At 70.0% G+C, this 57,478-nt stretch carries 52 protein-coding genes and 1 pseudogene (2 of these 53 running past the window's edge); 32 read left to right on the top strand and 21 right to left on the bottom strand.

What is annotated here, in order from left to right; translation table 11 throughout:
* The 12 genes from AS25_RS10765 to AS25_RS10710 form a co-directional block, all read left to right on the top strand.
* A protein-coding gene (locus tag AS25_RS10765; protein ID WP_035964990.1) for a fructosamine kinase family protein crosses the window boundary here: on the top strand, positions 1-567 show its 3' portion. The gene continues 303 nt to the left of window position 1, outside the view; 567 of the gene's 870 nt are visible here — the last part of the coding sequence; its start codon lies off the left edge, out of view; the stop codon is at positions 565-567.
* Between the two features lie 172 nt (positions 568-739).
* Positions 740-1,246, top strand: coding sequence for a MarR family winged helix-turn-helix transcriptional regulator (locus AS25_RS10760; protein ID WP_052160916.1), 507 nt, complete (start codon positions 740-742; stop codon positions 1,244-1,246).
* The gene (locus AS25_RS10755) at positions 1,243-2,529 is read left to right on the top strand and encodes a polyprenyl synthetase family protein (protein WP_052160915.1); all 1,287 of its coding nucleotides are present in this window, start codon (positions 1,243-1,245) and stop codon (positions 2,527-2,529) included. Before AS25_RS10760 ends, AS25_RS10755 begins: the two co-directional genes overlap by 4 nt.
* An 11-nt stretch (positions 2,530-2,540) precedes the next feature.
* Positions 2,541-3,440: a phytoene/squalene synthase family protein gene (locus AS25_RS10750; protein ID WP_052160914.1), complete on the top strand. Its 900-nt coding sequence runs from the start codon at positions 2,541-2,543 to the stop codon at positions 3,438-3,440.
* The gene (gene crtI / locus AS25_RS10745; RefSeq protein ID WP_035964988.1) at positions 3,437-5,065 is read left to right on the top strand and encodes a phytoene desaturase family protein; all 1,629 of its coding nucleotides are present in this window, start codon (positions 3,437-3,439) and stop codon (positions 5,063-5,065) included. The genes AS25_RS10750 and crtI overlap by 4 nt, the downstream gene beginning before the upstream one ends.
* Positions 5,065-5,430, top strand: a complete 366-nt coding sequence (locus AS25_RS10740) for a lycopene cyclase domain-containing protein (RefSeq protein WP_035964987.1) — start codon at positions 5,065-5,067, stop codon at positions 5,428-5,430. Before crtI ends, AS25_RS10740 begins: the two co-directional genes overlap by 1 nt.
* A complete protein-coding gene (locus AS25_RS10735; RefSeq protein ID WP_084118153.1) occupies positions 5,427-5,828 on the top strand; it encodes a lycopene cyclase domain-containing protein in 402 nt (133 codons plus the stop codon). Before AS25_RS10740 ends, AS25_RS10735 begins: the two co-directional genes overlap by 4 nt.
* A complete protein-coding gene (locus AS25_RS10730; protein WP_035964986.1) occupies positions 5,818-6,693 on the top strand; it encodes a prenyltransferase in 876 nt (291 codons plus the stop codon). The genes AS25_RS10735 and AS25_RS10730 overlap by 11 nt, the downstream gene beginning before the upstream one ends.
* Positions 6,694-6,842: 149 nt before the next feature.
* The gene (locus AS25_RS10725) at positions 6,843-7,205 is read left to right on the top strand and encodes a GntR family transcriptional regulator (RefSeq protein WP_035964985.1); all 363 of its coding nucleotides are present in this window, start codon (positions 6,843-6,845) and stop codon (positions 7,203-7,205) included.
* A complete protein-coding gene (locus AS25_RS10720) occupies positions 7,202-8,137 on the top strand; it encodes an ATP-binding cassette domain-containing protein (RefSeq protein WP_035964984.1) in 936 nt (311 codons plus the stop codon). Before AS25_RS10725 ends, AS25_RS10720 begins: the two co-directional genes overlap by 4 nt.
* Complete coding sequence (locus AS25_RS10715) at positions 8,137-8,850, top strand: hypothetical protein (RefSeq protein WP_035964983.1); 714 nt, start codon at positions 8,137-8,139, stop codon at positions 8,848-8,850. Before AS25_RS10720 ends, AS25_RS10715 begins: the two co-directional genes overlap by 1 nt.
* 140 nt (positions 8,851-8,990) lie before the next feature.
* Positions 8,991-9,806, top strand: a complete 816-nt coding sequence (locus AS25_RS10710) for an alpha/beta fold hydrolase (RefSeq protein WP_052160913.1) — start codon at positions 8,991-8,993, stop codon at positions 9,804-9,806.
* Positions 9,807-9,971: 165 nt separating this feature from the next.
* Here AS25_RS10710 and AS25_RS10705 read toward each other — a convergent pair whose 3' ends face one another.
* Entirely contained in the window at positions 9,972-10,949 is a 978-nt protein-coding gene (locus AS25_RS10705; protein ID WP_035964981.1) for an LLM class flavin-dependent oxidoreductase, read from the bottom strand.
* Between the two features lie 281 nt (positions 10,950-11,230).
* On the opposite strand from AS25_RS10705, the gene AS25_RS10700 reads away from it, so the two are divergent.
* The 4 genes from AS25_RS10700 (at position 11,231) to AS25_RS10685 (ending at position 14,248) form a co-directional block, all read left to right on the top strand.
* Positions 11,231-11,947, top strand: a complete 717-nt coding sequence (locus AS25_RS10700; RefSeq protein WP_035964980.1) for an alpha-ketoglutarate-dependent dioxygenase AlkB family protein — start codon at positions 11,231-11,233, stop codon at positions 11,945-11,947.
* A gap of 185 nt (positions 11,948-12,132) precedes the next feature.
* Positions 12,133-12,660, top strand: a complete 528-nt coding sequence (locus tag AS25_RS10695; protein WP_035964979.1) for a flavin reductase family protein — start codon at positions 12,133-12,135, stop codon at positions 12,658-12,660.
* A 221-nt stretch (positions 12,661-12,881) separates the two neighbouring features.
* Complete coding sequence (locus tag AS25_RS10690; RefSeq protein ID WP_172644443.1) at positions 12,882-13,541, top strand: flavin reductase family protein; 660 nt, start codon at positions 12,882-12,884, stop codon at positions 13,539-13,541.
* A gap of 152 nt (positions 13,542-13,693) precedes the next feature.
* Positions 13,694-14,248, top strand: coding sequence for a YceI family protein (locus AS25_RS10685; protein WP_035964978.1), 555 nt, complete (start codon positions 13,694-13,696; stop codon positions 14,246-14,248).
* Between the two features lie 111 nt (positions 14,249-14,359).
* Here AS25_RS10685 and AS25_RS10680 read toward each other — a convergent pair whose 3' ends face one another.
* Positions 14,360-14,611, bottom strand: coding sequence for a hypothetical protein (locus AS25_RS10680; RefSeq protein ID WP_035964976.1), 252 nt, complete (start codon positions 14,609-14,611; stop codon positions 14,360-14,362).
* Positions 14,612-14,651: 40 nt separating this feature from the next.
* Entirely contained in the window at positions 14,652-15,407 is a 756-nt protein-coding gene (locus tag AS25_RS14940) for a cell division protein CrgA (protein ID WP_172644442.1), read from the bottom strand.
* 189 nt (positions 15,408-15,596) lie between these two features.
* Here AS25_RS14940 and AS25_RS10670 point away from each other — a divergent pair, with 189 nt between their 5' ends.
* On the top strand, positions 15,597-16,238 hold the full coding sequence (locus tag AS25_RS10670) for an anthranilate synthase component II (RefSeq protein ID WP_035964973.1): 642 nt from the start codon (positions 15,597-15,599) through the stop codon (positions 16,236-16,238).
* A 91-nt stretch (positions 16,239-16,329) separates the two neighbouring features.
* On the opposite strand, the gene pknB is transcribed toward AS25_RS10670, so the two are convergent.
* The 7 genes from pknB to AS25_RS10635 are packed head-to-tail and all read right to left on the bottom strand — an operon-like array spanning position 16,330 to position 26,271.
* Positions 16,330-18,285 carry a Stk1 family PASTA domain-containing Ser/Thr kinase gene (gene pknB, locus AS25_RS10665; protein ID WP_052160912.1) on the bottom strand — a complete coding sequence of 652 codons (1,956 nt, stop codon included), beginning with the start codon at positions 18,283-18,285 and terminating at the stop codon, positions 16,330-16,332.
* A gap of 5 nt (positions 18,286-18,290) precedes the next feature.
* On the bottom strand, positions 18,291-20,114 hold the full coding sequence (locus AS25_RS10660; RefSeq protein WP_035964971.1) for a protein kinase domain-containing protein: 1,824 nt from the start codon (positions 20,112-20,114) through the stop codon (positions 18,291-18,293).
* Positions 20,111-21,553 (bottom strand): peptidoglycan D,D-transpeptidase FtsI family protein, encoded by a 1,443-nt coding sequence (locus AS25_RS10655; RefSeq protein ID WP_035964970.1) that lies wholly within the window; start codon positions 21,551-21,553, stop codon positions 20,111-20,113. Before AS25_RS10655 ends, AS25_RS10660 begins: the two co-directional genes overlap by 4 nt.
* Positions 21,550-23,280: an FtsW/RodA/SpoVE family cell cycle protein gene (locus tag AS25_RS10650; protein ID WP_035964968.1), complete on the bottom strand. Its 1,731-nt coding sequence runs from the start codon at positions 23,278-23,280 to the stop codon at positions 21,550-21,552. Before AS25_RS10650 ends, AS25_RS10655 begins: the two co-directional genes overlap by 4 nt.
* Positions 23,277-24,869 carry a PP2C family protein-serine/threonine phosphatase gene (locus AS25_RS10645; protein ID WP_035964967.1) on the bottom strand — a complete coding sequence of 531 codons (1,593 nt, stop codon included), beginning with the start codon at positions 24,867-24,869 and terminating at the stop codon, positions 23,277-23,279. The genes AS25_RS10650 and AS25_RS10645 overlap by 4 nt, the downstream gene beginning before the upstream one ends.
* Before the next feature lie 3 nt (positions 24,870-24,872).
* Positions 24,873-25,394: an FHA domain-containing protein FhaB/FipA gene (locus tag AS25_RS10640; RefSeq protein WP_035964966.1), complete on the bottom strand. Its 522-nt coding sequence runs from the start codon at positions 25,392-25,394 to the stop codon at positions 24,873-24,875.
* A 1-nt stretch (position 25,395) separates the two neighbouring features.
* A complete protein-coding gene (locus AS25_RS10635; protein WP_035964964.1) occupies positions 25,396-26,271 on the bottom strand; it encodes an FHA domain-containing protein in 876 nt (291 codons plus the stop codon).
* A 321-nt stretch (positions 26,272-26,592) separates the two neighbouring features.
* Between AS25_RS10635 and AS25_RS14690 the strand changes: the two genes are divergently transcribed.
* Positions 26,593-27,333, top strand: a complete 741-nt coding sequence (locus AS25_RS14690) for a hypothetical protein (protein ID WP_035964963.1) — start codon at positions 26,593-26,595, stop codon at positions 27,331-27,333.
* Positions 27,334-27,360: 27 nt separating this feature from the next.
* Here AS25_RS14690 and AS25_RS10625 read toward each other — a convergent pair whose 3' ends face one another.
* Positions 27,361-29,409 (bottom strand): NADPH-dependent 2,4-dienoyl-CoA reductase, encoded by a 2,049-nt coding sequence (locus AS25_RS10625; RefSeq protein ID WP_035964962.1) that lies wholly within the window; start codon positions 29,407-29,409, stop codon positions 27,361-27,363.
* Between the two features lie 33 nt (positions 29,410-29,442).
* Positions 29,443-30,528: pseudogene (locus AS25_RS10620) on the bottom strand (AI-2E family transporter).
* Positions 30,529-30,923: 395 nt separating this feature from the next.
* Between AS25_RS10620 and AS25_RS10615 the strand changes: the two are divergent.
* Complete coding sequence (locus tag AS25_RS10615; RefSeq protein ID WP_035964961.1) at positions 30,924-31,508, top strand: Dps family protein; 585 nt, start codon at positions 30,924-30,926, stop codon at positions 31,506-31,508.
* Between the two features lie 200 nt (positions 31,509-31,708).
* Here AS25_RS10615 and AS25_RS10610 read toward each other — a convergent pair whose 3' ends face one another.
* From AS25_RS10610 to AS25_RS10595, 4 genes are all read right to left on the bottom strand, one after another.
* On the bottom strand, positions 31,709-33,337 hold the full coding sequence (locus tag AS25_RS10610) for an SLC13 family permease (protein WP_035964960.1): 1,629 nt from the start codon (positions 33,335-33,337) through the stop codon (positions 31,709-31,711).
* Positions 33,338-33,395: 58 nt separating this feature from the next.
* A complete protein-coding gene (gene serA / locus AS25_RS10605; RefSeq protein WP_035964958.1) occupies positions 33,396-34,592 on the bottom strand; it encodes a phosphoglycerate dehydrogenase in 1,197 nt (398 codons plus the stop codon).
* 128 nt (positions 34,593-34,720) lie between these two features.
* On the bottom strand, positions 34,721-35,836 hold the full coding sequence (locus AS25_RS10600) for a glycosyltransferase (protein WP_035965040.1): 1,116 nt from the start codon (positions 35,834-35,836) through the stop codon (positions 34,721-34,723).
* A 5-nt stretch (positions 35,837-35,841) separates the two neighbouring features.
* Positions 35,842-36,378 (bottom strand): DapH/DapD/GlmU-related protein, encoded by a 537-nt coding sequence (locus AS25_RS10595; protein ID WP_035964957.1) that lies wholly within the window; start codon positions 36,376-36,378, stop codon positions 35,842-35,844.
* Between the two features lie 564 nt (positions 36,379-36,942).
* On the opposite strand from AS25_RS10595, the gene AS25_RS10590 reads away from it, so the two are divergent.
* The 5 genes from AS25_RS10590 (at position 36,943) to AS25_RS14315 (ending at position 42,264) form a co-directional block, all read left to right on the top strand.
* The gene (locus tag AS25_RS10590) at positions 36,943-38,289 is read left to right on the top strand and encodes a tyrosine-protein kinase domain-containing protein (protein ID WP_084118150.1); all 1,347 of its coding nucleotides are present in this window, start codon (positions 36,943-36,945) and stop codon (positions 38,287-38,289) included.
* A gap of 17 nt (positions 38,290-38,306) precedes the next feature.
* Positions 38,307-39,719 (top strand): hypothetical protein, encoded by a 1,413-nt coding sequence (locus AS25_RS10585; protein WP_035964955.1) that lies wholly within the window; start codon positions 38,307-38,309, stop codon positions 39,717-39,719.
* Positions 39,720-39,734: 15 nt separating this feature from the next.
* Positions 39,735-40,643 carry a glycosyltransferase family 2 protein gene (locus AS25_RS10580; protein WP_301280193.1) on the top strand — a complete coding sequence of 303 codons (909 nt, stop codon included), beginning with the start codon at positions 39,735-39,737 and terminating at the stop codon, positions 40,641-40,643.
* The gene (locus tag AS25_RS10575) at positions 40,637-41,896 is read left to right on the top strand and encodes a lipopolysaccharide biosynthesis protein (RefSeq protein WP_035964953.1); all 1,260 of its coding nucleotides are present in this window, start codon (positions 40,637-40,639) and stop codon (positions 41,894-41,896) included. The genes AS25_RS10580 and AS25_RS10575 overlap by 7 nt, the downstream gene beginning before the upstream one ends.
* Before the next feature lie 101 nt (positions 41,897-41,997).
* On the top strand, positions 41,998-42,264 hold the full coding sequence (locus tag AS25_RS14315; protein ID WP_084118149.1) for a phosphatase PAP2 family protein: 267 nt from the start codon (positions 41,998-42,000) through the stop codon (positions 42,262-42,264).
* On the opposite strand, the gene AS25_RS10570 is transcribed toward AS25_RS14315, so the two are convergent.
* The 4 genes from AS25_RS10570 to AS25_RS10555 form a co-directional block, all read right to left on the bottom strand.
* Positions 42,251-43,018 carry a zinc-binding dehydrogenase gene (locus AS25_RS10570; RefSeq protein WP_253270557.1) on the bottom strand — a complete coding sequence of 256 codons (768 nt, stop codon included), beginning with the start codon at positions 43,016-43,018 and terminating at the stop codon, positions 42,251-42,253. The genes AS25_RS14315 and AS25_RS10570 overlap by 14 nt on opposite strands.
* Before the next feature lie 140 nt (positions 43,019-43,158).
* The gene (locus tag AS25_RS10565; protein WP_035965037.1) at positions 43,159-44,160 is read right to left on the bottom strand and encodes a GDP-L-fucose synthase family protein; all 1,002 of its coding nucleotides are present in this window, start codon (positions 44,158-44,160) and stop codon (positions 43,159-43,161) included.
* A gap of 59 nt (positions 44,161-44,219) precedes the next feature.
* Positions 44,220-45,260, bottom strand: a complete 1,041-nt coding sequence (gmd, locus tag AS25_RS10560) for a GDP-mannose 4,6-dehydratase (protein ID WP_035964951.1) — start codon at positions 45,258-45,260, stop codon at positions 44,220-44,222.
* A gap of 51 nt (positions 45,261-45,311) precedes the next feature.
* Entirely contained in the window at positions 45,312-46,571 is a 1,260-nt protein-coding gene (locus AS25_RS10555) for a glycosyltransferase family 4 protein (protein ID WP_052160909.1), read from the bottom strand.
* A 551-nt stretch (positions 46,572-47,122) separates the two neighbouring features.
* Here AS25_RS10555 and AS25_RS10550 point away from each other — a divergent pair.
* The 8 genes from AS25_RS10550 to AS25_RS10515 all read left to right on the top strand — a co-directional run bounded on the left by AS25_RS10550 (position 47,123) and on the right by AS25_RS10515 (position 56,740).
* Positions 47,123-48,769, top strand: a complete 1,647-nt coding sequence (locus AS25_RS10550) for an alpha/beta hydrolase family protein (protein WP_035964949.1) — start codon at positions 47,123-47,125, stop codon at positions 48,767-48,769.
* Positions 48,757-49,902 (top strand): alpha/beta hydrolase, encoded by a 1,146-nt coding sequence (locus AS25_RS10545; RefSeq protein WP_035964948.1) that lies wholly within the window; start codon positions 48,757-48,759, stop codon positions 49,900-49,902. Before AS25_RS10550 ends, AS25_RS10545 begins: the two co-directional genes overlap by 13 nt.
* Positions 49,899-50,351, top strand: a complete 453-nt coding sequence (locus AS25_RS10540; RefSeq protein WP_035964946.1) for a holo-ACP synthase — start codon at positions 49,899-49,901, stop codon at positions 50,349-50,351. The genes AS25_RS10545 and AS25_RS10540 overlap by 4 nt, the downstream gene beginning before the upstream one ends.
* An 82-nt stretch (positions 50,352-50,433) precedes the next feature.
* Entirely contained in the window at positions 50,434-50,688 is a 255-nt protein-coding gene (locus tag AS25_RS10535; RefSeq protein ID WP_035964945.1) for an acyl carrier protein, read from the top strand.
* Positions 50,681-51,886 (top strand): acyl-CoA dehydrogenase family protein, encoded by a 1,206-nt coding sequence (locus AS25_RS10530; RefSeq protein ID WP_035964944.1) that lies wholly within the window; start codon positions 50,681-50,683, stop codon positions 51,884-51,886. Before AS25_RS10535 ends, AS25_RS10530 begins: the two co-directional genes overlap by 8 nt.
* The gene (locus tag AS25_RS10525; protein ID WP_035964941.1) at positions 51,883-52,824 is read left to right on the top strand and encodes a class-II aminoacyl-tRNA synthetase family protein; all 942 of its coding nucleotides are present in this window, start codon (positions 51,883-51,885) and stop codon (positions 52,822-52,824) included. The genes AS25_RS10530 and AS25_RS10525 overlap by 4 nt, the downstream gene beginning before the upstream one ends.
* Complete coding sequence (locus tag AS25_RS10520) at positions 52,821-53,927, top strand: DUF1839 family protein (RefSeq protein ID WP_035964940.1); 1,107 nt, start codon at positions 52,821-52,823, stop codon at positions 53,925-53,927. The genes AS25_RS10525 and AS25_RS10520 overlap by 4 nt, the downstream gene beginning before the upstream one ends.
* On the top strand, positions 53,924-56,740 hold the full coding sequence (locus tag AS25_RS10515; RefSeq protein ID WP_052160908.1) for a glycoside hydrolase family 2 protein: 2,817 nt from the start codon (positions 53,924-53,926) through the stop codon (positions 56,738-56,740). Before AS25_RS10520 ends, AS25_RS10515 begins: the two co-directional genes overlap by 4 nt.
* Positions 56,741-56,902: 162 nt before the next feature.
* Here the strand turns inward: AS25_RS10515 and AS25_RS10510 are convergent, their stop codons facing one another.
* Positions 56,903-57,478, bottom strand: partial view of an alpha/beta hydrolase gene (locus AS25_RS10510; protein WP_052160907.1) — the end only. It continues 1,173 nt past the right edge of the window; only the last 576 of its 1,749 coding nucleotides appear in the window; its start codon lies off the right edge, out of view; its stop codon occupies positions 56,903-56,905.

Below are 57,478 nucleotides of genomic sequence, written 5' to 3'. Positions count from 1 at the left end.
GAATGCAGCATGGGAACCGGTCTCGCGGCCATCCACCGCGCGCGAGCCCCGCACGTCGGGTGGCTCTCGGCGGAGCTGCCGGAACGCATCGGCTCGTTCCCGGTGGATCTCACGCCCACCGACGACTGGGCCGACTTCCTGTTGCACCGCCGCATCGAACCGTTGCTGCGCGCGGCGATCGACGCGGGACACCTGGACCCCGCGGCGTCGGACCTGCTGGCGCGCTTGGCGCCGCGAGCGGACGAACTCGCGGGCCCGCCCGAACCCCCGAGCCTGCTGCACGGTGACCTGTGGGCCGGCAACCGCGTGGTGGATCGCAACGGGACGAACTGGCTCATCGATCCGTCCTCGTTCTACGGACACCGCGAGTACGACCTGGCCATGATGCAGCTCTTCGGCGGTTTCGGGCGGGAATGCTTCGCGGCGTACGACGACGCCTACCCCCTCGCGGACGGCTGGCACGACCGGGTGCCGTGGTACCAGTTGCCCCCGCTGCTGGTGCACGCGATCAGGTTCGACGGTGGTTACGGCGGGGCGGTCATGCGGGCGCTGCGCAATCTGATGTGACGTTGCGGGCGCGGCCGTCACCCGCTGAGGACACGGTGTTCTCGTGCCGATGCCCGCTACGAGGCAGGTGCGGACGAGGTGTTCCACCCGTGTGACATGGTTGGACACGTCCCCCGCACGTGCAGCATGATGTTTACTAGATTGTCTAGTTATCCACAACGCGAGGGACGCGATGGAAAGCAGTGCAACGTGGTACGGGCCGGTGAGCCCGCAGTCGCGTGCGCTGCGCCGGGTGGTCGTGCTCAACGCGGAGATCGCCTCCGAGATCCGCCGCATCCTGGGGCTCAAGGAAACCGATTACGCGGCCATGGCCATGCTCATAGTCCATTCCATGGGGCCCACCGAACTGGCTCACGCGCTGCACATCACCACGGCCTCCGCGACCGCGGTGGTGGATCGACTGGTGCGCGCGGGTCACGTGGTCCGGGAGCCCGTGGAGGGGGATCGACGCCGGATGACTGTGCGCGCGGTGACCTCGTCCAGGGAGCGGACCCGGGAGCACGTCGTGCCGGTAATCGGGATGGTCGAGGACGAGGTCGACGCACTGGATGAGCCCGGGCGTGAGGCCGTCCTCCGGTTCCTGAGCGGTACCGCGTCCCGTCTGGAGGAGTACTTGGAAGACTTGTGCGGGCGCGCGGACCAGGCGTCCCAGGACGATCCCGGGGCGGGTGGGTCATGACCGAACGCGTACGCACCGCCCGGTCCCGTGACTCGCACCGAGCGGCTCCCGGGATCCCGTCCGTTGCCGATCCTGGGGCCTCCCCGAGTGTCGCCCCCGTCGACGACGCCGCCTGGTGCCGTTTCCGCACCGCCGTGGGGGAAGAGCTGGACGCGTTCTTCGCGGCCCCCGCGAATCGAGTTCCCACGAGCCCGGGTTTCGGGGTGCTGTGGGAGCGGGTGCGCGAGCACATGGTGGGCGGCAAGCTCATCCGGCCGCGACTGACGTGGATCGCGTGGTCCTCCTTCGCCGGGGGCGCGGGGGATGGATCGAGCGCGCCTGACCCGCTCGTCGCGCCGGACGCCGGGGATGCCGCGGAGACGCCGGGTGTGCGCGATGCGGCCGGGGACGGGAACCACACGGCGGGCGACCGGGAGACAGAGGTGCCGGACCCCGAGTGCGTGCGCCTGGCGGCGTCGTTCGAGATGCTGCACGCGGCCCTGCTGGTCCACGACGACGTGGTGGACCGCGACTGGCTGCGCCGGGGCATGCCCACGGTGGGAGAGCTGTTCCGCCGTGACGCGGCCCGCGCCGGCGCACCCGAGCACGAAGCGGAACACGCGGGGGCCTCGGCGGCGATCCTCGCGGGGGACCTGTTGTTGGCGGGGGCACTGCGGCTCGCGACCACGTGCGCATCGGACCTCGCGCGGTGTCGCGCCGTGGCGGACGTGGTGTTCGACGCCGTGACCGCCTCCGCGGCCGGGGAGCTGGATGACGTGCTGTTGTCCCTGCATCGCTTCGGCGCCGAGCACCCCGGGGTGCAGGACATCCTGGACATGGAGCGGCTCAAGACCGCCACGTATTCGTTCGAGGCCCCGCTGCGGGCCGGCGCACTGCTCGCGGGTGCTCCCGCGGACGTCGCGGAGCGGCTGGCCCAGGCCGGCGCTATGCTGGGCGTGGGGTACCAGGTGGTGGACGACGTCCTGGGGACGTTCGGGGACCCGGGGTTGACCGGCAAATCGGTGGACGCGGATCTGCGTTCGGGCAAGGCCACCGTGCTCACCGCCCACGGGATGGGGGTCCCCACGGTCCGCCGGGTGCTCGGGGACCTCGCGGCGGAACGCACCACGGTGCATCACGCGCGGGAAGCGCTCACGGCCTCCGGCGCCAAGGACGTGGCCGTGGAACTGGCCACGGATCTCGTGGACCGCGCCCGGACCACCCTGGACGAACTGCCCCTGCCCGCGGCGCAGCGCGATCAGCTCGACGCGCTGTGCCACCACGTCCTGAACAGACACTCGTAGTGAGGACCCCCATGCCGGATTCGGACGCGCCGCCCCTCGCGTCGCTTCGCCTGTACACCGCCACGGCCCTCGCGGCCTCCGGGTCGGTCATCGGCCGGTACTCCACCTCCTTCTCGCTGGCGTGCCGCACCCTGCCGCCCGCCGTGCGCCGGGACATCGCGGGGATCTACGCGCTCGTGCGCGTCGCGGACGAGGTCGTGGACGGCACCGCGGGCGCCGCGGGCCTCGAAGCCGCCCGTGTGCGCACCGCCCTGGACGAGTACGAGGCGGCCGTGAACTCGGCCCTGGCCACGGGGTTCGCCACGGACCTGGTGATCCACGGTTTCGCGGACGTCGCCCGCCGTCACGGTTTCGGGCGGGAGCTGACCGAACCGTTCTTCGCGTCCATGCGCGCTGACCTGGACGTCGCCGAGCACGACGGCGCGTCGCTGGAGTCCTACATCTACGGTTCCGCGGAGGTCGTGGGACTCATGTGCCTCGAGGTGTTCATGGACATGCCCGGCACACGGGCGGACACCCCTGAGCAGCGGGACATGCTGCGGGCCACGGCCCGCCGGCTCGGGGCGGCCTTCCAGAAGGTGAACTTCCTGCGTGACCTCGGGGCGGACCACGACCAGCTCGGTCGCACGTACTTCCCGGGCGCGGACCCCGCCCACCTGGACGAGACGCAGAAGGCGCAGCTGCTCGCGGACCTCAATGCGGATCTCGACGCCGCGATGCCCGGGATCCTGGCCCTGGACCGGCGCGCTCGCCGCGCGGTGCTGATCGCGCACGGGTTGTTCGCGGAACTGTCCCGGCGGATCGAACGCGTCCCCGCCGGGGAACTGACACGGCAACGCATCAGCGTGCCCACCGCGGTGAAACTGCGGATCGCGGCGCGCTCCCTCTCGGATTCGGTGGTGACACGATGACACGGACGGTGGTGATCGGCGGCGGTTTCGCGGGCCTGGCCACGGCGGGGCTGCTCGCACAGGACGGGCACCGCGTGACCCTGCTGGAACAACAGGACATCCTGGGCGGGCGCTCCGGGCGGTGGTCCGCGGAGGGCTTCTCGTTCGACACCGGCCCCAGCTGGTACCTCATGCCGGAGGTCATCGACCGGTGGTTCCGGCTCATGGGCTCCAGCGCCGCAGCAGAACTGGACCTGCGCACCCTGAGCCCGGGCTACCGCACGTTCTTCGAGGAGCACCTGGACGAGCCACCCACGGACGTGGTCAGCGGGCACGCGGAGGAACTGTTCGAGCAACTGGACCCGGGATCCTCCCGTGCGCTGCGCATGTACCTGGACTCCGGCGCGGAGGTCTACGAGCTCGCCAAGAAGTACTTTCTCTACACGGATTTCGCGCACCCCCGTGAGCTCATGACCCCGCAGGTGCTCAAGAACCTCCCGCGGCTCGGCACACTGCTGACCCGGTCCATGAAGGGCTACATCGACCAGCGGTTCACCGATCCGCGGGAACGCCAGATCCTGGGGTACCCCGCGGTGTTCCTGGGCGCCTCGCCCTCGAGTGCTCCGGCCATGTACCACCTCATGAGTCACCTCGATCTCACGGACGGAGTGCAGTACCCCGTGGGTGGGTTCAGCGCGCTCGTGGACGCGATGGCCGAGCTGGTGCGCGCGGCCGGGGTCGAGATCGTGACCGGGGCGACCGTCACGGGGATCGACGTCGAGCGGGCACCGCGCTCCGTGCGTTCCCAGGTGGCTGCCGCCCGTTCACGACGTCGCTCGGCCGGCTCCGTGCGCGGCGTACGTTACCGTGCGACGTCATCGGCCTCGAATGCGCCGCGGACGGCGGCCGACGGTGCGGAGACCACCGTGCCCGCCGATCTCGTGGTGGGTGCCACGGACCTGCACCACATCCAGACCAGGTTGCTGCCCGAGCGGTACCGGGCCCCGGAATCGCGGTGGAAGCGCCGGGACCCGGGGCCGTCCGGGGTGCTCGTGTGCCTGGGCGTGCGGGGGAAATTGCCGCAATTGGCCCACCACAACCTGCTGTTCACGGCGGACTGGGACGACAACTTCGCGCGCATCGGTACCGGGCGGGAGCTCGCGGAGGAGACCTCGATCTACGTGTCCATGACGTCGGCCACGGACCCCGCCACTGCGCCCGAGGGGGACGAGAACCTCTTCATCCTGGTGCCCGCACCGGCCGTCCCCGAGTGGGGTCGCGGCGGGATCAGCACGCCGGAACGCCACGAACCGGGTTCGGAACAGGTCGAGCGGGTCGCGGACGCGGCCGTGGCGCAACTGGCCCGCTGGGCGAAGATCCCGGATCTCGAGTCCCGGGTCGTGGTGCGGCGCACGTACGGGCCGGGGGACTTCGTCGCCCAGTTCAACGCGTGGCGCGGTTCCCTCCTGGGCCCCGGTCACACGCTCGGTCAGTCAGCGATGCTGCGCCCCGGTGTGACCGATCCCGGGATCCGGGGCCTGTTCTACGCGGGGTCCTCGGTGCGCCCGGGGATCGGCGTGCCCATGTGCTTGATCTCATCCCAGGTGGTGTGGGACGCCATCCGCGAGGACAGCGGGGTGTCCTGATGTATTTGCTCATGCTGCTCGTGTTCCTGGGGTGCTACGCGCTGATCGACCGGCGGTGGAACCTCTACTTCTGGTCGGGGCACAAACTGCGGGCGTGGCTCGTGCTCGTCGTGGGGGTCCTGTTCTTCCTCGCGTGGGACGTTGTGGGGATCGTCAACGGACTGTTCTGGCACGGCGAGAATTCGCTGACCCTGGGGATCTTCGTGGCCCCCGAACTGCCCCTCGAAGAGGTCTTCTTCCTGGCCTTCCTGTGCTACCAGACCATGATCTATGTGCTCGGGGCACCCGTGCTGTGGCGGTGGCTGCGCGACCGACGGGGCACCGCGGCGGCGTCGTCCGAACTGCGAGGAGGCCACGGAGCGTGACGTACTGGAGCGTGAACTTCATCTTCCTGGGCATCGCGGCGCTGGTGCTGCTCGTGGCGGTGCTCGTGCGACGACCGCGGGGGCTGTTCTGGGGATCCCTGGTGGCGTCCTTCGTGCTGCTCGTGGTGCTCACCGCGATCTTCGACAACCTCATGATCGCCGCGGGGATCATGACGTACACGGAACACAACATCTCCGGCGTGCAGATCGGGCTGGCCCCGCTCGAGGACTTCGCGTACCCGTTCGCGGGAGTGCTCCTGTTGCCGGCGCTGTGGTTGTTGCTCGGTGGTGCCCGCCAAGAACGTAGTGCCCGCGACGAACGCCGTGCCGGCGACGGGCGCGGCGCTCGCGGTGCCCGAACGCCGGAGGCTGAGGAAAGGGGAGTCCGTGCTGAGTAAGCTCTTCTGGGCCTCGCGCCCCCTGAGCTGGGTGAACACCGCGTACCCGTTCACCGCGGCGGTGCTGCTGACCAGGGGCATCCCGTGGTGGCTCGTGGTGCTCGGCACGGTGTTCTTCTTGGTGCCCTACAACCTGGCCATGTACGGCATCAACGACGTCTTCGACTACGAGTCCGATCTGCGCAATCCCCGCAAGGGCGGTGTGGAGGGTGCCGTGGTGGACCGTGCCGCGCAACGCCCCGTGTTGCTGGCCTCGTGCCTGGTCCCGGTGCCCTTCGTCCTGGTGCTCGTGGGCTACGCGGTGGTCACGGGCAACTGGCTGTCCATCGCGGTGCTCGCGGTGTCGCTGTTCGCCGTGGTGGCGTACTCGTGGGCCGGGCTGCGGTTCAAGGAACGCCCGTTCGTGGACGCCATGACGAGTGCCACCCACTTCGTCTCGCCCGCGGTCTACGGCCTGACGCTGGCGGGCGCCACGTTCACACCGGGACTGTGGGCGCTGCTCATCGGGTTCTTCCTGTGGGGCATGGCCTCCCAGATGTTCGGCGCGGTCCAGGACGTGGTCCCGGACCGGGAGGGCGGACTCGCGTCCGTGGCCACGGTGCTCGGGGCCCGGCCCACAGTGTGGGTGGCCGCGCTGCTGTACGCCCTGGCGGGTGGGCTCATGATGTTCACCGAGTGGCCAGGCCAGCTCGCCGCACTGCTCGCGGTGCCGTACCTGCTCAACGTGCTGCGCTTCAGCGGTGTCACGGACACCGATTCCGGGCGGGCCAACGCGGGATGGAAGACCTTCCTGTGGCTGAACTACCTCACCGGTTTCCTGGTGACCATGCTGCTCATCTGGTGGGCCGCGGTGCGCCCGGTCTGACCCCGGCCGGTCGCCCGACGCCGCTCGTCCCCTCACGGGGGCGGGCGGCGTCGTCGTTCTCGTCCTGATCCGATCCGTGAACCCTTGACCGCCTCACCGGTTATATGGTTAATTAGTAAAGTAATGAACCAAGGAGCTGAAAGTTCTCCATGACACCCAGACAAGACGGTCGCCCGATCTTCATGGTCCTGGCCGATCAGATCGCGGACGACATCCTCCAGGGCAACTACCCGGTGGATTCCGCGGTGCCATCCACCAACGAACTCGCCGCGTTCTACCGCATCAACCCCGCAACGGCCGGGAAGGCGCTGGGACGGTTGGTGGATCAGGGAGTCGTGGAGCGGCGTCGTGGGATCGGGACGTTCGTGGCCGCGGATGGCCCGGACATCCTGCGAGCGCAGCGCCGGGAGGCGTTCCATGAAGACTTCATCCAACCCGCCGTGGCCGAGGCCCGGAGGCTCGGACTCACACTCGACGACATGGTCGCACTCATCAGAAAGGTCTCGCCATGAGTTCTCCCGTACGACACACGGATTACCGCGAGAGCGCGCCGGGGCAGGGGATCCGGATCAGGAACCTGAACAAGTCCTTCGGCAAGAAGCACGTGCTGCGGGACATCACCGTGGATTTCGCGCCCGATCGGGTGCACGGGCTGCTCGGGGCCAACGGCGTGGGCAAGACCACGCTGATGTCCGTGATCCTCAATCACACGTTCCGCAGCTCCGGTGAGGTGCTGATCGACGGTGAGGATCCGCGGGAGAACGCGCGGTTGCTCGAACGCACGTGCTTCGTCCACGAGGACCAGAAGTTCCACGACGACGACACCCCGGCCTCCCTGCTGCGCATCCTGCCCACGTTCTACCCCACGTGGGACACCGACCTGGCCGAGCGCCTGGCGCCCCGGTTCAAGCTGCCGATGAGCACGCGCACCACCAAGCTCTCCCGCGGGCAGCGCAGCGCGCTGGCGATCGTCATCTCGCTGGCCGCGCGGGCGCCGTACACCTTCATGGACGAGCCGTACCTGGGGCTCGACCCCGGGCACCGCGCTCTGTTCTACGAGGAGTTCGCCCGCGCCATGGCCGAACACCCGCGCACCGTGATCCTCTCCACGCACCTGATCGACGAGGTGTCCGACCTGCTCGAGAACGTGGTCATGATCGAGGACGGCCGGGTCACGGTGGACGCGGACATCGACGACGCCCGGGACAGCGCGTTCGTGCTGCGCGGACTCGAACCCGTGGTCCGGGACGTCGTGGGCGCTCGCAGGGTCCTGCGCGAGTACCGACTCGGCAACATCCTCTCCGTCACCGTGGACGGCACCGCGACCGCTGAGGACCGGCGCCGCGCGGACGCCGCCAATGTCTCGTTGGAACCCGTCACCTTGCAGGAACTCGTGGCCGCGCGGGGCATGCGCGGCACCGACGACGCAGAAATGAGTGTGTGATGCAGTACGCCCGCCGGAACCTTGCGCTGTACCTGACCAACCGACTCAACTCCTTCGTGGTGGCCCCGGCCATCCTGGTCCTGGTCGCGATCCTCACGGTCGTGATCGGGCTGATCATCGGCATCCGCACCGGTCTGCCCCTACCGCAGCCGGTCCAGGACGGATTCCAAGCCAACCTGGCCGTGTTCTGGGCCCTCCCGGGCTTCCTGATCTCCCACGGCGCGCTGACCGCCAACCGGGGTTTCGCCGGCGCGCTCGCGTTCGGCAGCACCCGCCGGAACTTCTGGGCGGGCACGGCCATGGGTTTCATGATCACGTCCCTGGTGGTCGCGGCCGCGGGTCTCGTGATTCTGGCCGCGGAGGCCGCGACCGGGTTCGGGCTGGGGATCAGTTTCCTCACCATTCAAGCCCTGGGTGACGGCAACCCCCTGATCGTGGCCGTGACATTGTTCCTGCTGAGTCTCATGAGCCTCTTCGCGGGCATGAGTTTCGGCGGGATCTACCGCGCGGCCGGGGTGATCTGGACCGTGATCTCGATCGTGGCCGTGGTGCTCGTGGCACTGGGTCTGCTCGCCGCGATCGTGGCCTGGCCGGACTTGTGGTTGGACCTCGCGAGCGAGCTCGGACGGTGGGGCATCCCGCTTGGCCTCGTGGTCGTCACACTGATCGCCGGTCTCGCGAGCCGCGCGGTGGTGCGGTACGCGGAGATCTGAGCTCCCGGTACGACGCCGCTCGCTCCCTTCCCGGAGGTGGGCGACGTCGTCGTGTGCGGGCCGTGTCGTGCGGGCGGTGCGTGGACTGCATCCCTGACATCACCCGCTCCCGGGCCCACCCCACCTGACATCATGGCCCCATGAGCCGATCGACATTCACCACGCACACCGCTCACGTCAACGACACCGAGCTGGCCTACACGGACGAGGGCCGGGGCGAGTCCGTCGTGCTGCTGCACGGCCACGCGTACGACCGCTCCATGTGGGACGGGCAGATCACGACTCTCGCGGAGCAGGGTTGGCGCGTGATCGCCCCGGACCTGCGCGGGTTCGGCGAGTCCCGGGTCACCGAGGGGATCGTGTACACCGAGGAGTTCGCCGCGGACATCGTCGCGCTGCTGGACGAGCTCGGCCTGGAGACCGTGATCCTGTTGGGCTTCTCGATGTCCGGGCAGGTGGCCATGCAGATCGCCGCGTCGTACCCCGAACGGGTGAGCGCGCTGATCATCAACGACACGGTGCCCACGTCCGAGGACGCGGCGGGGCGGCGTCGTCGTCATGTGGCGGCGGACGGGATCGTGCGGGACGGCATGGAGACCTACGCGCAGAACGTGCTGTCCAAGATGATCGCGGAGGAGAACGTGGAGCGCCTGCCGGAGGTCGCCGAGCGCGTGCGCGAGATGATCCGGACCGCCCCGCTCGAGGGCTCCACCGCGGCCATGCGCGGGCGGGCCGAACGCAACGACTTCACCGAGACGCTGCGCGCGTGGGACAAGCCCGCGCTCGTGATCGTGGGGGATTCGGACGCATTCGACAACGGCGCGGGCCAGGCCATGAGCGAGCTGCTGCGCCACGGTGAGCTCGCGGTGGTCCCCGCGAGCGGGCATACGCCCAACATGGAGAACCCCTCGGAGTACGACGCCGCTCTGGGCGCCTTCCTCGCGCGCCTCGCCTGACCGGGCGGGCCCGGAACGGTTCCCGCGTGGAACCCGTTCCGGGGCCCGAACATCTGTGCTGCGAAAGGACCGGCGAAACCAGGAATCCCTGGTCCTTTCGGCACATATATGTATGCGAGGGTCTCAGCAACCGCCGGGGGTCGCCGGCCCGGGGATGCCCGGCGCTCAGTTCCAGTTGTTCGCGAGCAACTCCATGGCCTTCAGGACGTCCGCCTGACGCGTGGCGGTGGGGGAGATCATCAGCTCGTCCGCATCAGCGTGTTCTGCGAACCGGTGCAGGTAGTCCACCACCATGTCCGGGGTGCCCGCGCCGGTGTAGCTGATCATGTGCAGGATCTGGGCGGCAGCGGGGGAGGCCATGACCATGTCCATCTCCTCGTCCGTGAACTCCCGGCCGCGGCCCACCATGGCCTTGACCCGGGAGCGCTGGGTCGCTTCCAGCTGACGGGCGGCGTCCTGCGCGTCCTCGGAGATGATCACGTTCACCGCGGCGATCACGTACGGCTCCGCGAGCTGTTCGGACGGCTGGAACTGGGACCGGTACGCGGCCACGGCGTCCACGAGGGCGTCCGGCGCGAAGTGCGATGCGAACGCATAGGGCAGCCCGTAGGCCGCGGCCAGCTGGGCCCCGAACAGGGACGAGCCCAGGATGGTCAGCGGCACGTCGGTCCCCGCACCCGGCATCGCCTGCACGCCCGGGATGAGTGAGTTGCCGGTCAGGTAGCCCCGCAGTTCCTTGACGTCCTGGGGGAAGCTCTCGGCGGATTCGGGGGAACGACGCAGCGCCCGCAGCGTACGCGGATCCGTCCCGGGAGCGCGGCCGAGCCCCAGGTCGATCCGGCCGGGATGCAGCTCCGCGAGGGTGCCGAAGTGTTCCGCGATCGTGAGCGGGGAGTGATTGGGCAGCATGACGCCGCCCGAACCGAGCCGGATGCGTTCCGTGTGCGCGGCCACGTGGGCGATCAACACTGCCGGTGCGGAGGACGCGATCGTGGGCATGTTGTGGTGCTCCGCGTACCAGACCCGCGTGTATCCCAACCGCTCCGCGTGCTGAGCAAGGGTCACGGAATCCGCGAAACTCTCACCCACCGATTGGTTCTCGCGCACGGTGGCGAAGTCGATGACCGATAGGGGCAGTGCCATGAATGAAACCCTTTCCAGAGAAAACTTGCTGTAGGAATAACGGGCTCACGGGGCCCGATATTCCGCGGGCCGCTGCTCTCCCGGGTGTGCTGAACGGGTTGCCCGGGGTGGGAGGGGATGAGCGGGGGAGCGGGATGAAGGAGCGCCTACCGGCGGACTCGGGGCCACCACCGGACCCGGACTTGCCGGTTCAGTTCTCGGGGCGCCCTGCTCGGATCGTCCCAGCCGGTACCGGGCGGAGTGCGTTGTGGGTGTCGGGGGTCGGTCATAGGCTCACGGGCATGGCCGAGTACGAGGTCACCGAGCTGTTCCCCGTCCCCCGCGAGCCCGCCGTGCTCGCGCCCGGGGCCGTGCACGTTCCCGATTGGCTGCCCGTCGCCCGGCAGCGCGATCTCGTGGCCGCGTGCCGTGACTGGGTGCGCTCGGCCCCCATGCGTCACCAGGTGATGCCGGGCGGCGGTCGGATGTCCGTGCAGTCGGTCATGCTCGGCGCGAATCGGACCCCCTACCGCTACGGCGCCACCGGGGGAGCGGAGGTAGCGGCCCTGCCGGACTGGCTCGTGGACCTGGGTGCGCGGGCCGTGGCGGACGCGTACGGGATGGTGGACGCGGGGGATGTGGGCGTCCCCGAAGTCGAGGACGTCGTGCGCGGTTTCGTGCCCGACTCCGCGCTGGTCAACTACTACGACGGCGCCGCGCACATGGGGATGCACCAGGACAAGGACGAGTTCTCGGCCGCGCCCATCGTGTCCCTGTCCCTGGGGGACACGTGCGTGTTCCGCTTCGGCAACACCGAGACCCGCACGGCTCCGTACCGGGACGTGGAACTGCGCTCGGGGGACCTGTTCGTGTTCGGCGGACCCTCCCGGTACGCGTTCCACGGCGTGCCCAAAGTGTTCCCCGGGACGGGTGGTATGCACCTGGGGTTGAAGAACGGGGGCCGGCTGAACATCACACTGCGCATGACGGGTGGGCAGCGGCGAGCGCTGACGGGCTGAGAGTGACCCCGCCTGCCAGCACATGAGGGCCGGCGCCCTGCTCGGACGCGAGGACTGAAGCCCCTGCCGGCACATGAGGGTTGGGGCCCCGCAGAGACTCGAAGGCCGAGGCCCTGCCGGCCCCGGAGGGCCTTGCGCCCCGCTCGGACTCGGGGCCGCGACGGGTGCGATGACACACTGGGGTCATGCAGAACGAGACCCTGGACCCACGCCCCACGGACGTGCAGGTGGAGCGTTACCGCACCCTGGCCGCCGATCACGCGGTGGGGGTGGGCGTGGTGTGCTCGCGCTACCGGGGCAAGGACCACGCGATCACCGTCACGGCGTTCGCGGACGTCTCCTACGACCCGCCCACCATGCTCGTGTGCCTGTACGACATGGGGCGGATGTGCGAGGCCGTGGAGAGCACCGGGTCCTGGACCCTGTCGTTGCTGAACGCGGATCAGCGCTCCGTGGCGAATTGGCTCGCGAGTCCCGGCAACCCCGTGGACGGACTGCTGGACACCGTCCCGTTCCACCGCACCGAGCGCACGGGGACACCCGTGATCGACGGGTGCCTGAGCTGGTTCGAGCTGGACACCGTGTCCACCCACACCGCGGCAACCCACCTGGTGGTCGTGGGGCGTGTCACGGCCATGGGCCGAGGGGTGGACGCGGGTGCCGCGGACCGTCCTCTGATCCACTTCGCGAGGGAGTACAAGAGCATCGGGTGATCCCGGCCGCGGGTGGGCGTACGGTGAGAAGTGGGGGATCGCTCGCCGCACGGGGCGCAGCGGTGGTGTCCCCCAATGTGACGTCTCATTGCGCCGTGTGGCCCAGAATGTGGACTACGAAACCATGTGTTGGACATGAGATGCCTGGCAGGATTTAGCCTGTCCGGATAACGGCGGCCGGACCGCCGATCCGGGAACACAGCCGTGTGAGAGGACCCACCATGCCGGACCGCGTCAGCCAGAACACCTCAGCAGATCCCGAGACCCCCGACCCCGATCAGGGGTTGGACGGTGTCCCGGCATCCGGGGGTGAGGCCGAACGGGTCGCCGCGCACGCCGTGGACCTCGTGGCGCCCACGGAGGCGCTGCACAGTGATCCGCGCCTGACGGAAGGGTTCAAGTCCGCGTTCGGCCAGCACCCCGCGGGCATCGCGATCATCACGGTCGCCGGGCCGGAAGGTCCCGTGGGCCTCACGGCGTCCTCCGTCTCCTCCATCTCCGCCGACCCCCCGATCCTCGGTTTCTCGCTGCAGGCCAAGCGCGGTTCGGCGGCCGTGGTGGCCACGGCCGATTCCTTCGTGGTGCACTTCCTGGATTCGGACAACGTGGAACTCGCACGTTCCTTCGCCATTTCGGGTGCACCCCGTTTCGGGGACGACATGGAGTGGACCACGCTGCCCACAGGCGAGCCCCGCTTGCTCGGGGTGCGCCGCGTGCTGCGGGCCATCCCGCTCGCCCGGATCAAGGCCGGGCCGGCGCTCGTGTTCAACGCCGCCGTCGTGGAGGTCCTGGGCGAGGAGGGCTCGGGCAGCCCGCTCGTGTACCACCAGCGGCAGTTCCACGGCCTCAGCAACAGCTCGGTGCTGGACCTGCACCTCTGACGGGCGGACATTCGCCGTACCGCGTGTGACGCTGTTCACCCAAAGTTTTCTCCGGAAGAGGTTGACGCATCACGAATCGGGTCGTAAATTAGTTTCCGAAGCAACCAATTGGGCCGCTCGACGACGGCCCGCCCGATGCCAAGGAAGAACGAATGACCACGCTCGAAGGTATGACCCCCGGAACCTGGACCCTGGACCCCGCCCACACGGAGGTCGCGTTCTCCGTCCGCCACGCCGGTATCTCCAAGGTGCGCGGTGTGTTCAGCGACGTCTCCGGTGAACTCAACGTGGCCGAGGACACCTCGCAGTGCAACGGCCAGGTGGTTGTGGGGATGAACTCCGTGGACACCAAGAACGAGACCCGCGACAACCACGTGCGCTCGGCCGAGTTCTTCGACGTGGAGAACCACCCGCAGATGACCTACAAGATCACCGGCCTGGAACTCAACGACGGTGAGGGCACCGTGACCGGCGAGCTCACCCTGCGTGGTGTGACCAAGCCCGTGAAACTGGACGCCGAGTTCAACGGCGTGGCCGTGGACGCCTTCGGCACCACTCGCGCGGGCTTCACCGCCTCCACCTCGATCTCCCGCAAGGAGTTCAACGTGACCTGGAACGCCGCCCTCGAGGCCGGCGGGGTCATGGTCTCCGACAAGGTGCGCATCGACCTGGACGTGGAGTTCACCGCTCCGGAGTCCGCCAACTGAGCGACCCGCATCCGAGCATCTCGCGACCGAGCGACCCGCTCCCCGCGTGAACAGTGCCCCACCGGTTGTCCGACCGGTGGGGCACTGGCGTTGCGCGGGGCAGGAGCGCGGCTAGCGCAACGACTGCACGATGAAGTAGATCAACGGCACGAGCACGAGTCCCACGAGCGCGATGCGCCGCACCCGCACCTCCATGCGCGCGGGGTTGATCCGGTGCCCCTCACGGCGGGGTTCGTTCGCGCCACGGCGCGACGACGCCTCGGACAGGGGCCCCGGAGCGCCGTCGTTGTCCGGGAGGTTCCGGTCGGAGGGCCCGGCGTCCCGCCCGTCATCGGGTGACGGGGTGCGAGGGGAAGTGTTCACAAGGCCTCCTGCGGGGCGCGAGTGCGGATCGGTGGCAGGGTCAACGCCATCTGGTGGTCATGATGAGCCCCGCCAGCATGAACCCGAGCCCGATCACCAGATTCCACACGCTGATCCCGGGGATGGGCACCATGCCCTGGAACAGGTAGTAGGTGATGATCCACAGCAGCCCCAGGATCATCAACCCGATCATGACCACCTTGTACCACAGCGGCGTGGGCTGGTAGTCGGTGGACCGGCGCTCGCGCTTCTCCGCCTTGGCGGCCTTCGCCGCACGACGTCGCTCGTCCCGCTGCAGCTTCTTGCGCGCCGCGGGCGTCTCCGCGTCCTCGCTCGTATCGGACGTGCCGACGCCCGGCTCGTCGGTGGGCCCGGCCTCGCCGGATGCGTCCGCTCCGGACGTACCGGCCCGGGCCCCCTTCATGCCGGATTCGTCGGCCACGGCGGTCCCGGAAGCGGACACGGATGCCGCGGCCGCCCGCTTCTTCCCCGCCCGGCCTTTACCGCCGGACGCCGTCTTCCCGGCGGGCGCAGCCGTGTCACCGGACGCATCCCCGGTACCGGGCGCAGCGGCGTCGTCAGCGAGACCGTGGTCGGTCGCCGCATCCTTGGTCGAGACGGCCGAGGACCCGGACTTACGCGCGGCAGAACGCTCGAAGGACGCGGCGGCGCTGTTGCGGGGGAGGATCTCCGCCGCGAGGGCGGCGAGTTCGCGGTCCCGTTCCGTGAGGGCGAAGTCCTGTGTGTCGTCCTGCGACTTACGGGATCGACCGAAGCGCTTCTTGGGCTCAGACACTGGCGTTCTTTCCTCCTGCTGCGTGGGCACCACGTCCGGGCGTGGCCCGGGGGTGGGTTCGCGGCCGTGACGGCCCGCGGGTGCGGCGGGGACCGGTTCCTGCCGCGAGATCGGCGTTCAGTCTATCCGCCCGCGCGGGCGTAGACTGGCGCGAGTTCTGTCAATTGGTGAACGCGCAGGAGTTCTTGAGTGTCTGTGAAGATTCTCGTCGTGGATAACTACGACAGCTTTGTCTACACCTTGGTGGGGTATCTGCAGCAATTGGGGGCCCAGACCACCGTGGTGCGCAACGACGACCTGGACGTCGCCGCCGCCACTGCTCTCGCCGGTGAGCACCAGGGTGTCCTGCTGTCCCCCGGCCCCGGTGCCCCCGCGGACGCCGGCGTGTGCGCGGACCTGATCCGCTGGGCGGAGCACACGAAGACCCCGTTGCTCGGCGTGTGCCTGGGCCACCAGGCGCTCGGTGAGGTCTACGGCGCTCGCGTGGGCCACGCCCAACAGCTCATGCACGGCAAGACGTCCCAGTTGGTGCACCACGGGGACAGCGTCTTCGCCTCGGTCCCGTCCCCGTTCACCGCGACCCGGTACCACTCGCTCGCCGTGGCCGCGGACACCGTCCCGGACTGCCTCGAGGTCACCGCGACCACCGAGGACGGGCAGGTGGTCATGGGTCTCAAGCACCGCTCCGCCCCGCTGCACGGTGTGCAGTTCCACCCCGAGTCCGTGCTCACGGAGGGTGGCTACCTCATGCTCGGCAACTGGCTCGAGGAAGTGGGCCAGCACGGTGCCGCCGCGGCGGCCGCGGGGTTGTCCCCGCTCATGACCGCCTGAGAACCAGTTCGGTCAGAGGCAGCTGAGCCGCGCACTCCGGCGGAGTGAGGTCCGTCGAAGCAGGGCCCCGCACAGTAAGGTCCGGCCGACCTCAGCCGTCACCCCCGCGTGATGCGGTGGGGCGACCCGTGGGCTGGGGCTGCGTGGGTTCGGGCGCGGCGTCCGTGGGTTCGGCGGGAGTCGTGGGTTCCGCCGTGGGCTCGTCGTCGTCCGTCGGGGACGGGGTGGGGCTCGGCGTGGGCGTCACCTTCCGGGCCACGGTGAGCGTGATCGTGGACCCCTGGCTCACGGAGGACCCCGCGGGAGCGGACTGCCGCAGCACCGTGCCGGTCTCGGCGTCCTCGGTCTCGCGGACCTCCACGTCGTAGTTGAGCCGCACGTCGTCCGCCCGCAAGGCCTGTTCGGCCTCCGCGCGGCTGCGGCCGACGACGTCCGGGACCGTGACCTTGCCCGTGGACACCTGCAGTTTGACCGCGCTGTCCCGGGCCACCGAGGCGCCCTGTCCCGGATCGGTCGAGAGCACCACGTTGTGCGGGACCGTGGCGCTGTTGGCTGTGCTGACCGGGCCCGCCGTGAGACCGGCCTGCTGCAGGGACTGACGGGCGTAGTCCAGGGACTGACCCACGAGATCGTTGGGTACCGTCACGTTCTCGGGACCCTCCGAGACCACGACGGCCACCGAGGACCCCTGGTCCACCTGGGTCCCGGCGGCGGGGCTCATGCTGATCACGTGCTTGTCCGGCACGCTGTCACTGTGCTGCGTGGTGAACGTGGGGTTCAGCCCGGCGTCCCGCAGCGTGTTCTCCGCCGTGGTGCTGTCCATCCCCGTGACCTGGGGGACGCTCACCTGCGCGACCTGTTCGACCTGCTGGTCCTGCCACCACCGCACACCCAGCACGGCCCCGCCGCCCAGCAGCGCGAGCACGAGTAGCAGCACCACGGGCATCACCCACGAACGCCTGGAGCGGCGTCGCTCGTACGGCGCGGGGGAGGCGGCGGCCGCGCCGTCGTCCGCGGCGTCGTCGTCGAACCGGCCGTACTGCGCGGATACGGTGGGCTCGGCGTCCTCGCTGCGCCCCGCGGCGGTCACGGCGGCGGCCGGGGCACCGGCACCCACCGCGGGCAGGGTCTTGGTGTGAGAGTCGGCGGTGTGGGTGACGTCGATGGGCTGGGTCGCCCCGAGGTTGCCGGGCAGTTGCCCGCCGAGTTCCCGCAGCGCCCGGCGCATCTGCCCGGCATCCACGAACCGGTCCCGGGGGTCCTTGGCCAGGGCACGCTCCATGAACCGGTCCACGGCGGGCGGCAACTGCGGGTTCAACGCCGACGGCGCGGGCGGCGCGTCCCGCACGTGCTGCGCGGCGATCGCCACGGAGGATTCCCCCACGAACGGCGCGCGCCCGGTCAGCAACTCGAAGAGCACGCACGCGGCGGAGTACAGGTCCGAGCGGGGATCCACCGCGGCGCCGCGGGCCTGTTCGGGGGAGAGGTACTGGGCCGTGCCGAGCACCGCCTGGGACTGCGTGAGCGCGGCCTGCGTGTCCTCCACGGCGCGCGCGATCCCGAAGTCCATGACCTTGACGCTGCCGTCCGGGGTGACCTTCACGTTGGCGGGTTTGATGTCCCGGTGCACGATCCCCGCGCGGTGGCTGAAGGACAGGGCGTCCATGATGCCGAGCATGTACTCGATGGCCTGTTCCGGGGTGACCCCCGGCCCGTGCATGAGTTCCCGGAGCGTGCGCCCGGGGACGTATTCCATGACGATGTAGGGGCGCAGGACACCGTCCGGGCCCTGGGGGCGGATCTCACCGGTGTCGTAGATGGCCACGATCGAGTGGTGGTTGAGGGACGCCACGGCGTGGGCCTCGCGCTGGAACCGCTCGTGGAACGTCTCGTCCGCGGCCAGCTCCGGGCGCAGGATCTTGATCGCCACGCGACGGCCCAGGCGCACGTCCTGTCCCACGTGCACCGTGGCCATGCCTCCGCGGCCGATGACCTCACCGACCTCGTACCGGTCGTTGATCAGATCCGGAAGTCCCGACGTCCCCATGCGTGTCAGCCGCCCGTGCCGCTACCGGGAGCACTCGGAGCGGCGAGCGCTCCGCGCCCGCTGCCCTGCACGGGGTCGTCCTGCCCCGATCCCGCCTCGGTGCGCGCACCCTGGTCCGCGGTACCTCGGTTCGCGGTGCCCTGGGCGCCGGCGTCCGCCTGGGTGTTCGTTCCGTTCTCCCCGGCCTGTCCGGTACCGGTTGTGGCCCCGGTGCCGGCGCCGCCGTTGTCCGCACCGGTACCGTCACCGGCATCGTCGCCGCCATTGGTGGGGGCGGGCTGGGCGGTCTGCTGCGGTGCCGGGGTGTTCTGGTTCTGCTCGGGCTGTTGCTGCGGTGACTGCGTGGCACCGGTGCCCCCGGTCCCGGCGCCCGGGGTCGGCTGTGCACCCGGGGTCCACGCGACGTACATCACCACGGTGGAACCGACCTCCACCCGGGACCCGGCCGCGGGTTCCACGGAGACCACGGTGTTCTCCGCCTGACCCGTGCCCTGCTGCAGCCGCTTGTCCACGTTCACGCCCATGGCGGTGATCTCGGAGGCGACCTGGTCCGCGTCGCGGCCCACCATGTTCGCGGGCAACACCACGGTGTTCTCGGTGGGGCTCACGGTGGAGGACGTCACGGTGCCCGGTGCGGGGGAGCCGGAATCGTCCCGCGAGGAGAGGAAGTACACCCCGGCCACGGCCAGGGCCACGAGCAGTGCGAGCAGCGGTAACAACCACGCCCACACGGACGTCTTGCGCCGCTCGCCCTGCGGGGTGGAACCGCGCTGTGAGCTCGGTGGCTGGTTCACGGCGTCGAACTGCGCGGTGGAGGGGTGGGCACTGTACTTGGGGTCCGGTTGGGCCGCGGCCGCGGCCGAACCGGTCACTCCCGCGGCGGCCGTCCCGGACATGGGCCGGGTGCTCGGTCCCGAGACCGGTGCGATGGCCTCGGTGGGTTGCTCGTCGGAGAAGTCCTGGGACAGGAACGGTTGCATCCCCGGGACCATCGTGACCGCGGCCTTGACGTCCCCGCGGCGCAGCGCATCCACGGCGTTGGCGAGCTTGCCCGCGTTCTCCGGGCGTTCCTCCGGGTCCTTGGCAAGCATGGACATGATGAGCGCGCGCACCGGTTCCGGGATGGAGTCCGGCAGCGCGGGCGGGTTGTCATTGACCTGGGCCAGGGCGATCGCGATCTGCGATTCCCCTGTGAAGGGGCGCCGGCCGGCGAGCAGCTCGTAGCCGATGATCCCCAGGGAGTAGATGTCCGAGGAGCCCGTGGCGGTCTGGCCGGTGGCCTGCTCGGGGGCCAGGTACTGGGCCGTGCCCATGACCTGGCCGGTGGCCGTGAGCGGCACCTGGTCCGCGAGCCGGGCGATACCGAAGTCGGTGACCTTGACCCGGTTGTCCGGGGTGATGATGAGGTTGCCGGGCTTCACGTCCCGGTGCACGAGCCCTTGCGCGTGCGCGGCGGCCAGGGCGCGGGAGGTCTGGCCGATGTAGTTCAGGACCGTGTCCGGGTCCAGCGACTTCTGCCGGTCGATGATGTTGGACAGCGGTTCGCCGGGCACGAGTTCCATGACCAGGAACGCGGAGCCCTCGTCCTCGCCGTAGTCGAAGACGTTGGCCACACCGGGGTGGTTGAGCAGGGCGGTGTGGCGGGCCTCCGCCCGGAACCGCTGCAGGAACGTGGGATCCCCGTTGTACTCGTCCTTGAGGATCTTCACCGCGACGATCCGACCCAGGACCTGATCCTTGGCCTTCCACACCTCGCCCATGCCGCCGATGGCAATTCGTTCCGTCAGGGCGTAACGACCGCCCAGGATGGTGTTCGACGATGGTCTCACTTGTTCAACACCGCCTCGAAGAGTTGCCGTGCACTGGGGCTGGTCAGGGAAGACCCTGTGGTGACGTCCACGTCCTCGACCACCACGGCCACCGCCAACTGGGGGTCGTTGGCGGGCGCGAATCCAGTGAACCACGAATCGTTCAATCCGTCCCTGCCGATCTCCGCCGTGCCGGTCTTCCCGGCCACCTGCACGCCGGGCACGGCCGCGCCGGACGCGATGCCGTTGCTGACCACGGAGGTCATCAGGTCCTTGACGGTGCGCGCGGTCTCCGCGTCCGTGGAGCGGCGCAGCTGCTCGGCCTGGAACTGGTCGATCACGGACAGGTCCGAGGAGCGCACGGTCTTGATGAGGCTGGGACGCATCATCACGCCGTCGTTGGCGATCGCCGCGGAGGCCATGGCCACCTGCAGCGGGGTGGTGCGGACGTCGTACTGCCCGATCGAGGACAGGGCGAGCTGGGCCTGGTTCATGTCCTCGGGGAACACGGACGGGGTGACCTGCAGCGGGATGTCCAGGTTCTGGCCGTAGCCGAAGTTCTGCGCGGTCTGGCGGATCTTGTCCTGGCCCAGGTCCATGGCGATGTGCGCGAACGGGGTGTTGCAGGACTGCTCGAGCGCGAATCGCAGGTCCACCTGCGAGCGCGCGGCACACCCGCCCTGGCGGTAGTTGGGCAGGCTCACGGTCGTGTCCGGCAGCGGGAGCTCGTTGGGGTTCGGCAGCGTGGTGTCGGTCGTGTACTTCCCGGACTCCAGGGCGGCCACGGTGTCGATGATCTTGAACGTGGAACCGGGGGAGTACAGGTCCCCGCTGATCGCGCGGTTCACGAGCGGCTTGTCCGGGTCCGCGTTCAGGGACTGGGCGGCGGCGACCACCTGGTTCGTGTCGTGCGAGGACAAGGCGTTCGCGTCGTAGCTCTTGCGGGAGACCATGGCCTTGATCTCGCCGGTCTTGGGGTCCACGGCCACGATGGAGCCGTTGTGACCCTCCAGGGCGTTGTACGCGATGCGCTGCAGCTCGGGGTCCAGGGTCAGCTCCACCGAGGCGCCCTTGGGCTGGTCCCCGGAGAACAGGGACACCACGCGGTCGTAGAACTGGTCGTCGGACGCACCCGAGAGCTGGTCACCCATGGCGGATTCGAGTCCCGTGGCCCCGTAGACCAGGGAGAAGTACCCGGTGAGGTTCGCGTACAGGGGGGAGTCCGAGTAGACGCGCTGGTGCGCGAAGTCGCCGTCCGCGGGCGCGGAGCGGGCGATCTCCTTCCCGCCCACGAGGATCGAGCCGCGGTCCCGGCCGAACTGTTCGTACAGCGTGCGGTTGTTCCACGGGTTGGCCTGGAGGGCGTTGGCCGCGAAGAACTGCACGTACGTCAGTGTCAGCAGCAGCACCACCATGATGGCCACGGCCATGAGCCACATGCGCCGGATCGCCTTGTTCACCGGGTCCCCCCTTCTTGATCGTGCGCGTTGCCGCCGGATGCGCCGCGTTCACCGGACGACGCCGCCGCGTCACCCCCGGCGCGGTCGCTCCGGGAGGCGCGCGTGGCGCCGTGGCCGGCGGAACCACTCGAGCGATGCGTGATCCGCGAGATCACCTCGGTCGCGGACGCCGCTTCCCCGGGGCCCGGGGACGCCGCGGCGTCGTGGGACACGGACGTGGTCCGCGACAGCGACGGGGTGGGCTCCGTGGCCGGTTCCCGGCCCGGGGCGGCGTCGGTGCCGTCGGTGCGGGTGCGCTCGTTGTCGCGGCGTTCCTCGCGGGCGCGGCGGCGGCGCTCGAAGGTCGCGAGGTCCTCGTCCGTGGCGGGACCGGTGACCACGGGGCGCCGCGCGCTGTGGGAGATGGCCAGCAGGATCGCCACGATGATCCAGTTGGACAGCAGGGACGACCCACCGGCGGACATGAACGGGGTGGTCAGACCGGTCAGCGGCAGCAACCGCGTAACACCGCCGATCACCACGAGCAACTGCAGCACCATGAGCGAGGACAGCCCCGCGGCCAACAGCTTGCCGAACGCGTCACGGGTACCCAGGGCCGCGCGCAACCCGCGGGTCGCGAAGAGCAGGAACATCACCAGGATGGCGCCGAGCCCGATCAGCCCGAGCTCCTCCCCGAACGCCGTGATGATCATGTCCGAATTGGAATAGGAGACCAGGTCCGGGCGCCCCTGCCCCAGGCCCTGACCGAACAACCCGCCGGAGGCCAGGCCGAACAGCCCCTGCACGATCTGCGCCGAGCCACCGGGGGAGCGGTTGTAGACGTCCGGGTTGAAGGCGTCCAGCCACGCGTCCAGGCGCAGGGCCACGTGGGAGAACATGCGGCTCGCGGCGAAACCTCCCACGGCCATGAGCAGCACGCCCAGCACGATCCAGCCCAGGCGTCCCGTGGCCAGGTAGACCATGGCGAGGAACAGGCCGAAGAACATGATGGCGGTACCCATGTCCTTCTGCAGCACCAGCACGCCGATCGCGATCGCCCACGCCGCGAGCATGGGGGCGATGTCCCGGAACCGGGGCAGGCGCACGGGGCCGATCTTGCGCCCGGCCAGCAGGATCAGGTCCCGGTTGGTCGAGAGGTAGCCCGCGAAGAAGATGGCCAGCGTGATCTTGGCGATCTCACCGGGCTGGAACGTGCGTCCGGCCACCGAGATCCACAGTCGGGCGCCGTTGATCTCCACACCGAGGCCCGGGATCATGGGCAGCAGCAGGAGCACGGCGGAGAGCAGCAACATGATGTACGTGACGTTGCGCAGCCGCCGGTGGTCCTTGAGCAACCACAGCACCACGCAGCACGCGAGCATGGCCACGCCGGTCCACACCACCTGGGTGTTCGCGGCACTCTGGTTGGTGGACAAATCGATGCGGTGGATCATGGCCAGCCCCAGCCCGTTGAGGGCCACGGCGAGCGGGAGCAGGTAGGGGTCCGCGTAGCGCGCCCTGATCCACAGCACCACGTGCACCAGCAGGGCACCCACGCCCAGCACGGTGCCGCTCATGATGATGTGGCGGGGATCCGCCTGGGCGCGTTCGGGATCCACCAGGATGTTAGCGCCCACGCCGATCGCCAGCGCCACGAGCAGCAACAGCAACTCGGTGATCCGCCGCGGCTTGGGGCGCACGGGAGCCTCCGTGCCGCGCTCGGGCGCGGCGTTCACGGTCGAACTCATCGGTTCTCACCCCCGGGGGTCCCCGAGGCGCCGGGGGACGTGCGCGGGGTGGCCGAGCCACTCGGCGACGCGCTCGCGGACGGGTTCGGTGTGGGGGTCGTGACCGTCACCCGGCCCGTGGGGCGGGGCTCTGGTCCGCGCGAGGACTCCAGGTCCGCGACGATCTGTTCGGCTTCCTCGCGGCTGCCCGCGGGGATCGTGGCGCGCACGCGGTCCTGCGCGTACTGGGACAGGGAGTCCACGGGGATCTCGGTGGTCGCGCTCAACTCGCTCAGCGAAATGGGACCCAGGGACTGCGAGACCCCCTGGAACACGGCCACGTGGCCCCGGTCCTCGCCCACGTAGTACTGGGACGAGGTCCACGCGCGCGCACCCCACCCGCCGAGCAGCAGCGCGAGGGCGAGCACGACGACGCCCACGATCCACGCCGCACGACGGCGCTTGGTCCCGCGTGCGGGATCGTCACCCTTGCGGCGCAGCAGGCTGCGCACCTCGGCGGGATCGGTGGTCACGTCCAACGTGGAGGTCGCGAGCATCGTGGCGCGGCGCTGGATCGCGGAGTCCGAGACGGTGGGGATGCGCCCAGTCTGGGTCGCGTTCGCCGCGGCACCCACGAGCAGGTGGGGGCGCTCGGCCAGGTCCCGGCGCAGCACGGAGGCCGAGGACTGGGTGGGCTGCGATGGGGTGTGAGGGTAGCCGGGTTCGCGGTAGTCGGTGCCGCCGCCGGCCACGGGGGAGTCCATGGGCCCGTCCCAGTGCTCCACCTCGGACTCGCTCATGAGTTGCTCGTCCGACGTGCGGGACTGATCCGGCACGGCCCCCTGGCTCTCCCCGGTCATGGGGTGGGCCTCGCTGCCCTGGGGGATCTCGTCCACCTGCACCACGACCACGGTCACGTTGTCCGGGGCCCCGCGGTCCAGGGTCAGTTCCACGAGGGAGTTCACGATCTGGTTCAGGTCCCCCGTGGAGCGCATCACGTTCTCGATGGTCTGCGCGTTCACCACCGCGTTGAGACCGTCGGAGCACAGCAACCAGCGCTCACCCACGGCCGGGCGCACGGTGCGCACCTCGAGTTCGGGGGAGGCGTCCACGTCACCGAGCACGCGCATGAGCACGTTCTTGTGGGGGTGGGTCTCGGCCTCCTCGGGCTGCAACCGGCCCTCGTCGATCAGCCGCTGGACGAACGTGTGGTCGGTCGTGACCTGCTCGAAACCCTCGGCCTCGGACAACCGGTAGGCGCGGGAGTCCCCGATGTGCGCCACGCAGATCACGTCCCCGTCGATCAGCAGGGACGTGACGGTGGTGCCCATCCCGCCCAACCGCGGATTGGACTGCACGAGTTTCGCGAGGTTCTGGTTGGCGTTCTGGATCTCGTCCGCGAGCACGGTCTCGGCGTCGCCGTCGTACCCGGCGTGGTCCAGGTGGGTCAGGTCGATCACCGCGGAGGCCGAGGCGACGTCACCCCCCACGTGGCCACCCATCCCGTCCGCGACGACGGCCAGGTAGCGGCCGGCGTAGGCGGAGTCGTCGTTCTTGGAACGGACCCGGCCCACGTCGGAGCGAGCGGCATATCGGAAGGCAATGGGCATGGGCTACGGCCTCAGTTCCATCACGGTGCGCCCCACCCGGAACCGCACGTCCGGGTCCACCACGGTGGCGCGGGCCAGTCGCTGGTCCTGCAGGTAGGTGCCGTTCGTGGATCCGAGGTCCTCCAGGAACCACTTGGATCCCTGCGCGAACAGGCGGGCGTGGCGCCCCGAGGCGTAGTCGTCCTCGAGCGGGATGGTGGCCTCCGCGGAACGGCCCAGCATCACGGGGGCCGATCCCAGCTGGAAGCTGCGCCCGGCGAGCGGGCCGTCCACGACCACGAGCTGTTGCGCGCGCGTACGCGCACCCCCGGTGGTGGGGGCGGCGGGGCGGGGGTTCTGGGGTGCTTCCTGGCGGGGTTCCCGTGCGCGGGCATCGCGCAGTTTCTCGCGGCCACCGCGCACGGCGGCGCGGGCCTTGCCGCCCACGGTCAGGTCACGCGCCTGGGAGAAGACTACGGCGGCGATGAAGATCCACAGCAGCGCGAGGAATCCGTAGCGCAGCAGGGTCACGGTCAGTTCGGACACGTCAGCGCCTCTCCCTCGGGAGCATCAGTCGGAAGGTCAACCTGGTGCGCCCCACGGTGATCACGGAGCCGTCCACGAGTTGGGCGCGGCCCTGGATCCGCTGGCCGTCCACATAGGAACCGTTCGTGGAGCCGAGGTCCACGGCCAGGAAGTGATCGCCCTGGCGGCGGATCTCGAGATGCTCACGGGAGACCCCCGTGTCCTCCACGGTCACGTCCGCCTGCGCGGAGCGGCCCACGCTCACGCGGTCCGCGTTGAGCGTGAAACGTTCGGTGCCCACCTCGATCACGGGCACCGGTTGCGGCGCGGCCGGATCGGTGCGCGCGTCGTACGGCGCGCCGTGGTACGGCGCCCGGTCATGGGACGCGCCGGGGACGTGCCCCGGGGCGACGTCGTCCGCCGCCCGTGCCGCCTGGTCCTCACCCGGGCGGGCGTGCGGAGCGGGCGCCGGGGGTTGGGGTGCGCGCGCGGACGTGCCGGCGTCCGCCGGGACCTCGGGTGTGCTCGTGCGCTCGAACGAGGACAGGATGGCGAAGTCACCGGCCTCGAGTTCGGACTGGCGCGTGAAGCTCACGCGCACCGCGCCCTGCAGCGTGTAGGCCTGGGAGCGCGCGTGGCGGATGACGACGTCGCACAGTTCCTCGGCCAGTTGCACGCCCCATTCCTGGGCCCGCGGGAAGTCGTCGTCGGAGAACTCCACGGTGAAGACGTTGGGTGCCATGGTGCGGCCCGCGGGGACGGTGAAGGACTCCTGGTCCAGTTCACGGCGCAGGGCGCTCGCGATCTCCACGGCCTCGACCCGCTTGCGAGAACCCGCGGTGAAGGCGGTGCGGACCATTTTCTCGATCCCGCTCTCCAGCCCGGTCCAGAAACCCATCCCGCCTCCTTCCTCGGTCAGCCAGTGGCGGCGCGCGGCGTGCGACCGCAGGGGGCGGCGGCGCACGCGGTCATGGACAGTGTTCAGAATAGTAGCCGGACAGGCTGAGTGGGCGGTGACAGTGCGCGGGAGCCCGCTGTGAGCGCACCTGGCCGGGCAGGAAGCGGTGGGCGGCCCGGCGCGTCGCGGTGCACGGAGGCGCATTAATGCGCACGGAGGCGCACCGAGGCGCCTCGCGACGCTCCCCGGGTGGGGAACACACTGCGACTTCTACCGACGGGCCCTCGACCCGGTCCCCCGGAGCGGGCGATACTCGGGACCATGAAGCGACCCCAGAAGATCCTGACCCTCGGTTCCGCCGCCCTCATGAGCACCCTGTTGCTCGTGGGCTGCGGGAACACCGATCAGAACCAGGCCCCCGCGCAGGGCGAGGCGACCCAGGGGGCCGCCGGGGACGCCACGGCGGCGGCCACCGGCGCCACGCAGGACGCGGCCACGCCCGAGGCGTCCGCGGACGAGACCTCCGCCGCGGCCAGTGCATCCCCCTCCGACACCGCGTCCCCCACCGACAGCGCCTCGCCCACGAGCAGCGCGTCCGGTAGCGCGAGCCCGAGCGGTTCGGCGTCCGGTTCGGCCGTCAACGGCGGTCAGGCCGCCGCGCTGGCCGCCGTGGACTCCGCGCTGGCCCAGCACCAGGGCGGTGACGTGGTGGAGATCGACTACGACCGCCGCGCCGACAAGTTCGAGGTGGACGTGATCGCGGACGGCAACGCCCACCGGATCACGGTGGACGGCACGGGCAAGAACGTCCAGGAGGACCGCGCGGACGGTCGCGCGGACGAGGACGACGTGGCCGAGCTGCAGGCCACGTCCGTGAGCGCGAAGGACGCGATCAAGCGGGTCTTCGAGCACGCCGAGTCCGAGGCCGGCACCAAGGTGCTGGACGAGGCCGCCCTGGACGAGGACGACGACGTCGTGCGCTGGGAGGTCGAACTCGACATCGACAACCGGGACAAGGAGTACACGGTCGACGTGCAGGACGGCAGCGTCACCGCGCGCTGAGCGCGGCGCACCGGCCTTCGGGCGGCGTCAGGGCAGCGACGCGGCCAGTTCCACGGCCTCACGGATCGCGCGTTTCGCGTCCAGTTCCGCGGCCACGTGCGCACCGCCCACCACGTGCACGGGCCGGTCCCCGTCTTCTCCCGCGAGTTCCCGGGCGAGCTCGGCGCGGGGTTCCTGGCCCGCGCACAGCACCACGGTGTCCGCTGGGATGACCCGTTCGATCCGGTCCTCGGTGTCCGGGGCGTCGGCCGACGCCGCATCCTGTTGCGCGGGTGCCAGGACGTGCACGCCCTGTTCGTCGATCCGCACGTACTGCACCCCGGTCACGAACTCCACGTCCGCCATGCGCAGTTCCGCGCGGTGGATCCACCCGGTGGTGGTGCCCAGTCGCGCACCGGGTTTGCCCGCGCTGCGCTGCAGCAGGGTCACGCGTCGCGCGGGTTTCGACGGCGCCGGGGCGAGCAACCCGCCCCGGGCCTCCAGCGAGCGATCCACGCCCCATTCCTCGTAGAAGTCGGCGTGCGGGTCGTGCGTGAGGAAGTGCGCGACATCGAACCCGATGCCGCCGCCGCCGACGACCGCCACGCGCTCGCCCACGGGGGCGCCCGCCAGCACGTCCTTGTAGCCGAGCACCGTGGGGCCGTCCTCCCCGGGGATGCCGGGGACGCGCGGGGTCACGCCCGTGGCCACGACCACGCGGTCCGCGAAGGCCACGTCCTGCGCGGTGGCGGTGTGCCCCGTGTGCACGGTGACCCCCAGTTCGGCCAGGCGCGTGCTGAAGTAGCGCACGGTGTGGGCGTAGTCCTCCTTGCCCGGGATGCGCAGCGCCAACTGGAACTGGCCGCCCAGCTCCGGTTGCTCCTCGAACAGGGTCACCCGGTGACCGCGCTGCGCCGCGGCCTCCGCGAAGGCCAGTCCGGCCGGTCCGGCACCCACCACCGCGATCCGCTCCGCGGTGCGCGTGGGTCCCAGCACCAGCTCGTCCTCGCGCATCGCGCGCGGGTTCACGAGGCATGACATGCGGCGGCCCGAGAAGGTGTGGTCCAGGCACGCCTGGTTGCACGCGATGCACGTGTTGATCTCCGCGGGGCGTTGCGCGCGGGCCTTGGCCACGAACTGCGGGTCCGCCAGGAACGGGCGGGCCAGGCACACGAGGTCCGCGTCCCCGCGTTCGATCACCGCTTCCCCGATCTCCGGGGTGTTGATCCGGTTGACGGCGGCCACGGGCACGCTCAGGTGCTCGCGCAATGCCCTGCTGACCCACGTGAAGCCCGCGGGCGGCACGCTCGTGGCGATCGTGGGGATGCGGGCCTCGTGCCACCCGATCCCCGTGTTGATGATCGACACCCCCGCGGCCTCGATCTCCCGGCCGAGCTCCAGGACCTGCGCGAACTGCTGGGCGTCCGGCACGAGGTCCAGCGCGGAGAGCCGGTACATGATGAGGAAGTCCGGGCCCGTGGCCTCGCGCACGCGCCGCACGATCTCGGTGGCGAACCGGCGGCGAGCGGCGTCGGACCCGCCGTACCGATCGGTGCGCTCGTTCGTGTGGGCCACGAGGAACTCGTTGATCAGGTACCCCTCGGAGCCCATGATCTCCACGCCGTCGTAACCCGCGCGCTGCGCGAGGTGCGCGGCGTTCGCGAAGTCCTCGACCGTGCGCTCGACCTCCGCGGTGCTCAGCTCGCGCGGCGTGACCTTGTTGATGGGAGCGCGGATGGCCGACGGCGCCACGGCGTCCTCGTGCATCGCGTACCGCCCGCTGTGCATCAGTTGCAGCGCGATCAGCCCGCCCTCGCCATGTACCGCGTCCGTGACCGTGCGGTGGGGGCCCAGTTGGTCCTCGCGGCTGAGGTGCGCACCGCCGCGGCGAGCGGCGCCCTCCGGGTTGGGGGAGATCCCGCCCGTGACGATCAGCCCGGCGCCGCCGCGCACGCGTTCCACGTAGAACCGCGCGAGCTCGTGCTCACCGCCCGGGACCTCCTCGAGGCCGGTATGCATGGACCCCATGATCACGCGGTGGGGCAGGGTCAGCGACCCCACGCGCAGCGGGGACAGAAGATGGGGATAGGAACTCATCCGATACTCCAGGTCTCAGGTATTTCTTCCACCCTAGAGCCCGTGAGCTGGATCACCAATCCGACCGGGCCGCGGCAGCCACAACTGGATCACGGACCACGCCACCGCCGTGAGGGGCACCGCCAGGGCGGCGCCGACGACGCCGTCCACGAGCGTCCCGAGCGCGATGCTGAGCAGCACCACGAGCGCGGGCAGGCGCACGGTGCGGCCCATCACGAACGGGCGCAGCAGTCCCGTCTCGAGGTGGTGGATCACGAACACCGCGATCACGACCACGAGCGCGGCCTACGGTCCCGTGGTCACGAGCGCCACGAGGGCGGCCAGTGCTCCCACGACGATCGGTCCCACGATGGGGATGAACGCCCCCAGGAACATGAGCATGGCCAGGGGGATCGCCAGCGGCACGCCGAGCAACCACAGCACGACCGCGATCGCGAGCATCTCGATCACCGCCACCGCCGCGGTGCCCCGCACGTAACCACCCAGGATGCGCACGGTGTCCCGGCCGGTCCGGCGCAGCTTCTCGGTGTGGCGCGGCGGGAACCAGCTCAGCAGGAAACCCCAGATCCGCTCGGCGTCGTGGAGGAAGAAGAACAACACGATGACCATGAGCACGGTGCCCGTGACGACCTCGCCCGCGGTGGTCAGCCCCGTGAGGGCGGACTGTTCCACCGCGCCCCCGGACGCGACCCCTTGGATGCGCGACCAGATCTCCTGGACCGCGGCGCCGTCGACCGCGAACGGCAACCGGGCGCTCGCGTCCTGCAGGGTCTGCCACCCCTGCTGCGCCGCGGCCATGAGGGAGTCCCACTGGTCCGCCACGGCCCACACCACCGCGGCGATGAACGCGGCGAGCACCACGAGGATCCTCACGAACGTGGTCAGCGTGGCGAGCACGCGGGGCCACCCGAGGTCACTCAGCCGACGCACGAGCGGGAACACCGCGCACTCCAGGATGAGCGCCACGAGCACCGCGACCACGACCATCTGCAGCCGGAAGAAGAGGAGGCCCAGCAGGGCGAACAGGGCCGCGAGCAACAGGACCTGCGCGGCCCGGCTGGCCGCGCGGCCGAACGGGTCCCGCCGCGGTGATTCCCGGTGCGGCGTGTGCGTTGCCATCGTGGACCTTCCGTCGTCGTGCGCCGCGATGGGCCGCGGCGACCGAGCCCCAGTATGGACCCGGCGTCCACCGTGGGAAGGGATGAGGGGGTGGTTCAGGCGGAGTTCACAGCCCGCACCGGGCGGCTCGCGGATTCCCGCTCGCGCTCCGTCAGCGAGGCGCCGTGCCGCCGCGTCGTGGAGGCGCTTCGGAGCCAGCGCACCGTGGAGGCGCTCCGGGACCAGAGTGCCGTCGGGCCGATGTTCTGGGCCTCCCGAGGCCACGAGCGCCCCAGGGTGGTGGCTTCCTCGGGCCCCCTGGTGCAATGCTCATGTCCTTGTTATTCTGAATACATCAAAATAAGACGGCATGGCGTGGTTCCACCCCGGGACCACCGCCCCACGAGGAGGTTGTCATGGCCAAGAAATCCACGAAGAACGCCAACTACACCGTTCCGGGTCTCACCACGGAGCAGGGCCACGGTGTGGCCGAGATCCTGCAGCAGCGGCTGCACGCGCTCAACGATCTGCAACTGACCCTCAAGCACGCCCACTGGAACGTGGTGGGTCCCAACTTCATCTCCGTCCACGAGATGCTGGACCCGCAGATCGAGGAGGTCCGCGGGTACGTGGACGAGCTCGCGGAGCGCATGGCCACCCTGGGTGTGTCGCCGAACGGTCTGCCCGGCGCCATCGCGGCCGAGCGCACGTGGGACGACTACGACGTCCAGCGCGCCTCCGGCGTGGAGCACCTCGCGGCCCTGGACCTCGTCTACGACGGCGTCATCACGGACCACCGGGACGCCCTGGCCCGCATCAGCGACGTGGATCCCATCACCGAGGACATGCTGATCGCCCAGGTCCGCGGCCTGGAGCTCTTCCAGTGGTTCATGCGCTCGCACATCGAGTCCGATTCCGGTGTGCTGGAGAACTCCGCCGCCCGCACGGAGAAGGACGCCGCCAAGGCCGTCAAGCGCGGCCGGGTCGCCAAGAAGAAGTAACCTCGCACGACCACGAAGGACCCCCGGCCCCGCGCGATGCGGGACCGGGGGTCTTTCGGTTGCGGCCCCTGCGGCGCGCGCCGTCGGGCGCTGCCGCGTACCGCTGGGCGGCGTCGTACGCCCGGCAGAACGACGACGCCGCGTGCGGCCACCCTGCCGAGGCGGCGCCGCGGCGTCGTCGCCGGATGGGCGACCGCGGGTCAGAACGCCAGGTTGAACACCCACACGCCCAGGGTCATGGTCGTGGCGGTGATCAGGACCAGGGCGATCAGGTTGAGCCCGATCCCGCCCTTGATCATCTGCCCGATGGTCACGTACCCGGAACCGAACGCGATGGCGTTGGGCGGGGTGGCCACCGGCAGCATGAACGCGCACGTGGCGGCGAGCGCCACGGGAATCGCCAGGAGCATGGGGTCCACGCCGATCCCCATGGCCACACCGCCGGCCACGGGCAGGAACGTGGCCGCGGTGGCCGTGTTGGACGTGAGTTCGGTGAGCAGCAGGATGCCGCCGGCCATGATGAGCACGAGCAACACCACGGGCAGTCCGCCGAGACCCTGGGCGCGCTCGCCGATCCACTCGGTGAGCCCGGAGGTGGAGAACTGCGCGGACAGGGCCAGGCCACCGCCGAACAGCAGCAGCACGCCCCACGGCAGCTTGACCGCGGAGTCCCAGTCCAGCAGGCGCACGCCCGGTGCCGCACCGGCCGGGCACAGGAACAGCAGCAGCCCCACGGCCATGGCGATGCCGGCGTCGGAGATCATGGGATCCGCGAAGAGCACCGGCACGAAGACCCAGGACAGCGCGGCGAGCACGAAGATGGCCAGCACCCGCTTCTCACCGGGGGACATGGGGCCGAGCTTGGAGAGTTCGTCGTTGATGAGTTCCTTGCCGCCGGGGATCTCGGTGATTTCGGGCTTGAACAACACCTTGGTCAGCAGCACCCAGCACAGCGCGAGCAGCACCACGGCCAGGGGTACGCCCACGAGCATCCACTGACCGAAACCGATCGTGATGTCGTGGGCGTCCGAGAGGTAGCCGGCCATCAGGGTGTTGGGCGGGGTGCCGATGATAGTCCCCAGCGAACCGATCGATGCCGCGTACGCGATCCCGAGCATCAACGCGGTGCCGAAGTTGGACTTGACGATCTCCTCCTTGACCTTGCTGTCCTGGGGGTCGATCTCCTCCGGTGCGGGCGCGGCGGAGGTTCCCTGGGCGGCGTCGGCACCGGAACCGATCTTGGTCACGAGCAGCAGCACGGACACGCCGATCGGCAGCATCATCACGGCGGTCGCGGTGTTGGACACCCACATGGACAGGAAGCCCGTGGCCACCATGAACCCCGCGATCATCTGCGTGGGCTTGGTGCCGATCACCTTGACGGTGAGCAGGGCGATCCGCCGATGCAGGTTCCAGCGCTGCATCGCGAGCGCGAGCAGGAACCCGCCCATGAACAGGAAGATGACGTTGTTGCCGTAGGACGCCCCGACGGCGTCGAACTTCACGTCCGTGCCGAGCGTGGGGAACACCACCAGGGGGACCAGGGCGGTCGCGGGCAGGGGCAGGGCCTCGGTCATCCACCACACGCCCATGAGTACGGCGGTCGCGGCCGTGAGCCGGGCGGCGTGGGGGACGTCCTGGGGCATCAGGGTGTAGACGAGCACCGCGAGCAGCAGACCGCCCGCGAGGCCTATCCAACGCACGGTGCGGGTGCGGGGTTTCTCCGCCTCTGCCCGTTCGCCCGGGGACTGGAAGTCCACCTCCTCACCGCGGTGAGGATCCGGGTCCATGTTCTGCAGGTGTGCGCCGGGTACGGCCGGGTGACTCATGATGTCTCCACATCGTTGTGGGGAAAGGGTCGGTCGTCCCAGCGTACGGCAGCGCGGCTCAGCTGACCGTGGCCACCCGGATGGTTTCGGGCAGGGCCTTGATGGCCGCCACGACGTCCTCCGTGACACCGTTGCCGCAGTCCGTGACCAGGTAACCCATCTGCCCCTTGGTCACGAGCTGCTGGCGGTCCACGTTGATCCCGTGCTCACCGAGCACCGAGTTCACGCGGGCCAGTACACCGGGGAGGTTGCTGTGGATGTGCAGCAACCGGGTGCCGTGGATGTAGGGATCCAGCTGCACCTCGGGGAAGTTCACGGACAGGCTCGTGGTGCCGTAGCGGCAGTAGTCGATGAGCTTGCCGGAGACGAAACCGCCGATGTTCTCCTGGGCCTCCGCCGTGGAACCACCCACGTGGGGTGTGAGGATCACGTTGGGCAGCCCCTGCAGCGGGGACTCGAACGCCTCACCGGCGACCTTGGGTTCGGACGGGTAGACGTCCAGGCCCGCCCCGGCCAGGTGACCGGAGACCAGGGCCTCGCGCAGCGCCTCGATGTCCACCACGTGCCCGCGGGAGAGGTTGAGGAACAGGGAGCGGGGGCGCATCTGGCGGAACTGCTCCCGGCCGAACATGTTGGTGTTGCTCTCGCGCCCGTCCACGTGCAGGGTCACGGTCTCCACCGTGTTCAGCAGCTGCTCCAGGGAATCGCACTTGGTCGCGTTACCCATGGCCAGGCGGTCCACGACGTCGTAGAAGTAGACGTTCATCCCGAAGGCCTCCGCCACGACCGACAACTGCTTGCCGATGTTGCCGTAGCCCACGATCCCCAGGGTGCGGCCCCGCACCTCGTGGGAACCCTTGGCGGACTTGTCCCACACGCCCTGGTGCATCGCGGAGTTCTTGTCGGTGAGGTGACGCGCCAGCGCGATGATCTCACCCAGCGCGAGCTCCACCACGGAACGCGTGTTGGAGTACGGCGCGTTGAACACGGCCGTGGCGGTGTCCGTGGCGGCGGTGAGATCGATCTGGTTGGTCCCGATGCAGAACGCACCCACGGCCTTGAGGGTGGGGTGCGCCTCGAACACCTCGCGGGTCACGTGCGTCTTGGAGCGGATCCCCAGCAGGTCCACGCCGTCCAGCGCGGCCATCAGTTCCTGCGGGTCCAGGGCACCCTTGCGGGTCTCCACCTCGAAGCCGCGGCTGCGCAGCGAGTCGACGGCGTCGGTATGAATGTTCTCGAGCAGTAAGGCCTTCACCCGTCCATCCTATGGGGTGGGGCGTGGGCGCCTCGTTTCACGACGTAGCATTCCGGGTCACCTCCGAGCGCGGCGCTCGCGCGCGGGGGTGACCCGGCGGCGTCGTCCTCCGGGACCGCGCCGTCCGCTCAGTCCCGGTACGCGCCCAGCAACTTCTCGACGACGGCGCTCATCCCGTACTCGCGCGCGATCGTGTCCGCGGCCGCCCGACCCGCTTGCCGTCGTCGCTCGGGATCGGCGATCAGCTGCGCGAGGGCGTCTTCGAGGGATGGCTGGGTGTCGTCGACGACCGCGCCGGACCCCGTGCGCGCGACCGTGGGCGCGAGCCCGCACGTGTCCGTCACGACCACGGGCAGCCCCGCGGACATGGCCTCGAGCACGGACATGGGGTACGGCTCGTGGACGGAGGGCAGGACGTACACGTCCGATTCCGCCATCCACCGCGCCGCGCCCGCGGAGTCCACGGGGCCGGCCCACGTGAGGCGCTCGCCGAGGCCCGCGGCCGCGATCGCCTCGCGCACCGCGTCCCCCTGGCCCTCGTCCGGGCCCACCAGCGTGAACGTGGCGCGCGGGAACCGCTCGGCCAGGGATCGCGCGGCGGCCACGAACGCGAGCGGACGCTTGCGTTCCTGCAGACGCGCGAGGAACAGCACGCGGCACTCGTCGTCCTCCCGCGGCACGCGGGGGCGCGAGGACACGGGCATCCCGTTGTGCAGTTCCATGAGGTTCACGGGCCCGCGGGCGACCTCGGTGAGGTCCTGCTCCTCGCGGGGTGTGAGATAGCAGACCCGGTGCGCGTCCCGCAGCACCCGCCGGGTCAGCAGGGCGTCCAGGGGGCCCGCGAGGGGATTCTCGGACGGGTCGATCATCCCGTGGGTCTGCAGGACGGTTCGGGTGTCGGCGCGCTGCGCGAGCCACGCGGCCGGCAGGGTCAGCAGGCCCCGTGCCGTGTGCACGTGCACCACGTCGGCGGTCGGCGAGACCCGGCGCAGCCACGACAGCATGGCCGGCGAGGTGAGACCCGCGAAACCCGCACCCGGCAGGGCCTGGACGGGACGGAAGAGCCGCGTGCGCACGCCGTCGCGCTCGGTGGGCAGGGGCGTGCCCAGATCGGAGCCGGTCGCGGCGAGGATCACGTCGTGGCCGGCGTCGGCGAGCGCGCGGCACTGGTTGAGGGCCACCGTGGTGGGCCCGCCGTACGCGTTGGTCCCCGAGACCAGGGCGACGACCTGCAGGATGCGCATGTCGCTCACGCCTTCGTGGCCACGGGGGCGAGCACGCGCTCCCCGGCCGGGACGTCCCGCGTGACGAGCGCGGTCGCTCCCACGACGGCGCCCTCGCCCACCGTGACGCCGCGCAGGACGGTGGCGCGCAGGGCGATCCATGCGCCGTCGGCCACGGTGATGGGGGCGTTGTCGAACTCGAAGGCCGGATCGTCCGCGCGGTGGCTGCCCGTGCACAGCATGGCGCCCTGTGACACGCACACGTCAGAGCCGATCGTGATGGGCTCCAGGTTCAGCAACCACGCGCCCACGCCGATCCACGAGTTCTCGCCCACGCTCAGCTTCCACGGCCAGTGGATCCGCACGTCGTGACGGATGAGCGTGCCGTCCCCGATCCGCGCGCCGAACGCCCGCAGGATCCGGGTGCGCACGCGCGGCGGGCACAGGACGGAGCGTTGCAACGGTTCCGCCACGAGGGCCCACGCGGCGCACTGCAGTGCTCCCCGGCCCTTGTCGTAGCCGCGGCCGGTGAAGGTGGCCAGGCGTCTCGTCGTGTGTGTCATGGTCTCCCCCTGTCGTCGAGCCGCAAATAGGGCTGCGCGCTGCGCGCAACCGGTCCGCTCTCCCCGCGGGTGCGCGGCTACGGGATCCAAGCTTGGCACACTGCGCCCGTCGATCCGCCTGCTTCTGACCCCATAAGTGGAGACACCGGGGCTAATGCCGTCGCTTCGTCCTCAATATCTCCTCGACGCCGACGGGCGCCTGGGTCGGGGTCCTTGCCCGCATGCGTACGGGAAGACTTTCCGCAACGGCGCAGGTCGCGCACTGTCTCGTTGCTGAGGGCAACGTACTTGTCGTGGGAATGTTTCTGCTTCTGCGAACAGTTTTGCAGCCCTCATTTCTTGCGGGTTCAAATTGCTGTCGAGATCTGCCGATGAAGGTTTATCCCCCAATTCGGGTACAAAATAATTCCACAGAAACTATCTGCGCGTTCATCGACATGATTTCGCGCGTTAGACTGAGGCCCATTACAGGGGAGCGATGAAGAGACTGGTGGGACGTGCTCGGGGGCTGGGCAGCGTCCGAAACGAACCGTCTTTCATTGTGATCAGGGGCTGGGAGGGCACATGACGCTGCATGATTACGTCGATATTTTGAAGAAATGGTGGAAAACCGTCATCACACTGACCGTGGTGGGCTTGTTGGCCGGGGGGATCTACGCCTTGGTGTCTCCGGACACGTACAAGGCCACGTCATCCCTCTACGTCTCCATTCCCGCGAGTGACTCCGCCACGGAGTTGAACCAGGCAGCCACGTACCTCTCGCGAGAGCTGAAGTCGTACGCGACCGTGGCGACGTCCCCCTACATCCTCAAACCCGTCGTCGAGGACACGGGTGTGGACGAGACGGTCGCGCAATTGCAGGACATGTTGGATGTCACCAATCCGACGGCCACCTCCATCATCCAGGTCGATGCCACCGCGGACACGCCTCAGGAGGCCCAGACGGTTGCCAACGGGGTCGCGGATCAATTGACCAGAGGGGTCGGGTCACTGTCCCCCGAGGTCGCCAACCGGGGAGGTACCGTTCAGGCCACGGTTCTCAGCCGGGCGCAGCTCCCGGATGAAACCAGTGGCCTGCCGTCGTGGATTTATCCGTTGTTCGGTGTGGGCGGCGGCGCGCTGTTGGGCGTGATCCTCGCCTTCGTGTTGGAGAGTCTGGTTCGGCGGCCGCGGACCACGACGGAGCTGCGTCGTGTGCCGGGTGCGTCGCTGGTCGCGTCCGTTCCGCGACTGAAGCACAGGACTGACGCGCGCAGCTTCTTTCCCGCGGGTGGCGAATCCGCGCCGGCGCGGGAGGTGTCACCTCACGTCACTTCGCTGCGCTCGCGCATCCAACAGGGCCATGCCGAGGTCCTGCCCCATGTGGCCGGCTGCGCGGTACTGGTGGTGACCGGTCAGCGTTCGGGCAACGGTGCCACCACGGTCGCCGTGGAACTCGCGCGCAGCTTTGCCGGTCTGGGCAGCCGCGTGGCTCTCGTGGATGCCAACCTCTCCGACCGCGGGGCAACTGTTTTGCTGGCCCAGCACAATCACCTCGGTGTCTCGGATCTCGTGGAACGCCGGGCCGGGGCAGACCAAAGCACTGTTCGCCTCGAGATGGGGCTGACCTTCCTGCCCGCGGGTACGCCGACGCCGCGCCCGAGTGACCTGGTGTGCTCGGAACCGATGGCTGCGTTGGTGGGTGAGTTGCGTTCGGAATTCGACGTGGTCGTCCTCGATTGTTCCCCGTTGCAGGACTCCGTGGACGCGGCGGTGCTGGGCGAACTGGCGGATGAGGTCCTGCTGGTCACGGTGCCCGGGAAGACCTCGACCGATCAGCTGCAGTCCTCGGTCCAGGGATTCCGCGAAACGCCCGTGGCATTGGTGGCCAACCAGGTGCGCCCTTCGCGCGCACACTCCGGCGTTCTCTGAAGCCCACGATGAACACGATGACTCCTTTCGGCTGGGCCGTGTTCCTCCTGGGGGCCACGACCGCCGTGGGTGCGCTCGCGCTCATCCACATCTGGACCAGGGGCCGGGTGGACGGGCTGAACCTACGGATGTGGCTCGTGATCAACTTCCTCGTGGCCAACGTCCTGTCCGGATTCGCCCATGTATTGGGGTGGTCCAGGGACCGCGGATTCTACGAGGCCATGTCCGGTACTCCCGCAGGTGCTACATCCGGCTTGACCACGGCCGCCTGGGCGACCTTCTTGGGCATGTGTGCCCTCTGGGCGGGGCTGACGATCCCGCGGCCGCGGATCCTGGCCGCACACCGTGGTCCCCGACAGGTTCCCCGGCGCCCTCTGGTACCCGAACAGTTGTATTCCTTCGTATCCCATCACCGGGTCAGCATGGGGGGCCTGGCTCTCGTACTCGTAGCAGCGGGCGCCGTGGGACTCGTGCGAGTGATGGGCGCCACGACCGACCAGACCGGCGGGCGGATCATTTCCGTGGACGGCGGCAATGCCCGCTACGCATTCCTGGCGGGTTGGCTGCCGTGGGGCATTACGATCCTGGTCTTGGCGCTCGCGAGCCGGAAGCGTGTGCCCGGCCCAGCGGTGTGGAACACCATCATCCTGGTGGCCGGGTTGGCCGCATTGGGCGTCAGCGCCACGTGGAACGGTGGGCGTTCCGAGATCGCCTACGTGGCATTTCCCCTGCTAGCTCTGATGCTGCCCCGGATCAACGTCCTGCGGTGGCCGCTGATCGTGGTGGGCGTGACCGTGTTCGTGGGGTTCATCATCGCGACCACGGCCCAGCGCGTAGGTGCCACCACGGACCCGTGGTCGTTCGTGGATTGGCAATGGGGGCGGTTCTCCATGGCCGCCTGGGCCGAGAACCACGTCCAGTTCCACGGGGCGCTCCACGGTGAGACCCTGTTGAGCGCCCTGCTCAACGTCCCGCTTGCGCTTCTGCATTTCGGGGGTATCCCGGCGGAGAATCCTTTCCGGTCCATGGTGCAGGTCTCGGGATACGACTTGTTGGGTGGGGAAGACCAGATTTACGTGGTTCCGGGGCTCAGCGCAGAAATGATCCTGAATTTCGGCCTGCTCGGTGCGATCGTCGGCTACTTCGTGTTGGGGCTGGTGTCTGCCATGGTCTCCGATGCCTACAGTCGCAGCCGGAGTGAAACCAATCGGTTGTTGTTGGCCACCGTGGGATCCACGCTCGTCTTCCAGGGCATCGTGGGGCAGCTGGAGTCCCTCGAGGTGTTCTTGACGTTGTCGATCCTGCCCCTGTGGGGGTTGTGGATCGTTGAACGCATCTTCGGCCGTGGTGATACGAAATCGCCGCCCGCGGGAATAGGATCTTCACCGGCCACGGAGCTTTCACCGCGGACACCGGCAGTTCACAGATAAATCAGATCAACGGGTGTGGAGGGGCGACCTCCGCGTTCCCGGGGCTTCATCAACGGGGAGTGGACCACTTTGCCCAGGCTTACTGTCATCATGCCCGCCTATCGGGCGGGCGCCACCGTGGAGAGCGCCATGCGTTCCACGCTGCGGGCCATGCCGCGGGACGCGGAGTTGGTGGTGTCCGTGGACGGCCCGGACGCCGAGACCGAACGTGCGGCCCGCCGGGTGACGGACCGCCGCGTCGTCGTCCGGACCGATGCCGTCAACCGGGGGACCGTGGCATGCATGCGTCACGCCCTGGAGACGACGGACAGCGAACTCGTGGCGAAGATGGACGCCGACGACGTGTGTTTGCCGTGGCGGTTCCGTGTTGAGCTCGCGGCCATGCGGCACGCGGACATCGTGTGCGGCAGCGGCATCCGATTCGGCCATCGCGCCGTCCCTCGACCCTCATACCTGGGGTCGCTCACGAGCAAGGAGGTGGGGCTTCTGTTGCCGTTCACGAATCCGTTGTTCCACCCGAGTCTGTTGGCCCGGCGGCAGACACTTCTGGACGCCAACGCGTACGCTACGCCCTCGGCTGCGGAGGACTACGTTCTATGGGTCGATGCGCTACTCAATGGGTCCACGATCCACAAGACGGCCACCGCGGTGATCGCGTATCGGATCAGTGCGAACCAGATCTCCGGGGCCCCCGACTACCTACGGCGGGTCCAGGACGACCCCCAGGTCGACCGCGCCTATCGCGCCTGGGTGGAGGCCTTGGGGATGTCTTGGCTGATGGACAACGGGGGAGGGACCATGCACCCCGTGGCCACGCGGGCGCAGCTCGAGGACGTAGTAGCGCGAGCCCGGCCACGGACCCGGCCCTATATGCGCCGACAGTTGCTGAGGAACGCCACCCTCATCCCGGCGCCGGCATGCTGAACCAGATCAAGTCGCTCATTGAGCGCGCGATCCCGCGGATGTCCTCCGCGATCGTGATCCTCACGCTCGCCGCGTTCACGTCCCCGCATTACGTGGGAATCTACAACGTGGTGACCCTGCTCTACACGGCCATCCAGGTCACGATCGACTCCGGGGCCCGGTTCGCGGTGATCCGTGTGCTGACCGAACCCGGGGGCATGAAGATCATGAACCGCTACCGGGTGATCATGCCCGTCCTGGCCTTCGTGATCCTTACCGGGCTCATGCTGTTCCTGCTGCACAACGGGACGCTCGAGAACTGGGGCGAGTTCTTCCAGGTGCTGCCCGTGGCGCTCGCGCCCGGTTTCGGGGCCCTGGGTCTGCTGTACGTGGGCACGCTGCAGGCCACCAACCAGTGGGGGACCCTGGCCCGGATGCAGTTGCGGGCCTCCCTCGCGGGTCTGCTCGTGGGCGGGACCATCCTGGTGCTAACCCACTCGCTGCTGGGCCCGGCCCTGCAGCTGACCGTCACGGAGGGCATGTTCGCCCTGCTGTGCTGGCGCCGTGCGCGCCGTAACACCCAGCCCCTGCCGCACTCCACGCCGGGCGAGCGTTCGATCCTCTCCGACATGGGCACGATGTCCGGCTACGCGCTGGTGTCCTGGTTCCAGGGCCAGGCCGAGCGACTGTTCATGGCCGTGTTCGCCGGTACCGCCGTCCTCGGTACCTACACCGCGGGCAGCGCCGTGGGCCGCGCCCCGGGGGACGCCCTGGCCGCGTCCACCGCGAACGTGGTGCGCGTGGGGATCGCGGACAAGGAGACCCCGGAGGAGATCCGGAGCGCGAGTGACCATTTGTTGCTGCGCGCGCTCATGCTCGCGTTCGCGTGCGTGCTGATCGCCCTCGCGGCGAGTGTGGTCCTCACGCCCCTGCTGGGTGGCGACTGGAAACCCGCGATGTCCATGGTGCCGTTCATCGCCATGGTGTCCTTCCCCGTAGTGCTGTCCTGGGCGGCCTCCGTGCTGCTCGTGCGCACCGGTGCGGCCTGGAAGACGTTCGTGGGTCCGGTGATCGGCGTGGTCTTCGGTGCGCTGATCGCATGGGTCGCGTCGTTCGACCTGCACCTCGCGGCCACGCTGCTGGTCATCCGTGAGTTCGCCGTGGTCCTCGTCGCATACGTCCTGGTGGGACGCAGCGCGCCGTGGCGGTCGTTCCTGGTGGCTGCGGTCCTCTCGACCATCGGGCTGGCGGGCTGCTGGCTCCTGGTGGCGTAGGGCCAACGCACAGCCCGTTCCCGGTCTGCGGACGCAGCATGACGACATGACCACCTCGACCCCGGCGACCGGCCGGTCCACCTTCCTGCGCGGGCGCCTCGGTGGGTACCGCGGCGGCGTCGTCCTTTGAGGCCGCAACGGGTACGACGACGCCGCGGCCCTCCCGCTCCCCGCTCACCCGGTGGTGGGTCGCCGCGGCCGGGGTTGCGCTGATCGGGGTGGTCGCGTTCAGCCGGCTCTACCTGGGGTACCACTGGCTCACGGACGTGACGGCCTCGCTGCTGCTCGCGATCGCGATCCTCCACCTGGTCGTGGGCGTGGACGCGTGGCGCCCCACGGCGCGGCGGGCGGAGCTCACGCGAGCGTGAGCACCGCCTTGATGACCTCACCGGAATGGGTGTCCCGGATGGCCTGTTCGATCTCGGCCATGGGGTAGGTCCTCACGAGCTCGTCGAAGGGGAACCGCCCGACCTTCCATCGGGCGAGCAGCGCGGAGATCATCTCCTGGGAGGTCCGTGAACCGCCCAGGGCGCCCACGATCCGCTTGCCGAACAGCGTGCGCATGTGGTCCGCGGAGAACCGGGCGTCCGTGGGTGCGCCGCCGATCAGGAGGCACGTGCCGAGCATGCCGATCGCCTCGATGGCCTCCTCGAGCACGGCGATCACGCCGGCGCATTCGATGGCGTAGTCCGCTGCCCCTCCGGTGATCTCCCGGATCCGTTCCAGCGAGTCCTCCTTCTGGGAATTGATCACGTGCGTGGCCCCGTAGCGCTGGGCGAGCTCCAGGCGGGAGTCATGCAGGTCCACCGCGATGATCGTGGCCGCGGCCGAATTGCGGGCAGCCATGATGGCCCCGAGCCCCACGGCGCCCACACCGTAGACCACCACGGATTCACCCGGGCCGGGGTTCGCGGTGTTGAGCACAGCTCCCGCCCCGGTGGTGATACCGCACGCGAGGGGGCCCGCGAGTTCCAGGGGAACGGACTCGTCCACGGTGAGTTCTTCCCACCGGAACGGCGCATCGACGTGATCGACCACGTAGGCGTGGATGTTCATGGCCGCCTTCTCGAGCAGGGCGCCCGGCTCTGAACGCCGGGCTCCCATGCTATTTGCGGTCGGCACGCCGCGGCCATCCCCGCGGGGCAGCGGAGACGACCCGCATCGCGCGGGTCGTCACGGCATCATGCGGAGAGTTCGCCCATCACACGGAGTGTCCCTTCATCACACGGAGTGTCCCCGCATCACGTGGGGCATCCGGTCGCTCAGGCGCCCCGCGCCTGCTCGCGGTGCGCGCGATACCAGGCCACGGCGTCGTCGAGCCCGGTGGGCAGGTCGATGGAGGCGGACCAGCCCAGCGAGCGCAACAGGGACACGTCCATGAGCTTGCGGGGCGTCCCGTCCGGCTTGGAGGTGTCCCACGAGGTGGAGCCCTCGTACCCGGTGGCCGAGGCCACGAGACCGGCGAGTTCCTTGATGGTCACGTCCTCGCCCGTACCCACGTTGACCTGCTGGGGCCCGTCGTAGTGCTCCATGAGGTACAGGCAGGCCGTGGCCAGGTCCGACACGTGCAGGAACTCGCGCCGCGGCGAACCCGAACCCCAGTTGGTGATCTCGGTGTCACCGGCACGCACGGCCTCGTCGTAGCGGCGGATCATGGCGGGCAGCACGTGGGAGCCGGACGGGGAGAAGTTGTCCCCGGGGCCGTAGAGGTTGGTGGGCATCGCCGAGATCCACGGCAGTCCGTACTGGCGGCGCATCGACTGCACGTGCAGGATGCCGGCGATCTTGGCGATCGCGTAGGCGTCGTTCGTGGGTTCCAGGTACCCCGTGAGCAGCGAGTCCTCGCGCAGCGGTTGTTCCGCGAGCTTGGGGTAGATGCAGGACGACCCCAGGAACAGCACGCGTTCCACGCCGGCGGTGCGCGCGGCGTCCAGGATGTTGAGCTGGATCCGCAGGTTGTCGGACAGGAAGTCCACGGGCTGGGAATTGTTCGCACCGATCCCGCCCACCTTGGCCGCCGCGAGCACGAGGTAGCGCGGCGTGTGTTCGGCCATGAACGCCTCCACGGCCGCGCGGTCCCGCAGGTCCAGCTCACGGGAGCTCGCACCGATCAGGTGCTCGAAACCCTCGTCCTGGAGGTGACGCCAGATGGCGGAACCCACGAGACCGCGGTGACCGGCCACGTAGAACGGCGCGGAACGGTCCAACGCGCCGGGGGTGTAGGCGACGTCGTCGGTGGTGCGGGCATCGGCCGGGTCGCTCACCGTGTGCGGCCAGTGCTCCTGGCCGGCCGCGGTGTCCCGGCGGTTCGTCACGTCCGCGCTCACGCCGCGTGCTCCGGGGTCCAGATGCGCTCGGACACGGTGTCGATCCACGGCGAACCGGCGCACTCGAGGGCAGCGCGGTCCGCGTCCACCATGATCCGCGCGAGCTCCGGGGCGTGCACCGTGGCCTTCCACCCGAGCTTCTGCTCGGCCTTGGACGGGTCACCGATGAGCGCGTCCACCTCGGTGGGGCGCAGGTAGCGGTCGTCGAAGCGGACGTGCTTCTCCCAGTCCAGCCCGGCGTGCTCGAAGGCGGTCTCCAGGAACTCGCGCACCGTGGACGGGCGGCCCGTGGCCAGCACGAAGTCCTCCGGCTCGTCCACCTGGAGCATGCGCCACATGCCCTCCACGTACTCCGCCGCGTAGCCCCAGTCGCGCACGGCGTCCAGGTTGCCCATGTAGAGCAGGTCCTGCTTGCCCGCGGCGATCGCGGCCACGGCACGCGTGATCTTGCGGGTCACGAACGTCTCGCCGCGGCGCGGGGACTCGTGGTTGAAGAGGATCCCGTTCACGGCGAACATGTCGTACGCCTCGCGGTAGTTCTTGGTGATCCAGTACGAGTAGATCTTGGCCGCACCGTACGGGGAGCGCGGGTAGAACGGGGTGTCCTCGTTCTGCGGCGGGGGAGTGGCACCGAACAGCTCGGACGTGGAGGCCTGGTAGAAGCGGCACTTCACCCCGGCGCGGCGCACGGCCTCGAGCAGGCGGACCGTGCCGAGGCCCGTGGTGTCACCCGTGTGCTCGGGCTCGTCGAAGGACACGCGCACGTGCGACTGGGCCGCGAGGTTGTAGACCTCGTCCGGGTCGATCTCGCCCAGCAGCGTGACCAGACGGGCGGCGTCGGACAGATCGCCGTAGTGCAGGAACAGCCGCGCCTGCGGGTCGTGCGGGTCCTGGTACAGGTGGTCGATGCGGGACGTGTTGAACGTGGACGCGCGGCGGATCAGGCCGTGGACCTCGTAGCCCTTGGCGAGCAACAGCTCCGCGAGGTAGGAACCGTCCTGCCCGGTGATGCCGGTGATGAGTGCTTTCTTGGTCATGAGTGGTCTCCCCTGTGTGACGTGGTACGTCGGGACGGGTGTCCCGGCCGATCAGGAATGCAGTGCCGCCGCGGGTGCGGTGGTCCCGGCGGGTCGCAGTGCGCGCAACGCGGTGCTGAAGGCGCGGACCGCGGCGCCGGCGCTGAGCACCTCGCGCACGTAGCGGCGTCCGCCGCGGTGCGTGGCGCCGCCGGTCGCGATCCATTCCTCGTGCAGTTGCAGGGCTCCCGCCACGAGCGCCTCGGGATCCCCGGGCGCCACGCGGATGCCCGCGTCCGCGGCGTCGAGCTCGGCGGCGGACGGGCTCTCGGCCTCGACGGCCGCGAGCACGGGACGGTCCGCGGTGAAGTAGCTCGTGAGCTTGCTCGGGACGCACATCTCCTTGAGCCCCGGTCGTTCGTTGACCAGCAGGACGTCCGCGGCGCGCAGCAGTCCGGCGTAGGTCTCGTCGTCGACCCCGGGCAGGACCTCGAAGCGCGGCGTGCGCCGGGCGAGCTCCTCGAGCTGCGGGCGCTGGTGCCCGCCGCCCACGAGTACGAACCGCAGCGGCGCTCCCGTGCGCTCGGCCACGTCCGCGGCCGCGGCGACGTTCGCGAGGTCCTGTTTGGCCCCCATGTTGCCCGTGTGCAGGACGACGACGTCGCCCGCGCCCCACCCGAAGCGGCGCCGCAGTTCGTCGGTGTCCACCGAGGGGGTCTGGGAGATGTGGGTCCAATTGCGCACGGTGCTGATCCGGCGCGTGGGCACGGCCATCTCGCGGCGCAGATAGTCTGAGAAGCGGTCGTGGATCACGACCACCCCCTGGCACGAGCGCAGGAAGGTGCTCTCGATGCCGCGCATGACGCGCGCCACGGGTCCGCTCGCCGCGCCGGTCTCGGTGAGCCCGGCGGTGTAGATGTCCTGCACCCACGCGATCACCGGGGTGCGGCTCAGTGCGGCGCGCACCCGCACGATCGCGGACGAGAACAGGGCGGGGCTCACGACCACGACGGCGTCGGGATCGCCCCACGCGGCGGTCGCGGCACGCAGGCCGAAGACGATCTCCATCCCCAGCCGGCGCAGCTGTCCGGCGTCGTGGGGAACGGGATGCGGCACGCGCAGGACGGGTACACCGTCGATCTCCTCGTGCGCGGCGCGGCGGTGCGAATACCCTTCGTGGACGCGCCACTGCGGGTAGTGCGGGAGACCCGTGATGACCCGGGCGTCCCATCCCTCCTCGCGCAGCGCGCGAGCCATGCCGGCGGTGTACGGGGCGATGCCCGTGTGTTCCGGTGAATAGTTGAGTCCGATGATCAGGACGCGTGCTGCCACGCTATCTCCTCCCCCATGAAAAGCGGAACAGCTCAGCCGCTGCCGCTTTTCCCGAATGGGCGGACTTCCCCAGTCCGCCTCCGCGCCACGTGGTGCAGCAATGCCTCATGGCTGTCCCACCGGGAGCGGTGAATGTCGCCGAAACACGAATCCCGCGTGTCCCGACGTTTGCCATCATAATCCTGTGCACAAGCACCTAACACCACAGTGGTGACAATTCTGTGTGGGCTCATATAGGTACACGTGGGTATCACCTCAGGTGGGAGCGCGAAAAACAGTGATCTTGATGTAAAACCACACATTAGGGGACGGTAATCTCGGTCACGACCGGTGTCTCCCTGGCTATGCTTTATGAGTGCAAACATGCACGACTCCCGCGGGGGAACGCGGAAGTGACGCGGAGTTCGGGGCATCGATCCGCACTTCGGGGTGGGGCCCGGTCTTCGAGAGGGCACCCATCGCCACGGGGGGACGTGCGAAGGGGCGCGGCTGAGGCGCAGCGGAGCAGAACTGGGGGAGATTTCATGCGTATTGCCGGGCAGGCAACTTTCTTGACGGACCACGACCACACCATCCACGCGTGGGTCCACGGCCCCGCGGACGATCGTGTGCGCGGCGCCGTGATCGTGGCGCCGGCCTTGGCGCGCGAGGAGGTCGTGAGTCACCGCAGCATGCGCCTCGTGGCCGCGCGCGCCGCGGAATCCGGGTGGCTCGTGATCCGCCTGGCGTGGAGCGGGACCTCCGAATCCGGTGCGCGTCCGGTTCTGAGCAACCCGCTCGAGGTGTGGCACGAGGACCTCGCGGTGGCCCACCGTGCCGCGCGGGAGCTCGTAGGACCTGATCTGCCCGTGCACGGGATCGGGCTGCGCATCGGTGCGGGTGTGCTCGCGACCTCACCCCTGCCGTTCGATCGGCGCGTGCTGTGGGAACCGGTCTCGGGCGCCGTCTACATGCGCCAGTACACGGGCCTGCGGCGCACGAGCGGGTTGATCCTGCCGCCCGAGGTCCCCGACGGCGTGGAGATCGGCGGCACACACTTCACCGACGCCGAAGCCGCGGCCATCCGCGCCCTACCGGATCCCCGCAAGATGAAGACCCCGGGTCTGATCACGGTGCGCGAGGAGGACCGGCGCATCGCCAAGAAGTTATACGGCGTGGCCGCGATCTACGCGAAGGCGAGCCCGGAGGCGATCGCCGCCCTCGTGGGTCGACTGGACGATTCCGTCCCCACCACGTCCCACAGGGAGGACTGGGTGGACGTGAGCGGCTGGCGTCCCACGGCGACCGCGCGCTTCCACGTGGCGGAGTTCGGCGCGCAGGTCCAGGAGGACCTGCTGGAGCTGGGCCCGGACCACTTGCCCGCTTCCTACACCCACCCCGTGGGCTGCGACGGCACCGGGGCGGGCGCGGTGGTGCTCGCACCGCCGTCCGCGGACCCCAAGGACGGGCCCACGGGGCTGTGGACCGTGCAGGCACGCCGACTCGCCGCCCGCGGTGTCCCCGCGTTGCGCATCGAGCGCCACCACTGCGGTGACGCCGCCGGCCTGGACGAGGTCAAGGACATCAACCCGTACACGGGGCAGGGCGTGGCGGACCTGAACGTGGGTGCCGCGTGGCTGGCCGAGCGCACCGGGGAGAAGGTCACCGGGGTGGGGCTGTGCGTGGGCGGCTGGCTGGTCGCGATGGCCCCGCCCACGAGCGCCATGACCACTCGCGTGGTGCTCAACAACGTGGCGTGGCGCGCGGCGGAGAGCTACTACGACAAGCTCTACCGCAACTGGGACGTGGACGCCGTGCTGGAACAGCTGCGCACCATGAGCGATGTGGAGGTCACCACGAGCTGGCGCACGCGCGCCAAGGACCGGGTGCGCCGCCGCATGCCGTACATCGCGTGGCTCGTGCTGGGCCGGCGCAACATCCCCAACGTGCCCGAGGTGGTCATGGAGTACGCGTCCCGGGGTGCCGAGGTCACGTTCTACTTCGGGCCGGAGGACGGTCTGCTGTTCCAACAGGAACGCGGGGAGGAGGGCCTGGCCCGGTTGCAGCGCCAGGGTCGCCGGATCAGGGTGGCCCACGTGCCCGCCCTGGACCACTCCCTGCAGGCCCACGCCTCACGCCTCACGGCACTCGAGATCGTGGACGCCGCCCTGGGTCTGAGCCCCTCGCCCGCCGAGGAGGTCGTCCCGTGCGCCGTCTGAGAACACGCAGCGCCCGCGCGCTCGCCGGGTGTGCCCTCACGGCCGTGCTGCTGAGCGGCTGCGCGGCCGGCGGGTCCGGCGACCACGCGCCGTCGTCCTCCGGTGAGAGCCTGGGTTTCGACGACGCCGCACTGTCCCGGGTGGGGTTCGCCGACCCGCAGCAACTCACGCAACCGTCCCACGGGATCACCGTGACGGGCGCGCGGGGTCTCTCAGACCGCGCCGCGGAGCTCGCGGTGAGCACGGACCAGGTCTCCGCCGAGGCCCCGGGCGGGCGCAACTCCGTGGTGGTGATCACCCCGCCGGACTACGACCCCGCGAAGAAGTACCCGGTGGTGTATCTCCTCCCGGGCAGCGGTGCCACGGAGGCCCCCGCCCTGCAGTGGTACGAGGCGGGTCAGGCCGAGCAGCTCACCCAGGGCCTGCCCGTGATCACGGTCATCGTGAGCGGGGGCAAGGTGGGTTGGTACTCGGACTGGGCGTCCCAGGAAGAACTCACGCAGAACTGGGAAACGTTCCACCTGGACCAGGTGGTCCCGTGGGTGGATCAGCACCTGTCCACCAGGGCGGACCGCGAGCACCGCGTGGTGTTGGGTAACTCCATGGGGGGTTACGGCGCAGTGCGGTACGCGGAAGAACGCCCCGATCTCTTCGGGGAAGCCGTGAGCCTGTCTGGGTTGCTCGACGTGTCCTCGAGCGACGCCGTGGACTATTTCCAAGAGGCATCCAAGGAGGCCACGGGCCAGACGGATGCGCTGTTCGGGGACGGCTCCACCACCACGGAACAGCAGTGGCAGGCGCACGACCCCGTGACCCAGAGCGAGCGCCTCAAGAACGTCCACGTGCAACTGTTTGCCGGCCGCGGAAACGGGCAGGCGGGAGACATCGAACCCGCTCTCAGGGACACCACGGTGACCATGGCCCGCAAACTCGATTCGCAAAGCTCGCCTTACCAGTACACGGAGTACGGCCAGGCGGGCCAGTGCAACGGCGGCCACGAGTTCCCGTGCTGGACCCCCGCGGCCACGGTCGCGCTCGGACGCTGGGCCGAACGCGTGGGTGTGAAGCGCACCTCGCCCCAGCCGTCGGTGCCCTCGGAGTTCGAGGACGTGACCTCACGGAGCTCGTCATGACGAGCGCGCCCGTGACCGCACGCGGGGCCGGGGCCGGGGACGGCGTCGTCGGCGTACCGCGCGTGGGCTGCGACCTGCAGGAGGTCGCGCCCGTGGCCGAGGCGCTCGCACAGCGCGGGCAACGGTACCTGCGGGCGGTGTTCGCGCCCGAGGAGATCACCGACCTCACGCGTCCGGAAGGACGTATGCCCGCGGCGGAGTCCGTGGCGGGGCGCTTCGCGGCCAAGGAGGCCGTGCTGAAGGTGCTGCGCCCGAGCGCCGACGACGCCGTGGCCTGGCCCCAGATCATGATCCGCTCGGACGCCCACGGTGCCCCACGCGTGGAACTGCGGGGCACGGCCGCCAGCCTGGCCCGCGGCGCCGGACTCGGGGCGTGGAGCGTGAGCACGTCCCACGACGGCGGCTTCGCGATGGCCGTGGCCCTGGCCATCCGCTCACCCCGGCCCTGACCGGAGGCCAGACCACCGCGCCGACCGGCACCCGGGGCGCGGACACCGAAAACCACCACATCAACCGAAAGAGGTTCACCCCATGGATTCCACCGCCATCGAGACCACCGTCCGCTCCGTGCTGGGTCATCACGGGAAGCTGTCCGAGGACGCCGGGACGATCGCCGCGGACGCGGACCTGTACCGCGCAGGCATGACCTCCCACGCGTCCGTGAACGTGATGCTGGGCCTGGAGGACGAGTTCGACATCGAGTTCCCCGAGGAGCGCCTGACCAAGGCCACGTTCACGTCCATCAACTCCATCACCGAGGCCGTGGAGGCGATCAACAATGACTGATCATGCAGTACTGACCGACACCCCGCAGCGGGGTGCCGAGGACACCGACCGGGCCGAGCGCGTCGCCGCGCGCGCGGAGGCCGTGGCCGCCGTGGCCCGCGAGTTCGCGGACGCCGTGGACTCGGAGTCCCGGTTCCCGCGGGAGGCCATCGACGAGGCCCGCAACCAGGGCCTGTTGGCCGCGCCGATCCCGGAAGCGGACGGCGGGCTGGGCTACAGCATCACCGAGCTGTGCCGGATGCTCGAGCGCGTGGGCCGGGAGTGCACCTCCACGGCCATGATCCTGGCCATGCACCACTCCCAGGTGCTGTGCCTCACGCGCCACGCGGACACCGACTTCCTGCGGGACTACACCCGCCGCGTGGCCGCCGAGGGGCTGCTGTTGGCCTCCGCCACGACCGAGGCCCAGATCGGCGGTGACACCCGCAATTCCACGTGCGCCGTGCGCCCGATCGAGGACGGCCGGGTGGCCCTGCACAAGAGCTGCCCCGTGATCTCCTACGGTGCGTACGCGGACGCGATCCTGGTGACCGCGCGGCGCAGCGAGGACGCGGCGTCGAGCGACCAGGTGCTGTTGGTGGTCGAGGCCGAGAACCTCCAGCTGGACCGCCAGCGCGGCTGGGACGCCCTGGGGATGCGGGGCACGTGCTCCGAGTCCTTCGAGCTGGACGCCACCACGCCCGCGGACGCCATGTTCACGGTGCTGTTCGAGACCATCTCCGCGCAGACCATGCTCCCGGCGGCCCACTGCCTGTGGGCCTCCGCGTGGCTAGGCATGGCCACCCAGGCCGGGCTCACCGCCCGGTCCGTGGTGCAGAAGGCCGCGCGCAAGACCCCGGGGACCACCCCGCCGTCCGCCATGCGACTCGCGGAACTCGAGGTGCAGCTGCAGTCCATGACGGACGTGGTGCGCGCGAGCGTGGCCCGCTACGAGGCCGCGTGGGACGACCCCGCCGTGAGCGAATCCATGCAGTTCGCGATCGCCATGAACACCCTGAAGGTCTCGGGCGCGGAAGCCGTGCGTCGGATCGTGGGGGACGCCATGGTGATCGTGGGTATCACCGCCTTCGCCAACCGTTCGCCCGTGAGCCTGGCCCGGTTGTACCGGGACAGCATCGGGCCCTCGGTCATGGTCAACAACGACCGCATCCTGCTCCACACCGCCACACTCCAACTCGTTTCCAGGGGGCAACGATGAGCGCCACGGACACCACACAGGACCTCTCCCAGCTGCAGGACACCTTCCGCGAGGGCCTCGAGGCCCACGGCTGGTTGCTGCCCACCCTCGGGGACGGCGTGACCGGGCTCGGTCCGCAGGCCGAGGACGTCGTGCAGGGCATCGCCGCGGCGGCCCGCAAGGTCGCGGCGCGGTTGTCCCCGGACGCGGGGACGCGCCGGTTGCGTTTCCCACCCGTCAACGGGACGCGGTTGCTCGAGCGCACGGACTACGTCGCGTCCTTTCCACAGCTGCTCGGGACCATCTCCGCGTTCGAGGGCGACAACAAAGCCCACCGTGAGCTGCTCGCCACGTACGAGGAGCACGGTGACTGGTCCGCCCAGCTCACCCCGGCCGGTCATGCGCTGGTCCCCGCGGTGTGCCACCCGCTGTACGCGTACCTCGAGGGCTCGCAGGTGGACGGCTCAGTGTTCGAGCTCGTGGGCGAGTGCTACCGCCACGAGCCCAGCCCGGACCCCATGCGTTTCGTGACCTTCCGGATGTTCGAGGCGGTGTGCCTGGGCACGCCGCAGGAGGCCCGGGATCACCGCGAGAAGTGGCTCGAGGCCGGCACCAACCTGCTGAGCTCCCTGGGGCTCGAGGTCCAGGCGGACACCGCCAACGACCCGTTCTTCGGCCGCGCCGGGCGCCTGCTCAGCGCGGGTCAGCGCGAGGCCCAGTTGAAGTTCGAGATCCTCACGGAGGTCTACCCGGGGCATCCCACCGCGATCGCGTCCGCGAACCTGCACGAGGACCACTTCGGTGAGAGCTTCCACCTGCACACCGCCAACGGCGCCGTGGCCCACTCGGCGTGCTTCGGCTTCGGTCTGGAGCGGGTGGCCCTGGCCCTGGCCATGCGCCACGGTTTCGACACCGCCGCGTGGCCCGCGACCGTGCGTCAGGAACTGGGGTTGCCATGACCGCCGTGACCGTGAACCACGGTGGGTCGGCGGGTACCGCGTTCGCGCGGGAGCCCTTCGGCCACGAGGTCCTGGCCGTGCGCGGGTGCGAGTCGCTCACCGTGGCGAACGCACCGCGCTCCGTCCTGCACGACCCGGCGGAACCGTGGTCACCCACGAACTGCTACATGGACGTGTGGATCGGGCTCACCGCGACCCTCGGGTTGGACCCGCTTCCCATGCTCGGGGCCGCGTTCAGCGCGGACTTCCTGGGGGACCAGTGGGAGTTCCTCAAGCCCCGGCAGGAGGACCTCGAGACGCTCTACGGCCTCACGGTGGGGGAGTACGACACGTGGCGGCCCCTGGCCGAGCACGTGCAGCTGGTGATGTCCCGCGGGGACGCCCTGATCGTGGAGGTGGACGCCTACCACCTCCCGGACACCGAGGGCGTCTCCTACGGGCGGGCCCACAGCAAGACGTCCATCGTGCCGTTGCGCCTGGATCCGGCCGCGGGGGAGCTCGTCTACCTGCACAACGACGGCGTCCACGTGCTGCACGGGGAGGACCTCGACAACGCGCTGGGCACGGGTGTGGGTTCCGGGTGGGTCCCGTACCCGTACGTGGAACTCGTGCGCCTGGACGGCATCCGGTCCCTGGCGCCCGAGGCGCTGTGGCAGCGCGCCGTCGAGATCGCGCGGGGACACCTGCGCCGCGCCCCGGACGCCGGGGCGGGCAATACCGCGCACCCCGATCCGGCCGACCGGCTCGTGGCCGCGATCCGGGAGCACGTCCCGGTGCTCGCCGAGCGGGGCATGGAGTACTTCCACCAGTACTCGTTCGCGACGACGCGCCAGGCCGGTCTCACGTCCGGGCTCGCGGCCCACGCGTGCCGGTACCTGTCCCGCGGTGCGCAGGAGTGGCCGAGCGACCTGGATGCGGAACAGCTGATCGAGGCTGCCGAGCAATTCGACGCCGCCGCCGGCGCGGCCAAGACCTTGCAGTTCAAGCTGGCCCGGGCGGCCTCGGGCAGGACACCGCGCATCGACTCGTCCGCGGAGGCGTTCGTGGCCGGGCACACCGCGGGCATGCGCGCGGTGCGTGAGGCCCTGGGCCTGGGGGAGTGACCGGGGTGCGCGACGCCGCGTGGACGCTCCGGCGCCTCGACCCGTCGCAGGACCCGGGCGATGCCCTCGCTCGTGGGTTTTCCGCGCGGGTCCCGGGGACGGTGTCCGGTGCGCTGCGGGACGCCCTCGGGGAGGACCGCGTGGCCGCCGTGTTCGCCTCTGACGGCCCGGACACCGTGTGGGAGTACCGCACCCGGGTCACGACCGCCGGTGGTCGGCACCGGTTCGAGTCCACGGGCGTGGCCACCGTGGCGCAGCTGCTGGTCGCGGACCGGGTCGTGCACGAGTCCCACAGCGCCTTTGCGCCGTGGGACGTGATCGTGGAGCTGCCGTCCGGGCCGTGTGAGATCGCCCTGCGGATCCTGCCCACGGCGTCCGTGAGCGTGCCGCGCAAGCCGCGCGCCCGCTGGTTGTCACCGCTAATGTCCGACCGCTCGCTGCGGTGGCGGCGCACCCCGCTGATCGGCTCGATCGACTGGCCCGGTGCGCTCCCCGTCCTGGGTCCGTGGGGCGGCCTGCGCGCCGTCCCCTTTACTTCCTCCACCGACGACGACGCCGCTCCCGACCCCTCGCTCGGACTCGTACCGCGCGCGGTACGCACGCGGGTCGGGGAGGACGGTAACGGCGTCGTGACCGTGGAACTCGGTGGGGTCGCGGGTACGACCCCGGATCTCGGCGCGGACACGGCAGGGAGCGCGGACACGGCAGGGAGCGCGGGCGCGGCTGGGAACGCAGGCGCGGCCGCGGGTCTGGCGGACGTCGGGTGCTCAGTGGACGTTGGCGTTCCGACGGAGCCCGGCGCTGGGGCGGAAGACGCCCGGGACACCGTACGCATCACCGTGGAGCCTCCCCGGGAGGTGGACGCGGAACCCGTGACCGCCGAGCGCGTCGTGACCGCGTCCGATACGACATCGCACGGAGCGTTCACCGTGGACCTGACCGTGCCCCACCCTGCGCTGTGGTGGCCGCACGGGATGGGCGAGCAACCGCTGTACCGGGTGCGGGTGCGCACCGGGCAGGGGGAGTACACGTACGCCGTGGGGTTCCGGTCGGTGTATGCCGAGCCGCGGGACCGGGACCATCATGGCTTGGCCCTGCGGATCAATGACGTTCCCGTGTTCGTGAGGGGTGCCGTGTGGGCCGGTGCGGACCCCTTCGAGGTGGCCGCGGACCCGCAGCGCACCCGTGACGTGCTGGAACGCCTGCGCGCGGGCGGCAGCACCATGATCCGCGTCCCGGGAACCGCGTGCTACGAGACCGAGGACTTCCACCGCGCGTGCGACGAGCTGGGTCTCATGGTCTGGCAGGACGTGGCCCTGGGACCCCAGGACCCGCCGGACGATCCCGAGTGGCGTGCCGGGCTGCGTGATGAGGTCCGACATCTGGCCGCGCGATTGGCTTCTCATCCGTCCACGGTCGTGATCTCCGGGGGCACCGAGGTCATCCAGGCCCCCGCGCTCGCGGGCCGGCCCGCCGAGCAGTGGCGCACGGACGTGATCCTGAGGGACGTCCCCCGCGCGGTCGGGGAGGCCGGCGCGGACGTGGTGGTCGTCCCGTCCTCCCCGTGCTCGGACGCGGACCTGGACGCCGCGCAGCACGCGTACGAGACGGGCGAGACCGAGGGGGAGCGGGCGGCGTCGTCGTCGGTGCCGACCGCAGCTCCCACGGACGCGGCCGATGGTGTCTCCCACTACTTCGGGGTGGGGGCCTACGGGCGACCGCTCGAGGACGCGGTGACCCGCGGGGTGCGGTTCGCGGCGGAGGCGCTGGCCTTCGCGGTGCCGCCGGAACCCGCCGCGGTGCGGGAGCAGTTCGGGACGGACGGCCCGCTGGACGATGCGGATTCCGCGGACGCGTGGCGCGCCGGTGTGGCCCACGATCCAGGGGCGGAATGGACCTTCGAGGACACCACCGCGATCTACGTCCACCGCCTGTTCCTGGACCGGGACAGCGATCCGGACGCCGGTCTGGCGACCCCGGCGCAGCCCGTGTCCGATGGCGCAGGGACGGATCACGCCGAGCGCCTCGAGTACGAGCGCGCCGCGCTCGCCCACGTGTTCCAGCGGACCTTCGCCCAGTGGCGCAGTGGGGATTCGCCGTGCCGGGGAGCCCTCGTGCTCTCGGCGCTGTCCACGGCCGCGGGGCCCGGGTGGGGTGTCCTGGATGTGTCCGGGCGGCCCACCGCCGCGTGGTACGGGATGCGCCGGGCGTGTGCGCCCGTGGCCGTGTCCTTCCTGCCCGCCGGCGGCGACGGGCTGCCCGTCCACGTCTGGAACGACGGCCCGACCCCGCTGACAGCCACGCTGCGACTGACCGTGGCCACGGTGCGCGGCGGCTGCCAACAGCCCCTCGACATCCCGGTCACGGTGCCCGCGCGCGGCGAGACCGTGATCCGCGCGGATCTCGCGGACGGAACCTTCCGGGACCTCGACCACGCCTACGGTTTCGGGGAGCGGGAGTACGACGCCGTGTCCGCCCTGCTCGTGGACCCCTCCGGTCGCGTGCTGGCGCGGGACGTCCACCTCACCGGCGGACCGCGACGCAATGACCCGCTCGATCCGGGACTCGATGCTCAGTGGATCCGGGCCGAACAGGGGGAGTGGGTGGTGGCCGTGAGGGCGTCCGGGCTCGCGCGATTCGTGGCCCTGGACCTGCCCCGCGGGGCCGCGGCCGAGGACGGCTACGTCCATGTGCTCCCGGGTGAGACGGTGCACGTTCCGGTCCGCGGAATCCTCACCGACGAGGGACGCGCAGCCACCCGCATGCGGGCGCTGGGCGTCCCGTCGGTTCCGGTGAACGCGGAGTCCGGGTAGCCGGCGGTCCATCAACGGGCCGGGTGAGGCGTCACCTCGTGGCGGCCCGACAAGCCTTATAAACGGCGGAGCCCCGCACGTGCTGGCAACGCCACCCGTGCGGGGCTCCTGGGTCATGTGCCGGCGGCTGTCACCGGCGCGCTAGCCCGTACGCGCCGTGGCTCACGCTTCGGGCACGTACACCAGGACGTAATCCACCATCCGGCGGCACGATTCCGTGGCGAACAGCGAGTGGTCCAGCGGGTCCAGGACGGTGAGCGTGCTGCGCGGGCCCAGACGCTGGGGTGTGACCCCGCAGTGCTTGGCGTCGGCGGGTCCGAAGACCGCGTCCACCGTGAGTCCGGGGATCTTGGCGAGCCGGCGCAGCGTGGGCTGCGGGACGTCGATGACCCCCACCCCGGCCGCGAGCGCATTGACCCGCGGTGACGCGTTGCGGGCGCGGTGACGGGTCCCACGCACCACGGTGCGCGCCGTCGTCCCCACGTAGGCGTTGAGCCCGGCCAGGACGGCATGCCAGCGGGAGCCGGCGGGTGCGTCGTCGGCGGGAGCGGACGACGGCGCCGCCGCCGCCTCTTCCTGCCCGGGCAGGGCCGGGGCCAGGGGACCGCCGCGCAGTCCCTGGCGCCAGTAGCGCCACGGCGCCCGCTGCCACGCCACGTTGTTGATGACCATGAGTGTGAGTCGTTCGCTCACGGTCGCGGGCAGTTCGTGGGCCGAGGCGACCAGACCCCACGCGCC

Origin of the sequence: Kocuria marina (genome assembly GCF_000786655.1) — a bacterium.
GTDB lineage: Bacteria > Actinomycetota > Actinomycetes > Actinomycetales > Micrococcaceae > Kocuria > Kocuria marina_A.
This window is presented reverse-complemented; position numbering and strand designations above follow the sequence as displayed.

Bases quoted from the DNA above. Each gene is read 5' to 3' on its own strand.
- AS25_RS10760 (WP_052160916.1), top strand. From the start codon at position 740: ATGGAAAGCAGTGCAACGTGGTACGGGCCGGTGAGCCCGCAGTCGCGT.
- AS25_RS10755 (WP_052160915.1), top strand. From the start codon at position 1,243: ATGACCGAACGCGTACGCACCGCCCGGTCCCGTGACTCGCACCGAGCG.
- AS25_RS10750 (WP_052160914.1), top strand. From the start codon at position 2,541: ATGCCGGATTCGGACGCGCCGCCCCTCGCGTCGCTTCGCCTGTACACC.
- crtI (WP_035964988.1), top strand. From the start codon at position 3,437: ATGACACGGACGGTGGTGATCGGCGGCGGTTTCGCGGGCCTGGCCACG.
- AS25_RS10740 (WP_035964987.1), top strand. From the start codon at position 5,065: ATGTATTTGCTCATGCTGCTCGTGTTCCTGGGGTGCTACGCGCTGATC.
- AS25_RS10725 (WP_035964985.1), top strand. From the start codon at position 6,843: ATGACACCCAGACAAGACGGTCGCCCGATCTTCATGGTCCTGGCCGAT.
- AS25_RS10720 (WP_035964984.1), top strand. From the start codon at position 7,202: ATGAGTTCTCCCGTACGACACACGGATTACCGCGAGAGCGCGCCGGGG.
- AS25_RS10715 (WP_035964983.1), top strand. From the start codon at position 8,137: ATGCAGTACGCCCGCCGGAACCTTGCGCTGTACCTGACCAACCGACTC.
- AS25_RS10710 (WP_052160913.1), top strand. From the start codon at position 8,991: ATGAGCCGATCGACATTCACCACGCACACCGCTCACGTCAACGACACC.
- AS25_RS10705 (WP_035964981.1), bottom strand. From the start codon at position 10,949: ATGGCACTGCCCCTATCGGTCATCGACTTCGCCACCGTGCGCGAGAAC.
- AS25_RS10700 (WP_035964980.1), top strand. From the start codon at position 11,231: ATGGCCGAGTACGAGGTCACCGAGCTGTTCCCCGTCCCCCGCGAGCCC.
- AS25_RS10695 (WP_035964979.1), top strand. From the start codon at position 12,133: ATGCAGAACGAGACCCTGGACCCACGCCCCACGGACGTGCAGGTGGAG.
- AS25_RS10690 (WP_172644443.1), top strand. From the start codon at position 12,882: ATGCCGGACCGCGTCAGCCAGAACACCTCAGCAGATCCCGAGACCCCC.
- AS25_RS10685 (WP_035964978.1), top strand. From the start codon at position 13,694: ATGACCACGCTCGAAGGTATGACCCCCGGAACCTGGACCCTGGACCCC.
- pknB (WP_052160912.1), bottom strand. From the start codon at position 18,285: ATGGGGACGTCGGGACTTCCGGATCTGATCAACGACCGGTACGAGGTC.
- AS25_RS10650 (WP_035964968.1), bottom strand. From the start codon at position 23,280: ATGAGTTCGACCGTGAACGCCGCGCCCGAGCGCGGCACGGAGGCTCCC.
- AS25_RS10645 (WP_035964967.1), bottom strand. From the start codon at position 24,869: ATGCCCATTGCCTTCCGATATGCCGCTCGCTCCGACGTGGGCCGGGTC.
- AS25_RS10635 (WP_035964964.1), bottom strand. From the start codon at position 26,271: ATGGGTTTCTGGACCGGGCTGGAGAGCGGGATCGAGAAAATGGTCCGC.
- AS25_RS14690 (WP_035964963.1), top strand. From the start codon at position 26,593: ATGAAGCGACCCCAGAAGATCCTGACCCTCGGTTCCGCCGCCCTCATG.
- AS25_RS10625 (WP_035964962.1), bottom strand. From the start codon at position 29,409: ATGAGTTCCTATCCCCATCTTCTGTCCCCGCTGCGCGTGGGGTCGCTG.
- AS25_RS10615 (WP_035964961.1), top strand. From the start codon at position 30,924: ATGGCCAAGAAATCCACGAAGAACGCCAACTACACCGTTCCGGGTCTC.
- AS25_RS10610 (WP_035964960.1), bottom strand. From the start codon at position 33,337: ATGAGTCACCCGGCCGTACCCGGCGCACACCTGCAGAACATGGACCCG.
- AS25_RS10600 (WP_035965040.1), bottom strand. From the start codon at position 35,836: ATGCGCATCCTGCAGGTCGTCGCCCTGGTCTCGGGGACCAACGCGTAC.
- AS25_RS10595 (WP_035964957.1), bottom strand. From the start codon at position 36,378: ATGACACACACGACGAGACGCCTGGCCACCTTCACCGGCCGCGGCTAC.
- AS25_RS10590 (WP_084118150.1), top strand. From the start codon at position 36,943: ATGACGCTGCATGATTACGTCGATATTTTGAAGAAATGGTGGAAAACC.
- AS25_RS10585 (WP_035964955.1), top strand. From the start codon at position 38,307: ATGACTCCTTTCGGCTGGGCCGTGTTCCTCCTGGGGGCCACGACCGCC.
- AS25_RS10575 (WP_035964953.1), top strand. From the start codon at position 40,637: ATGCTGAACCAGATCAAGTCGCTCATTGAGCGCGCGATCCCGCGGATG.
- gmd (WP_035964951.1), bottom strand. From the start codon at position 45,260: ATGACCAAGAAAGCACTCATCACCGGCATCACCGGGCAGGACGGTTCC.
- AS25_RS10540 (WP_035964946.1), top strand. From the start codon at position 49,899: ATGACGAGCGCGCCCGTGACCGCACGCGGGGCCGGGGCCGGGGACGGC.
- AS25_RS10535 (WP_035964945.1), top strand. From the start codon at position 50,434: ATGGATTCCACCGCCATCGAGACCACCGTCCGCTCCGTGCTGGGTCAT.
- AS25_RS10530 (WP_035964944.1), top strand. From the start codon at position 50,681: ATGACTGATCATGCAGTACTGACCGACACCCCGCAGCGGGGTGCCGAG.
- AS25_RS10525 (WP_035964941.1), top strand. From the start codon at position 51,883: ATGAGCGCCACGGACACCACACAGGACCTCTCCCAGCTGCAGGACACC.
- AS25_RS10520 (WP_035964940.1), top strand. From the start codon at position 52,821: ATGACCGCCGTGACCGTGAACCACGGTGGGTCGGCGGGTACCGCGTTC.